Annotated in this window: 38 protein-coding genes (1 of these 38 running past the window's edge); 14 read left to right on the forward strand and 24 right to left on the reverse strand. The window is 38.4% G+C overall.

Features of this window, described 5'->3' with window-relative positions; all coding sequences use genetic code 11:
• Positions 1-596, reverse strand: the 5' portion of a protein-coding gene (locus tag IQ236_RS04020; RefSeq protein WP_193868069.1) for a vitamin K epoxide reductase family protein. Its footprint begins 307 nt before the window's first position; the window shows 596 of its 903 coding nt (coding positions 1-596); its start codon is at positions 594-596; the stop codon falls past the left edge of the window.
• Positions 597-656: 60 nt separating this feature from the next.
• On the opposite strand from IQ236_RS04020, the gene rppA reads away from it, so the two are divergent.
• The 4 genes from rppA to IQ236_RS04040 all read left to right on the forward strand — a co-directional run bounded on the left by rppA (position 657) and on the right by IQ236_RS04040 (position 4,786).
• Complete coding sequence (gene rppA, locus IQ236_RS04025; protein ID WP_193868070.1) at positions 657-1,358, forward strand: two-component system response regulator RppA; 702 nt, start codon at positions 657-659, stop codon at positions 1,356-1,358.
• Positions 1,355-2,836 carry a two-component system sensor histidine kinase RppB gene (rppB, locus tag IQ236_RS04030; protein ID WP_193868071.1) on the forward strand — a complete coding sequence of 494 codons (1,482 nt, stop codon included), beginning with the start codon at positions 1,355-1,357 and terminating at the stop codon, positions 2,834-2,836. Before rppA ends, rppB begins: the two co-directional genes overlap by 4 nt.
• A 132-nt stretch (positions 2,837-2,968) precedes the next feature.
• On the forward strand, positions 2,969-3,553 hold the full coding sequence (locus IQ236_RS04035; RefSeq protein WP_193868072.1) for a hypothetical protein: 585 nt from the start codon (positions 2,969-2,971) through the stop codon (positions 3,551-3,553).
• Positions 3,554-3,661: 108 nt separating this feature from the next.
• Positions 3,662-4,786, forward strand: coding sequence for a three-Cys-motif partner protein TcmP (locus IQ236_RS04040; RefSeq protein WP_193868073.1), 1,125 nt, complete (start codon positions 3,662-3,664; stop codon positions 4,784-4,786).
• On the opposite strand, the gene IQ236_RS04045 is transcribed toward IQ236_RS04040, so the two are convergent.
• Entirely contained in the window at positions 4,749-5,537 is a 789-nt protein-coding gene (locus tag IQ236_RS04045) for a DUF5131 family protein (protein ID WP_193868074.1), read from the reverse strand. The genes IQ236_RS04040 and IQ236_RS04045 overlap by 38 nt on opposite strands.
• A 398-nt stretch (positions 5,538-5,935) precedes the next feature.
• On the opposite strand from IQ236_RS04045, the gene IQ236_RS04050 reads away from it, so the two are divergent.
• Complete coding sequence (locus tag IQ236_RS04050; protein ID WP_193868075.1) at positions 5,936-7,546, forward strand: SpoIID/LytB domain-containing protein; 1,611 nt, start codon at positions 5,936-5,938, stop codon at positions 7,544-7,546.
• Positions 7,547-7,611: 65 nt separating this feature from the next.
• Here IQ236_RS04050 and IQ236_RS04055 read toward each other — a convergent pair whose 3' ends face one another.
• Positions 7,612-7,908 (reverse strand): ferredoxin, encoded by a 297-nt coding sequence (locus IQ236_RS04055; protein WP_072716820.1) that lies wholly within the window; start codon positions 7,906-7,908, stop codon positions 7,612-7,614.
• Positions 7,909-8,323: 415 nt separating this feature from the next.
• On the reverse strand, positions 8,324-8,614 hold the full coding sequence (locus tag IQ236_RS04060) for a ferredoxin (protein ID WP_072716819.1): 291 nt from the start codon (positions 8,612-8,614) through the stop codon (positions 8,324-8,326).
• A 338-nt stretch (positions 8,615-8,952) separates the two neighbouring features.
• Here IQ236_RS04060 and IQ236_RS04065 point away from each other — a divergent pair, with 338 nt between their 5' ends.
• Both IQ236_RS04065 and IQ236_RS04070 read left to right on the forward strand, forming a co-directional pair.
• Positions 8,953-9,963 (forward strand): Gfo/Idh/MocA family protein, encoded by a 1,011-nt coding sequence (locus IQ236_RS04065; RefSeq protein ID WP_193868076.1) that lies wholly within the window; start codon positions 8,953-8,955, stop codon positions 9,961-9,963.
• 140 nt (positions 9,964-10,103) lie between these two features.
• Positions 10,104-10,850: an SH3 domain-containing protein gene (locus IQ236_RS04070; RefSeq protein WP_193868077.1), complete on the forward strand. Its 747-nt coding sequence runs from the start codon at positions 10,104-10,106 to the stop codon at positions 10,848-10,850.
• 42 nt (positions 10,851-10,892) lie between these two features.
• Here the strand turns inward: IQ236_RS04070 and IQ236_RS04075 are convergent, their stop codons facing one another.
• The 8 genes from IQ236_RS04075 to IQ236_RS04110 all read right to left on the reverse strand — a co-directional run bounded on the left by IQ236_RS04075 (position 10,893) and on the right by IQ236_RS04110 (position 21,914).
• Entirely contained in the window at positions 10,893-11,852 is a 960-nt protein-coding gene (locus IQ236_RS04075) for a hypothetical protein (protein ID WP_193868078.1), read from the reverse strand.
• Positions 11,852-12,946 (reverse strand): AAA family ATPase, encoded by a 1,095-nt coding sequence (locus IQ236_RS04080; protein ID WP_193868079.1) that lies wholly within the window; start codon positions 12,944-12,946, stop codon positions 11,852-11,854. Before IQ236_RS04080 ends, IQ236_RS04075 begins: the two co-directional genes overlap by 1 nt.
• An 11-nt stretch (positions 12,947-12,957) precedes the next feature.
• Positions 12,958-14,139 carry a DUF262 domain-containing protein gene (locus IQ236_RS04085; RefSeq protein WP_193868080.1) on the reverse strand — a complete coding sequence of 394 codons (1,182 nt, stop codon included), beginning with the start codon at positions 14,137-14,139 and terminating at the stop codon, positions 12,958-12,960.
• Between the two features lie 106 nt (positions 14,140-14,245).
• Positions 14,246-15,652 (reverse strand): ferredoxin:protochlorophyllide reductase (ATP-dependent) subunit N, encoded by a 1,407-nt coding sequence (locus tag IQ236_RS04090; RefSeq protein WP_193868081.1) that lies wholly within the window; start codon positions 15,650-15,652, stop codon positions 14,246-14,248.
• A gap of 120 nt (positions 15,653-15,772) precedes the next feature.
• The gene (locus IQ236_RS04095; protein ID WP_193868082.1) at positions 15,773-17,275 is read right to left on the reverse strand and encodes a DUF5331 domain-containing protein; all 1,503 of its coding nucleotides are present in this window, start codon (positions 17,273-17,275) and stop codon (positions 15,773-15,775) included.
• Between the two features lie 36 nt (positions 17,276-17,311).
• Positions 17,312-18,178, reverse strand: coding sequence for a ferredoxin:protochlorophyllide reductase (ATP-dependent) iron-sulfur ATP-binding protein (gene bchL, locus IQ236_RS04100; RefSeq protein WP_072720732.1), 867 nt, complete (start codon positions 18,176-18,178; stop codon positions 17,312-17,314).
• Between the two features lie 863 nt (positions 18,179-19,041).
• A complete protein-coding gene (locus tag IQ236_RS04105) occupies positions 19,042-20,868 on the reverse strand; it encodes a ShlB/FhaC/HecB family hemolysin secretion/activation protein (protein WP_193868083.1) in 1,827 nt (608 codons plus the stop codon).
• A gap of 212 nt (positions 20,869-21,080) precedes the next feature.
• A complete protein-coding gene (locus IQ236_RS04110; protein ID WP_193868084.1) occupies positions 21,081-21,914 on the reverse strand; it encodes a DUF928 domain-containing protein in 834 nt (277 codons plus the stop codon).
• Between the two features lie 269 nt (positions 21,915-22,183).
• Here IQ236_RS04110 and IQ236_RS04115 point away from each other — a divergent pair, with 269 nt between their 5' ends.
• Both IQ236_RS04115 and IQ236_RS04120 read left to right on the forward strand, forming a co-directional pair.
• On the forward strand, positions 22,184-23,875 hold the full coding sequence (locus tag IQ236_RS04115) for a transglutaminase-like domain-containing protein (protein WP_193868110.1): 1,692 nt from the start codon (positions 22,184-22,186) through the stop codon (positions 23,873-23,875).
• A 161-nt stretch (positions 23,876-24,036) separates the two neighbouring features.
• Positions 24,037-24,186, forward strand: coding sequence for a hypothetical protein (locus IQ236_RS04120; protein ID WP_193868085.1), 150 nt, complete (start codon positions 24,037-24,039; stop codon positions 24,184-24,186).
• Between the two features lie 110 nt (positions 24,187-24,296).
• On the opposite strand, the gene IQ236_RS04125 is transcribed toward IQ236_RS04120, so the two are convergent.
• Positions 24,297-24,965: a hypothetical protein gene (locus IQ236_RS04125; protein ID WP_322744080.1), complete on the reverse strand. Its 669-nt coding sequence runs from the start codon at positions 24,963-24,965 to the stop codon at positions 24,297-24,299.
• A gap of 28 nt (positions 24,966-24,993) precedes the next feature.
• Between IQ236_RS04125 and IQ236_RS04130 the strand changes: the two genes are divergently transcribed.
• Positions 24,994-27,270: a calcium-binding protein gene (locus IQ236_RS04130; RefSeq protein ID WP_193868086.1), complete on the forward strand. Its 2,277-nt coding sequence runs from the start codon at positions 24,994-24,996 to the stop codon at positions 27,268-27,270.
• Between the two features lie 324 nt (positions 27,271-27,594).
• Positions 27,595-28,035, forward strand: coding sequence for a retroviral-like aspartic protease family protein (locus IQ236_RS04135; protein WP_193868087.1), 441 nt, complete (start codon positions 27,595-27,597; stop codon positions 28,033-28,035).
• Between the two features lie 101 nt (positions 28,036-28,136).
• Here IQ236_RS04135 and IQ236_RS04140 read toward each other — a convergent pair whose 3' ends face one another.
• From IQ236_RS04140 to IQ236_RS04180, 9 genes are all read right to left on the reverse strand, one after another.
• Positions 28,137-28,412, reverse strand: a complete 276-nt coding sequence (locus tag IQ236_RS04140; protein WP_193868088.1) for a hypothetical protein — start codon at positions 28,410-28,412, stop codon at positions 28,137-28,139.
• Between the two features lie 324 nt (positions 28,413-28,736).
• On the reverse strand, positions 28,737-29,816 hold the full coding sequence (locus tag IQ236_RS04145) for a UbiA prenyltransferase family protein (protein ID WP_193868089.1): 1,080 nt from the start codon (positions 29,814-29,816) through the stop codon (positions 28,737-28,739).
• Between the two features lie 54 nt (positions 29,817-29,870).
• Positions 29,871-30,233, reverse strand: coding sequence for a DMT family transporter (locus IQ236_RS04150; RefSeq protein ID WP_309235867.1), 363 nt, complete (start codon positions 30,231-30,233; stop codon positions 29,871-29,873).
• A gap of 93 nt (positions 30,234-30,326) precedes the next feature.
• On the reverse strand, positions 30,327-31,352 hold the full coding sequence (locus tag IQ236_RS04155) for an NAD-dependent epimerase/dehydratase family protein (RefSeq protein WP_193868090.1): 1,026 nt from the start codon (positions 31,350-31,352) through the stop codon (positions 30,327-30,329).
• Positions 31,353-31,404: 52 nt separating this feature from the next.
• The gene (locus IQ236_RS04160) at positions 31,405-33,051 is read right to left on the reverse strand and encodes a hypothetical protein (RefSeq protein ID WP_193868091.1); all 1,647 of its coding nucleotides are present in this window, start codon (positions 33,049-33,051) and stop codon (positions 31,405-31,407) included.
• Positions 33,048-33,626 (reverse strand): YdcF family protein, encoded by a 579-nt coding sequence (locus IQ236_RS04165; RefSeq protein ID WP_193868092.1) that lies wholly within the window; start codon positions 33,624-33,626, stop codon positions 33,048-33,050. Before IQ236_RS04165 ends, IQ236_RS04160 begins: the two co-directional genes overlap by 4 nt.
• Positions 33,627-33,628: 2 nt before the next feature.
• Positions 33,629-34,693 carry an NAD-dependent epimerase/dehydratase family protein gene (locus IQ236_RS04170; RefSeq protein WP_193868093.1) on the reverse strand — a complete coding sequence of 355 codons (1,065 nt, stop codon included), beginning with the start codon at positions 34,691-34,693 and terminating at the stop codon, positions 33,629-33,631.
• A gap of 140 nt (positions 34,694-34,833) precedes the next feature.
• Entirely contained in the window at positions 34,834-36,291 is a 1,458-nt protein-coding gene (locus tag IQ236_RS04175) for a GMC family oxidoreductase (RefSeq protein ID WP_193868094.1), read from the reverse strand.
• Between the two features lie 20 nt (positions 36,292-36,311).
• The gene (locus IQ236_RS04180; RefSeq protein WP_193868095.1) at positions 36,312-36,671 is read right to left on the reverse strand and encodes a hypothetical protein; all 360 of its coding nucleotides are present in this window, start codon (positions 36,669-36,671) and stop codon (positions 36,312-36,314) included.
• A 58-nt stretch (positions 36,672-36,729) separates the two neighbouring features.
• Between IQ236_RS04180 and IQ236_RS04185 the strand changes: the two genes are divergently transcribed.
• From IQ236_RS04185 to IQ236_RS04195, 3 genes are all read left to right on the forward strand, one after another.
• The gene (locus IQ236_RS04185; RefSeq protein WP_193868096.1) at positions 36,730-38,532 is read left to right on the forward strand and encodes a hypothetical protein; all 1,803 of its coding nucleotides are present in this window, start codon (positions 36,730-36,732) and stop codon (positions 38,530-38,532) included.
• A 40-nt stretch (positions 38,533-38,572) separates the two neighbouring features.
• On the forward strand, positions 38,573-39,664 hold the full coding sequence (gene thiO / locus IQ236_RS04190; RefSeq protein ID WP_193868097.1) for a glycine oxidase ThiO: 1,092 nt from the start codon (positions 38,573-38,575) through the stop codon (positions 39,662-39,664).
• A gap of 93 nt (positions 39,665-39,757) precedes the next feature.
• Positions 39,758-40,366 (forward strand): hypothetical protein, encoded by a 609-nt coding sequence (locus IQ236_RS04195; RefSeq protein WP_193868098.1) that lies wholly within the window; start codon positions 39,758-39,760, stop codon positions 40,364-40,366.
• Here the strand turns inward: IQ236_RS04195 and IQ236_RS04200 are convergent.
• Positions 40,347-40,853 (reverse strand): FHA domain-containing protein, encoded by a 507-nt coding sequence (locus tag IQ236_RS04200; protein WP_193868099.1) that lies wholly within the window; start codon positions 40,851-40,853, stop codon positions 40,347-40,349. The two genes, IQ236_RS04195 and IQ236_RS04200, sit on opposite strands and share 20 nt — an antisense overlap.
• An 89-nt stretch (positions 40,854-40,942) precedes the next feature.
• On the reverse strand, positions 40,943-41,646 hold a 704-nt coding region (locus IQ236_RS04205; RefSeq protein ID WP_193868100.1), incomplete at its 5' end, for an HNH endonuclease.

A 41,646-nucleotide genomic window follows, 5' to 3' on the forward strand; every position in this document is an offset into this window, starting at 1 on the left:
GAAATTGTTGTGATATTAAAGGGATTTTTTTCAGCACGAGGGCTATTAATGGGGGAATAGACTGCTAAGGTTGAAATTAATGTGATCATTCCTACAACAACGGTAATAAAAAATAGTTGACCTCGATCTTCCCAATCTCGACCTAATAAAGCTAAAACGAATAAACTGATTGAACAAACAGCAGAGGCAATACAATAAATACACAAAGATTTAATGACAAATGCCATTAAATACATGAGATAGCCACTGAAAACCATCATGGCGGACGCTTGAGCAAATATTAACAGCCATGTCCAATCTTCAGTTTTTGTTCTTAAACTTTTGTGGGTTTCAGCGTTAATTAACCAAGGCGCAACAGCCATCCCAGCCATGATTGTATACGCTAAAAATCCAAACAAAGCCAGGGGTAAACCAAAGACAACTGCATAGGGACTTGACAGAACTTTATCACAACCTGTGATGGGACAAGCCGCTGTTCCCCCTGTCAGTTTAACAAGGGTTAAATAAGCAGTAATCACTGCACCAAAGGCAGCGAGACTAGCAATGATAAATCTGGATTTTTGCTGAATCCAAGGGGTTGAACGTCGGCGAATCATAACACTATTCTTGTGGGTTATACTGGAAAAAATTTTATATCCTTTTAGAGATTTTAACCGATGAGAATTTTATTAGTGGAAGATGAACCCGATTTAGGGGAAGCCATTAAACGAATATTAACGCAGAAAGCCTACGTTGTAGATTGGGTTCAGGATGGCATAGAAGCTTGGGATTATTTAGAAAATCAATGGACACAATACACTTTAGCGATTTTTGATTGGTTATTACCAGGGTTATCAGGAATAGAACTTTGTCAAAAACTCCGACAAAAAGGGAGTTCTATTCCGATTTTAATTTTAACCGCAAAAGATACGGAAGCGGATAAAATTATGGGGCTAGATGCTGGGGCGGATGATTATTTAGTGAAACCCTTTGGGATGGGAGAATTATTAGCTCGTTTACGCGCTTTACAACGGCGTTCTCCCCAACTTCAACCCCAGAAATTACAATTAAATCATTTTATATTAGATTATCAATTTTATACATTTTCTGATCAAAAGAATCCTGATTATCCTTTAACAATTAGTTTAACGAATAAAGAATTTCAACTGTTAGATTATTTTATGCGCCATCCGAACCAAATTGTTACCCGCGATCAACTTTTAGGTCAACTTTGGGAAATCGGATCTGAACCGGAAAGTAATGTTGTAGCGGCTCAAATTCGCTTACTCAGACGGAAACTTTCGGAAATTGGTTGTGATCATTTGATTGAAACGGTTTATGGTTTAGGATATCGTTTTTTAATAGATAATGATTCATGAATCAAAACTCACTGTTTAAACGGACAAAATTACGCTTAACCTGTTACTATGCTGGGGTGATGGGAGTCATTCTTAGTATTTGTGGTTTAGGGGTTTATGAAGCGATCGCCCATGCCCATTGGATTACCTTAGATCGAGAAATAGAATCCGTTGCTGGTGCATTACATGATAGTTTAGAAACGGTTTTAAAACAACCGGGGCAATTAGAACCGGATGTTTTAAGAATTATACCTGATTTATGTTTAATAGACTCTAAAAAAAGTGATATTGTTAGGTTGATTTATACTCATTATCCTAACAATAAATTCAATAAAAATAATCCTTTAACTCATCCAGATTCAGAAGTAAACTGTTTACCAATTATTGATCAACAGGGTCAAGAATATCATCGATTAGCTCCTTATCATAATAATAATTATTTAATTCGTTTATTTAATAATTCAGGGGAGTTAGTCGCATTTACCGGAACCCATCATCGTGATTTATTTCCTCGTTATCAAGGAGAAATTTGGCAAACCTTTACGGATAAACAAGGAATTCGCTATCGTCAATATTCTTTAATTGTACACACTCAAAATCAGCAAAATTGGGGAATTTTACAATTAGGGCGATCGCTACAGGATTTTGACCAATATATGACTATTGTAACATTAATTTTAGTGATCGGTTTACCCTTAGCTTTAATTTTAGTTGGGTTTGCGAGTTGGAAATTAGCCGGAATTGCCATGCAGCCCATTTATTATTCTTACCAACAAATTCAACAATTTACCGCCGATGCCGCCCACGAATTAAGAACACCTTTAGCCGCCATTCGTGCGACCGTAGAATCCACAATCAAGCTCGAACCTTTGACCGAAACCGAAGCTAAAGAAACGTTAAAAACCGTAGAACGACAAAATCATCGATTATCTAAATTAGTTCAAGATCTTTTATTATTATCTCGGATGGATCAAGAAACAATATCTCGCTTGGAAAAAATATGCTGTTTAAATGATTTAATCAGCGATACTCAAGAAGAACTGGCTGCAATAGTATTAAACGCAAACCTATCTTTAAAAATAGATATTCCTGAAAAAGAACCGATTTATATTTTAGGGAATGAAGAACAACTCTATCGGGTTATTTTTAATTTAGCCATTAATGCGATTCAATATACTCCCCCTGGCGGTGAGATTATTTTAAGTTTAAATTCTAGTCATCAACAAGCTATTATTCAAGTCAAAGATACAGGAATTGGCATTCCTTTAACCGAACAATCTCGAATATTTGATCGATTTTATCGGGTACATAGCGATCGCTCTCGCAAAACCGGAGGATCAGGCTTAGGATTAGCCATTGTTCAAGCCATTGTTCAAGCGCATCGTGGTAGTATTGAGGTAGAAAGTCAACCGGGAATCGGTAGTACCTTTACCATTCGATTACCTTTGAAGCCAACTGCACCCCTTGTCTCTTATTCTAAGGGGAAAGCATCAGGATAATTTTCTGGTTAGATTATAAACATTTGCTATTTTTTCTAAAGTTTTCTAAACTTGATCTAGACTCTCCCGTTACTGGAGACTTTATACTAGAACTATTAATAGAAATGTTAAATTGATCAGAGGAAATAGATCATGAAAATTAACCGATCTCATACTCAGATTAAAGGATTTGCGATCGCCACAGGTATTGCGTTGATTTCTCTGGGTTATTCCCATCCTTTATTGGCTCAGTCTAACCCAAATTCTCCCCAACCTATCCCTAATAATGGAAATAATTTTTATCCCCCTTGTCAGCAACTTATGGGGCAAAATCATCCCATGATGGGTCAAGGTTGGTGGGGCAATTCTCCAGGGGGAAAAGGTCAATATTCCCGTTCGATGTATGATCCGAGTCGTGTAGAAACAATTCAAGGGACAGTCACAGAAATACAAGGCGGAAATCGTGGAAATCGAATGCCTCATGGGATGTATTTACAGATTAAAACCAATACAGAAACCCTCGGACTTCATGTTGGCCCTATTTGGTATTTAGATCAACAAAACTTTCAAATTCAACCCAATGAAACCTTAGAAGTGACGGGAACACGAGTTAACTGGGGAGGACAACCCACGTTAATTGTCGGAGAGATTAAAAAAGGAAATCAAACCATACAATTACGGGATGCAAATGGTTATCCTCGATGGATGGGATGGCAACAACAAACCCCTAGTAATTAATCGTTAATAGGTTAATATTAAGTAAATCCGGTTCTCTTGATTTTCAATTGTCAAAGATTACCGGATTTTATTTTGTGTTAGAATTAGAAAAACGATGTTTCTCAACCTATGCCAGATCATTCTTTTTTTGAGCAGCAAAAAGAACAATCCTTAGTTAAAGCTGAAATTGTAGCTAAATATTTTTGGGAGTGGGCTGGAGTGATGATCCCCCAAGCCAAAAAATGGGGGACAAAAATTGCATATATTGATCTGTTTTGTGGGCCAGGCGTTTATGAAGATGGATCTAAATCTACTCCCATACTAATTTTAGAGAAGGCAATTAATGATGCAAATATGCAAGAGTTACTCGTAACAATATTTAATGATTGTGATGAAAAGAATACTAAATCTCTAAAAGCAGCTATAGATGCTCTACCTAATATTAACTTATTAAAAAATCAACCGACGATACAAAACATGACAGTAGGTAGAGAGTTTGAGGAATTTTTTCAGAAAAAAAAATTCATTCCGAGCCTATTCTTTATTGACCCTTGGGGATATAAAGGATTATCACAACAATTGATTGGATCGGTCATTAAAGATTGGGGTTGTGATTGTATATTCTTCTTTAATTATAACCGTATTAATCCTGGCTTAAGTAATCGAGCAGTTGAAAAAAACATGAACGATTTGTTTGGCAAAGAAAGAGCAGATGAGTTGCGATCGCAACTTCAAACAAAAAGTCCTCATGAAAGAGAACTAATGATTGTAGAATCAATTTCTCAAAGTTTAAAAACAATAGGGGGTGAGTATGTATTGCCATTTTGCTTTAAAGATGAGAAAGAAGCAAGAACAAGCCATTATCTAATTTTTGTATCGAAACATAAAAAAGGTTATTCAACTATGAAACGTATTATGGCTAAGGCGAGTTCCAGTACAGAACAAGGTGTACCTTCCTTTGAATATAATTCAGCTACAAGCTCACAACTTCTACTATTTCCTTCACGACCTCTTGACGATTTGGAAAATATGTTACTAGATGAATTTGCAGGTCAGACATTGACAATGAACGAAGTTTATGAACAGCATAATGTAGGAAAACGTTACATTGAGAGGAATTATAAAGATGCTCTTTTAAAACTAGAAGATCAAGGCAAGATTATAACAAAATCAGAAAAAAAACGAAGGAAAGGAACATTTGGAGATGAAGTCATCGTTACATTCCCACCAAAATCGGAAAATTCTCTGTTTTAGATTGACGAGTTGATGAAGCAGAATAACTTTGCCATTTCTTCTGATGTTCATACCAAGCTTCAGGCATTTCATCCCAAATTTTACCTTCTAATAACCGTCCTCCTGCTTTTGGTGTTCTCCCTCCGACTTGTTTAAAGAAAAATGCTACATTTTCGGCTTCACATTGTTGCTGAATATCTTTAGCCCATTCTAACTGCATAGGTCGATGTTTTACTCCTGATTCTCCCCCAACAATTACCCATTGAATTCCTTTTAAATTAAGTTCTAACGGCCCCAATAAGGGTTCACAAGATAGAAAACGAACAGATGCTGGAACTTTTCTTAAATAATCAATTCTATGAACATAGTTTTGATTTTCAACAGAGACTCCCATCCAAATATTATCTGACCATTCTAGTTGAGGAGCAATTTCTACTAATCGCTCATGCCGTTTAGTCAAAATTTGATAAATGTGATGAGGAGTTTTATGAATAACATCAAACACTTTTTGGAGAAATTCTACAGGAATATCTTCATGAAAAAGATCACTCATTGAGTTAACAAAAATTCGGCTAGGTTTCCGCCATTTTAAGGGTTCTTCTAATCGTTCTGGATGTAATGTTAAAGCAAATCCATTCTGAAAATTTTGAGTAAAACGTTTGGTAATTGCTTCTGCATAGCAATGGGTACATCCAGGGCTAACTTTGTTGCATCCGGTTGTCGGATTCCATGTTCTGTCTGTCCATTCTATCCCTGTATTTATACTTGCCATTTTCTGAATTGCCTCCTGAAAAGCAAACTCTAATTGATTCAGTATATCATAAAAATGACTTAAAAGTCAATTTTTTAATCTGTTAAAAACTTTCAAAATTATATAAAAATTAAATCGTATTATTATTTTATATTTATCAAAATATTGTTCTTTAGATAATGCTCTTTAAATTATAATAAAATTACTTAATTACTACTTTTGAGATAAATAAATTATAATTTTAAATAAAAAAATTCATATATAATCAAGAGTATTGAGTCTTTTCTTTGATCTTTAAAGAAAACATTAAGTGAACCATTATTGGCAAAATCCATTAATATTGATTGAATCTGAACAGGTGTCTTTGATCTTGAATGGTCGAAGAATAACTCGACCGACAACTAGAGCAACATATAGATATGGCTAAAATTATATTCTTTTTCCCAAGAAGGGTACTCAGTATATTGTCATTTTTGATCGTTTCCCCTATTCCCACCCTCGCCCAAGACCCAGACCCCCAAGCTCAAAACACTAACCCGACGTTAAAAATCGGTGTAGTGCAACACTTTGGGCAAAAACCCACCGATCAACTCATTCTCAAAGCACAACCGGGAGATCACTTAACCCTTGGGTTCCAAACACCCCAAGGAAACAAAGAATTGCATACGGAGACGGTGATCCTGAAAATCGGCGTTGAACCCCTCCCTGAACCTGAAGTCGAGGAAAGGGTGGTTTTGAGTACCCATCGCAGCTATGAAAATGCCGAAGAAGACGCTCAAAAATGGCGATCGCTGGGTTTAAAAGTAGAATTAGCTCAACCGGATCGTTGGCAAGTTTGGGCGAAACGTAGCGTTTATAGTACCCCTCTGCTGCGACGTTGGTTAATCGATAGTTTACAAGCCCAAGGTCATAAAATCCCCAGTTTGGAAACCCAAGTTCTCACCGAAAAACGTACCCCCTATTGGACAGCGGCAGGATATCGCTACAACCGTAATCAACTGGAGATTACAACCCCCCAGAATGTGATTCAAGTGAGTCAAAAACCGAATGATCCCCAACCTTTAGTTTATGGGGGAAGTTTGCAACTACAACCCGATGCTTATGGAACCTACACCCTGGTTAATAACGTGCCATTAGAGACCTATTTGCGGGGCGTCGTGCCTCATGAAATTGGAGCTTGGCCCCCGGATGCGTCTATCGAAGCTCAAGCGGTTTTAGCGCGAACCTATGCGTTACGAAATCTGCGACGATTTGAAGCAGATAATTATCATCTCTGTGCTAATACGGACTGTCAAGTGTATAAAGGATTAACGGAAGTTTATCCCAGTACGGATCAAGCGATTAATGTTACAAACGGTTTAGTTTTAACCTATAACAATCAATTGACGGATGCGGTTTATTTTTCTACCAGTGGGGGAGTTACGGCGAATTATAATGATATTTGGAATGGGGAACCGCGACCTTATTTACAAGGAATTATTGATGCTCCGAATAAAATTTGGGATTTATCTCAACAAAATTTAGCATCAGAACAAAATTTTCGACGGTTTATGAATTTGCAAAAGGGATTTAATGAAACCGGAGAATATGATTTTCGTTGGCGAGAAGAAACAACGTTAGAATCAATGGCAGCCCATTTGCGTCTTTACTTGAAACGCCGCAATTTGCCTAATTCTAATTTTAAGAATATTCAAAAGGTTGAGATTGTAGAGCGATCGCCAACGGGACGAGTTTTGAAAATGACGGTAACGACCGATCAAGGGGTGTTAGAAATTTCTAAAGATGAAATCCAAAGTGCTTTTTTACCCCCGATTAGTACGTTATTTTATATTGATCCCGTTTACAACCCCAACAAAACCTTAAAAGGCTATGTTTTTGTTGGGGGTGGTTATGGACATGGGGTGGGTATGAGTCAAACGGGCTCCTATCACTTGGCTAAATTGGGATGGTCAAGCGAGGAAATTTTAAACTTTTACTTCCCTGGAACCCAACTACAACCGTTTAATACTGCGATGCAGTTGGGACAATAACAAAAACTCCAAGTTCAACGTTGAAAGATATCAATAACGCTGAACTTGGAATCAAAAACTGATCATTAATATAAATCGTCTTCTTTGTGAGTTTCGATGACGCAATCAGAAGTGGGGTAAGCAACGCAGGTTAAAACATATCCTGCTTTGATTTGGTCATCATCTAAGAAAGACTGATCAGATTGGTCAACTGTACCTGATTCGATCTTACCTGCACAGGTTGAACAAGCACCCGCACGGCAAGAAGAAGGTAGTTCTAGCCCCTGTTCTTCTGCGGCTTCTAAAATGTACTCATCATCCGGGACTTCAATGGTTTGATCGCCTTCTGGAGTTTTCAGTGTGACTTTATAAACAGTAGCCATGTAGTGATCCTCTCATGAATTTCGATAAAATTTGAAAAATCTCTTAGGCTTCACCAAGGCGTTCACTCGCCTTTGTTGACATCACAGATTTTTTTCACCCTTTGATATTAAGAGAAAAAGTGAAAGATGTAAAACAGGATTAACCTAAATTGTGAATGGGATTTTTTATAATTTTTTATAATTATATCTTAATTGCTTATCGTTCACCTGTTGATGATTGACCCTAGAATTATCTCAGATCAAGGCTCTGAGAAAGGCATGAAGTTAGGTCAGTGGCAGTCCAAACTCTCAATTTTTCTTCCCTAGACCTTGACTTCAGCCTTTCAATTCATTGAAGTCCTTTGCCCATTAGGAGATCAAAGCTTAATGTTGAGTCAGATGGATCAACCTTAAACTCTGAACCCTAACCCAAGGATTACATTTCACCTTCTTGGTGAGTCAGGATCGTGCAATCAGAAGTCGGTTTAGCAACACAGGTTAAAACCCATCCTTCTTCAATTTGGTCATCATCTAAGAAAGACTGATCAGATTGATCAACTGTACCAGAGACAATCTTACCAGCACAGGTGGAGCAAGCGCCAGCACGACAAGAATAGGGCAGATCTATTCCTTCGTCTTCTGCAATATCTAAAATGATTTCATCTTCGGGGACTTGAATCTCGCGGTCGCCATCTGGAGTTTTCAGAGTAACTTTGTAAGTAGCCATGTAGTGATCCTCTCGTGAATTTCGACAAAACTATAAAAATCACTTATGCAAATCAAAAGCGTTAATTAGCCTTCGTTTGCATCGCCGATTTATTTTACCTCTCGATATTAGAAGAAAAAGTGAAGAATGTAAAACCTTGTTAAGCGACCTTTTGAAAGGGATTTATTATAAATTTTTCTAATTACATCTTGATTACTTATATCTAGTCTCTGTGTCCCAGGGAGAAGGGCAGGTGTAGAGAAATCAGGGGAGAATGGGACAGATGGGGTTTTAGTTGCTGGTTAAGTGGGTGTAGGGTATTAAGTCGGATGAATATTTGAGATCAGGAGTTGGTGATCATGAGTCAATCTTTAGATTTATCTTGGGGTAAGGTTTCTCAACCCCTACGAGTGGGTATTGTTGGGACAGGATATGCAGCGAAAATGCGAGCAACAGCTTTAAAAGCCGATGAGCGATCGCAACTTGTGGCCATTTCCGGTCATACCTCCGCTTCAACTATTGCTTTAAGTCAAGAATTTGATGTGACGGTATCGGCATCTTGGACAGATTTAGTCCAACGACCGGATATTGATTTAGTCATGATTTGTACGATTAATCGAGATCATGGCCAGATCGCTCGTTACGCCTTAGAACACGGTAAACACGTCGTTGTCGAATATCCCCTGAGTTTAGATCCCCAGGAAGCAGAATCTTTAATTACCCTCGCCCAAGAGAAAAATAAACTCCTCCATGTTGAACATATTGAACTTTTGGGGGGACTGCACAATGCCATCAAAGCGTCCCTAGCAGCTATTGGTCAAGTGTTTTATGTTCGCTATGTCACGTTTAACCCCCAACATCCAGCCTCTCGGAAATGGACATATCAACCGTCTTTATTTGGGTTTCCCCTGAGTGGAGCTTTATCCCGTTTGCATCGGTTTACGGATTTATTTGGAACCGTAGCCAGTGTTAACTGTCAAAATCAATATTGGGAGATTGAACCCGATCTCTACAAAGCTTGTTTATGTCATGCCCAGTTAACCTTTAATAATGGCATCCTGGGAGAATCGGTTTATGGTAAAGGGGAGGTTTTTTGGCAGTCGGAAAATACGTTTACCCTCTATGGAGAACAGGGAACGTTAATTTTTACTCCCGAAAAGGGCCAACTGATTCAAAACGATACCATTCAAACCCTTGAAGTTGCTTCTCGTCGGGGATTATTTGTTAAAGATACCCAAATGGTTTTAGATTGTCTCTACCAAGGAACTCCCCTTTATGTAACGCCAGAAGCCAGTTTATATAGTCTAAAAGTTGCTGAGGCGGCGCGACAGTCGAGTTTATCGGGGCAAAAATACAATCTAAATCCCTAGAAGATTTTCTCTGTTAGAAGCTGAAATTGATCAGGATATCCTAAAAAAACTGCATTAAAATCCGTAAACTCAGCTATTCTATCAGAGATATTCCTTAAGGATTATGCGATCGCTATTCGCTACAAACGAGGTTAACCGATATGTCCATTAAACCTAGTCAACTGATCATAGCAGGTGCGGTCGGGGTGATTGCTGGGGTAACAATTGCTGTGATGGCGGTTCAGTCTCCCTCCTCGAAATCGTCCCCAACCCCTCAAACCGAGTCTCCTCGACCCTCTGAACCCCCCATTACCTCGGTTCCCGCATCCGTTACCAACACCCCAACCCCATCAGATACTCCTCCTATCGCCGTCATTAAACCCCCTGTGGAGGGTTGCAAAATTAGTACGGCGGTTGTCAAAGATCCCGATGCACCGTTGAACGTTCGTTCAACACCGGAAGTAACAGAGGGTAATATTGTTGGTCAATTAAATAATAATACCTTTGTTTTTGTAATTGAAGAAAAAAACGGATGGTTTAAAATTAATAATCCTGTGAGTGGATGGATTGCCAAAAGTCGCACCGAGAGCAGTTGTTCTATTGTAGAAAAAAATATTGAATTTTTACCGGGTGGAAATGCAGCCTTAGTTCAGGGAAAAATTATTGGCGGCGGAAGTCACAATTATAAAATTACAGCGATCGCAGGTCAAACCTTAACGATTGAGAATTATAAATCTGTCTTCCCAATGGTAATGAGTCCTAATGGGGAATTATTAACAGATAATCTGGGTATTACACCCGATACAAAGGTGTTTTCTAATAAACTTCCCCTAACCGGAGAATATACGTTACAACTGGATTCTAATTATAAAGGGTTTGAATATGAGTTTTTAGTTAAAGTTGAGTAATTCTGATTCAATGTATTATTAAGTGCGATAGGATGACGCTATTTAGGTAGAATATTTTACTGTAGGAAGATGAACACCAACATAACCAATAATCACTTTTTCCGTTTTACGCTCTAGGAAAAAATGAATTCGCCAATTACATTGTTTCAGCTTAATATGTTGATCAAATAAACGTTCTTCCCCATCAGGACACAAAAAAGTTCGTTCTTTCCAATATTTATCAAGTGTTCGTTTACTTTCTCCAGAAACATCAAGAGAATATCCTTCTAAACTAAATTCTTTGCACCCTTGACTAATCCAAATTTCTGTATATTCTTCCAGTTGCTCTAAAGTTTTTAAAACCCATTTTAATTTAGCCTCTCCTGAACCAAGTATACGCAATTGTTTAGTACCTGTTTTACAAAATTGTAAATGTGAAAATAACTGATCTTTACGATTCCATAAATCATTGCCATCATATATTTCTCTTTGTGGATTTGGAGGTAAATAATGTCCCGGTATATTTTTAACTTGGTCAGCATTTATTAAATTATAAACCTCTATAATTTCTGAGGGATTTTCATCCAGCTTAAATAAGACATTGATCAATTCACTGGAGAAATCAGGTGCTTGCTGTAAACTAATCAAAATTCCTTGTAAGTATGCTGCACCAGCCAATGAACTTTCACAATAGTCTTCACCATTAAATTCGCATTCCCAATATAATAGTTCTTGATTTAAAATATCTAAGATAAAAGGCCCATCTGTAAATAATTTAATCAATAATAATGCTTGCACTTGATCATGATCATTAGATAATGATTTTTCATACACCCAGTCTTTTACTGTATAGTTTTCTGTAATTTTGCAATTTGAAAATAATTCATGTATATAAATAGAATCATTTCCTAAAATGGGTTTAATTGCCTTGATAACCTCTGCTAAAGCTTTCATCAGGGTGTCAGCATCATAAATATTTGTAGCTTGCCCAATAAAAGATAATTCGTTAATTAAGAAATTCATTACATTAATTGGATTAAATCTTTTTGAGTTTGATCAAAAAAACCAGCAGGCCATTTATTAATTCGACCATTTTTATCAATTTTTGGGGATATTATTTCTGTGATTAATTGTCCATCCTCGTCTATCCGTTGAAAGTAGTTTAATTGAACATCTTCAGGTTTAATTTTACCATCATGAACCGCAAGACGAATTCCATTTAACACATGATCACTATGGGTTTCTACAACAACTTGAACTCCACAACTTGCTGCAAGTGCTAACAGTTGACCCATTTTGGATTGTCCTTTAGGATGAAGATGGGCTTCTGGGTTTTCTATTAAAATGAGTGTTCCTGGTTTAGAGGATAATACAGCAACTATAATAGGCAACACATAACTAATCCCAAAACCTACATTAGTCGCACGATATAAATTACTTAGTCCATAAGAGTATTCTAAACTTACTAAATCTAGTTGTGGATTATCATTAATTGTAATACGTGTTCCGGGGCTAATTTCTCCCATCCAGGCTTCAACTTGAAATCCTAGTTTTAATGATTCTGCTGACGGGTGACTAAGTTCACTATTAGGAATAATTTTATCGCGATATAGTGCCAGGAAATGTGCTGTATATTCACCGCTAGTTCCGATTTGATTGTGCATCCGTACCTGAAAATCCGACTTTTTTAAATAAATACGAGGGCCAATTCGTTCAGCTTGTAGATAGTGGAAATTGTCCCCAAACAGATTTGATTGATAAATTTCAGAATTCACTTCAGGTGAAGTTAAATCGAGAACATCTGCCTCTTCATCATAATTAAAATACCACGTTCCTTGTAGTTTATTATTCCAAGTAATTGTAAAACCAATTGCATCTTCTTCTGCATCCTCGAATAAAGCATCTTTTGCTGTTCCAACACACACTAAATCACCATTCAATGCTAATCCTGTTTCTGGTAACAAATCCTGTTGATAAGATTGGCGTAGTAATAGTAATGATTGCAATAACGAAGATTTTCCTGAACTATTCAAACCAGAAAGCAGAGTCAATGCTCCTAAACTAATCAATTGATCAGCAAAACATTTAAAATTTTTAAGATGAATTGAACTCATCATACTAGCTGAACTCATGATGCTAACACCTCTTGAATAATCCTTTCTACTGTACTAAATCTCAAAGATACTTTTTCACCCGCTTGAGAAATAGATTTTAAAAAGTCCTTATCATTATCAACTAAATAACTAAATTTTTGTTTTAACTCCTCTTTTCTTTTTTTAAGAATGTGTAATTCGGTATCATCAAGTTTACTCAGATTTACAGACCAGGCTTCAAACAAGGCTTCATTAACAGGATATCTTCTTCCATTTTGATTTGAAATTTTTCTAAATGCAGTATCCCCAAAAATATCGTATGCTGCTATCATTGAACGCTTAAAACTATCTACAATTTCTTTTAATTTATCTTCAGATAAAGATTGATTAATTTCCTCCATTGTTTTATGAAAAAAATCATCTCTACTTTTAGATTGATAGTAATCTTGATAATTATTAATTTTAAAAGCTAAAAATCCTAACACAAACTCCTGATCTATCATTCTCTTTTTTTTTCGAGATTTGTCAAGATTGGTAACTTTTTTAAATTCTTTCATGTTAGCTAATTTAGATAAAATTTTTGTAGCTTTTCCTTGGTTTAATGCGTTGCGAGTTTCTTGAGGGGAAAGAGGTACTCCTCCTGTATTGATACGTCTAAATATATTATATTTTACAGATGGAGGGGTACCTTCTTCAACAACATAAATTGTTAGTTGAGTCTCAAGTAAGCGACGTTGATACTTACGAGGTAGTTCATCGTAAGTTTTTTCTTGAATATCAGTTAGATAATCTAATTCATCAGTTAACTTTAGTTCTTTATTTAAAATAAACTTTTTTAGTGCTGTTAATCGCTGTCGTCCATCAATAACTACCCATCGATCATCATCAGTCGCATCCATATAAAACGAAGGTAAGGGAATACGCAGAAGAATAGACTCTATTAACTTACTCTGAGCTTTATCCGTCCAAATATCTGAACGCTGAAAAGAAGGTGCAAGATCAATCTCTCCATGATTAATCCTTGAAAGCACTAAATCAATCGTCATTTGTCGAGTATCAACTCTAATTTTAGTTGGATCAAATGGTTCATTAATTCCTTCATCATCTGCTTCAATTATATTGTCATCATCAAAATCTTCTAAATCCATATCTGTCTGATACTCAATACCATCCTTTTCAATTTTTAATTCTAATTGCTCATTTTGCGAATTTATCATAATTGATCTATTTTTTTAAGGATATGAATATTTTTATTATAAACAACAAAGAGGGCGATCGCATTCGATCACCCTTTTTATTATACTAATCCATTGTCTAAAGCAATTAAACCTTCGCGTCTTCCTTCACTAACTTATCCCAACCTAAATCCTTGAGACTGTTATTCCGACGTAACGGACGAGTGACTAACTCCAGAATATCCCGTGCATTCGTGAACCCGTGAGTTTGAGCAAAGGTAAACTCCACTGACCATTTCGTATTAATTCCCCGTGCTTCTAAGGGGTTGGCGTGAGCCATTCCGGTAATCACTAAATCCGGTTTTAAATCATAAATTCGTTGAATTTGATTGTAATTATCCGGTTTTTCTACAATTTTCGGCAGAGGAACGCCCATCTCCTGACAGGTTTTTTCTAATAGTTTTAACTCCGCTTCTTGATAGCGTTTATCCATGTAAGGAATCCCAATTTCTGGGCAGGTCATCCCGCAACGAATTAAAAATCTTGCTAAGGAAACCTCTAATAAATTATCCCCCATGAAAAACACCGATTTTCCTCGGATTAACTGGATATAATCTTCTAACCCTGCCCAAATTTGCGCTTCTCGTTCCTCTAAACCTTTGGGTTGAATATTAAAAACAGAACAAATTTTTTCAATCCAAGCACGGGTTCCATCGGGGCCAATGGGGAACGGTGCACCAATTAATTTACACTTACGACGCCGCATTAAAGTGGTAGCTGTCCGAGATAAAAATGGGTTCACTCCAGCGACATAATACCCTTCTTCTAATACAGGTAATTCTGTATAACGTTTTGCGGGTAACCACCCCGAAACTTTAATCCCTTGCTTCTTCAATTCTAAGGTTAAATTGGTAACAACGGGATCAGGTAAAGACCCAAATAAAACTAATGGAGGATGGTCAGCATATTCCGATTCTTCCTGAACTACATCTTCTTGTTTTCTGCCAAAATGCAATAACTTTTGAATGGCATTCCGTTCATGTTTTTCTGTTTCTGCCACTGGAGCTTTATCAGGACAACGGACTGCCATTGCGGCTAATACCGTATCTTCCCCTTGAGTAAAAGCATAATCTAAGCCATTAGCCCGTGCAACCACAATCGGAATTCCCAGTTCTGCTTCTAATTTCGGTGCTAATCCTTCCAAATCCATTTTAATAATTTCAGTGGTGCAAGTGCCGATCCAAACAATTACACTGGGATTGCGATCGCGTTTAATTTGTAAACACAACCGCTTTAATTCATCATAATCATTGAGTTTAGCAGAAATATCCCCTTCTTCTAATTCCGCCATGGCATAACGGGGTTCTGCAAAAATCATCACCCCCATTGCATTTTGTAGGAAATAGCCACAGGTTTTTGTGCCAATTACCAAAAAGAAACTATCTTCAATTTTTTGGTATAACCAAGCGACACAACTAATCGGACAAAAGGTGTGATAATTTCCAGTTTCACACTCAAAGGTTAACCCTTCCGGTTGTGGTTGAGCAACGGTCATAATTTTTTCCTCTTAATCGAATGTTAGTGAATCAAAATTTGACAAGACTATCCATGACTTAAAATCCTGCGGATTCAAAGTCTAATCTCGATTAAGAATTAGGGAAACTAAACCGGGAAATTATTTAAAATCCGACAGGGAAATTTCGTCATCATCTGAAGAACCGGTTAATCCGTCGATATCAATATCGTCCATATCTCCAGTTGTTAAATCACCCATATCGTCGAGATTAAAATCCCCTAAATCATCGGATGAAAAATCATCATCCCCTAATCCTAAATCGTCTAAATTATCTCCGGTATCGAGATCCAGGCCATCGGAAGCGTTATCTTCCCCCAATCCTAAATCACCGAGATCATCATCCAGACTTGAATCTGTATCTTCTAATTCCAACCCTCCTAAATCATCAGAACCAAGGTCGTCAGCTTCTAGGCTGATTTCTCCATCTAAGTCATCTGCGGCTAAAACTTCCGACTCTAAGCTGAGATCGTCCATTCCATCTGAACCCAGATCATCGGAGGATTCCAAACCAAAATCGATATCATCGCTTATCTCCGTGTCTTCACCCAGTTCCGTATTAACGTTGTCGTCCCAGACATCAGATTCGGTATCAATGTCTAATTCAGCCGATTCCGTTTGCGAATCTAAGCTCAAATCGAAATCATCAGCACCCATCTCATCGGAATCTAAACCCATGTCCAGGTCATCAGCACCCATCTCATCGGAATCTAAACCCATGTCTAGGTCATCAGCGCCCATCTCATCGGAATCTAAACCCATGTCTAGGTCATCAGCGCCCATCTCATCGGAATCTAAGCCCATGTCCAGGTCATCAGCACCCATCTCATCGGAATCTAAGCCCATGTCTAGGTCATCAGCACCCATCTCATCGGAATCTAAGCCCATGTCTAGGTCATCAGCACCTAGGGCTTCTGATTCATCCTCCAACCCTAGATCAAAGTCTTCCTCGGCTACGCTAGCCGTCTCTGTGTCGATATCTAAATCCAGATCCCCATCGACATCAGTGTCCTCCATTGCCTCTGCATCCAGATCATCCATTCCGAAATCATCATCCATGCCGGAATCATCTAGGCCCATCTCATCAATGGTGATTTCTTCTTCGGTCTCAAGCTCGAGTTCATCGGAGTCATCCAGGGTATCGGCAATCACCGCAGCCCCTCCAACAACAGCGGCAGCACTGGCAACGGCCACGGCAGCACCCGCTATATTGGGTTGTTCTACCAGAGTCACTTCCTCCTCTAAATTCAGTGTCTCTGGAGGGGCCGGAGGAACCGGAGTTGGCGTTGGAACAACTACCGTTGCAGATTCTCCTGGGGTAGGCCTAATGCCCAACGCTATATCGGGATCAAAATTCAGCCCTAAAACATCAATCAGTTTTTCAGGATCTGGATTGAGTTTAGAAAAGGGCAACATGAGTTGGGCTGCCTCTGGGTCAAGCGCGTTGATCGTTCCCAAAATGAGGGAGGAGGCGGGTCTTCGACCCCCATCGGGGGTCGGTATTGAATTCAAATCCATTTGCAGTACCAGCCACTCTCGATTGGCTTGGTAATATTGCAACCACTTATCTTTAAGCGCGGTGGTAAAGTCTTTGAAGAAAGCCATAACCTCTATATCCTCATCCTGAGATAGCTAGACATATTAAACCATCATCAGGTCTAGCTCATCTTCCTGACTTTGAACAAGGGGTTGAGTCGGATTTAGATAAAAATCTGATAACAAGGTGAATAAATCCCGATCTGGCGCGTCTTGAGGAACTACTCCTTCGGGTTGTGACAGCAGTTGATCGGCAATATTCAGATAATAATCACAAACGTAGTTGAGGGATGGATCACTTTCGGCCATCTCAAATAAGGTTTTTCCTTTCACGCGGGACACCCGAATGTCCTCGATTAAGGGTAATACCTCTAAAACAGGCATGGGAACAGATTCAATATATTTTTCAATCAGATCCCGTTTAGAGGTGCGATTTCCGATTAATCCTGCTAATCGTAAAGGGTGGGTACGGGATTTTTCCCGGACTGAGGCGGCGATGCGGTTGGCTGCAAATAGGGCATCAAAGCCATTATCGGTGACAATGACGCAATAGTCGGCATAGTTGAGGGGGGCAGCAAACCCACCACAAACCACGTCCCCTAAAACGTCAAACAGAATCACATCGTATTCGTCAAAGGCGTTGAGTTCTTTGAGGAGTTTGACGGTTTCTCCCACAACGTAACCGCCACATCCTGCACCTGCTGGAGGGCCACCTGCTTCGACGCAATCGACACCCCCATAGCCTTTATAGATCACGTCTTCTGGCCAAATATCTTCGTAATGAAAGTCTTTTTCCTGCAAGGTATCAATAATCGTGGGAATTAAAAATCCTGTGAGGGTAAAGGTGCTGTCGTGTTTGGGATCGCAGCCAATTTGCAGGACTTTTTTACCTCGTTTGGCTAAAGCGGCTGAGATATTACAGCTTGTGGTTGATTTACCAATTCCGCCTTTACCGTAGACTGCTAATTTCACGCTGGCTTCTCCTTAATCGGTTTTTATTAAAAACTGTTGACGGTTGACTGCTGGAGCAGTGGGTTTTCTGGTTCGATACAGCCATTATTGGCATAACTACCCCAGAAAATAAAGGGGCAAGTTTAATGGATTGAGCTATAAAATCAAGCTTTATCGTTTATTAAAAAATTATTTTAATTTAATCAACTCAGAATCAGGTTCAAGCGTTATTTTAAATAAATTATTTATTTTATATTATTTTTTTTATAAAAATAGTTACAATAAGCAAAAAAATAAAATACAAGTGTCTGCAACGTTAAAAAAGTTACCCCCACTGATCACCCCTGAGTCAAGAGGATTAGGAGTCTTGACCAATAGTTTCCTTGGGTAAAATTTTGATGAATATTAAATCTTTCCGGTGTAATTGAGGAATTTTTTCAAAAAATAACTAAGCAATTGTACTGATTATTTTCAGGAAAAACCTTTAAAAATCTCAGGATCAAAACCAACGGAGTTAAATGTTAATTTTTGCAAAATTCTCTCAATCACAGTCAAAAGTGAAAAGTGAAAAGTGAAAAGTGGAACGGGCGTCCCGCCCGTCAAAAGTCTTCAAAAGTCAGAAGTTGCTGGAAAACAGGCAAGATGCCTGTTCCACGGTGAGATGAGCGATCGCCAATCAGTAAAAATTAAAATCAAGACTGATAATGCTGATAGCCATGAAGATTTTAGAAGACTATATGATTGTTACCCGTCAGTCATGATAACGGAACCTTTATCGCTTACGTTCCAGCAATTTTGGGTTATCATGCTTGTTATCTGCATTTTAACTGATAACTGATAATGCGGATACTTGATAACTGATAATGCGGATACTTGATAACTGATTAAGGGGTATAAGTGACACCAAAATAAATCCCATCATCTTGAAGATTATTGCCTCGATCATCAATACCAATGAGGGGAAGCCCATAATCAACACGGAGATTTAACCCGGAAACCGGTTGCCAAATTACGCCTAATCCTGCACCTGCTAAAAAAGTTTTACCAATAATGCGGTTAGGATTTCTGTCATTGTTCCAAACTCCACCAAAATCAATAAAGGGAGCTAGTTGAAATACAGGTTCAGAGTCTTGATTTCGATCTAGGGTAATGCGATCTTCGAGGGAAATCCGAAAGCCATTATCCCCAGCCCGGACGTTTTGACGATATCCTCTCAAAGATAGTGCTCCTCCAATCACAAATTGTTGGGAAGGAAATAACGGATCAGCCGATAGTTGAATATCTCCTTGAGCAATTAATAGATTATCTTCCCCTAATCGTTGTACCCGTTGGACTTGACCCAACCAACTGAAAAAGGAAGCATTCGGTGTACTGACATCCGTAGCGCCGAGAATATCTAAACCCAGGTTAAATTGCGATCGCAAGGCCCAAGCTCCTTCCGGATCACGAATTACATAATCCTGTCCAAACTTCAAAACACTGGTGCGCGTATACCCGTTACTATCTGGCCCGGATGCAAAAGGTTCTCCGTTATTATCTAAAAGGGTTTGACTATCTTGATAGGCAAAGCCAAAGGATAACGCAAATTCGGTGATAGGGTTACGAATAATCGGCTGACGATAACTAATTTCATAACGTTGAGATTTTCCTTCAATATTCAACGCATCAAAGGGATCTTGAATAATGCGGTTTTGGTAAGGTTGGACTCGCAATTGTATCGTTCCGTTCATGGGGTTGATGGGAATACTATACAAAGCGTCGATAATATCCGACTCCCCATCCGCAATTAAGCGAGTCGTATTGTAGGACAGTCCCAGAAAGTCTCCCCGACCCGTGAGGTTAAGATGACGCACACTAATCCCCATACGTTCAGAACCAATACTGGGGGGGGAATAGTTATCAATATTCAGACTCACCCCGAAAGGCGGTGCTTCCACAACTCGAACAATTAGAATACTCTGGCCTTCTTGGGTTCCCGCTCTTAAACTAGCTTCTACGCTTTCAAATAAGGGATTAATCCGTAACAGTCGCAATTGATCTTCTAAGGAGGCGGTACTCAGGGGTTTTTCCGCACCTAAACGAATGCGACTGGTGATATAGGACGGATGGAGGCGTTTGATTCCTTCAACTTCAATATTTTCTAAGGTTCCTTCAATCACCTGAATCTCAACAATGCCATTGTTAATGGTTTGTTCAGGAACAATAGCCCTAGAGGTAATGTAACCTCGTTCTAAATAAATCGCTGTAATTTTATCGGCGAGTTCCCGCAGTTCCGTCAGAGTCACAGAACGATTTTCTAGGGGGGTAACTAAGGTTTGAAGTTCCTCTGAAGTGAGAATTGTGCTACCTGTAACGTTAATTTTTTGAACGGGAATGGGGGTTTCATCTGTGGGTGGGTTCGGCGTTGGGCTAGGAGTGGGAGTGGGTTGTAACTCTGGGTTATTGGGGGGTTCCGGTTTAGGCGGAATAGGAGGTCGTGGTAAAAATCGATCTTTGTTGGGATCGGGTTGGGGAACTTGGGGCGGAATATTAATTGATCCGCCTTGGGCCAAAGTCGGACAATTTTGGCGATCGCACAACTCCCCAGTCGCAGCAAAGGAACGAGTTTGAGAAAGACCTTGACGAGAAAATAGGGATAAAACCAGCAATAGGGTACTGGTTAAAATCACTCCACACTGACGAAAATGAATCAGATTTTCACTCCTACCCATAAAATGCCTACTTTTGGTGAACGATGGGGTTGGTGGCTAACTAGGTTAAGTTTAGTTTAGAGGAGCAAAGAGGCAAAAGTGAATAGGAGTAAAACTTAATACGGTCGAGATTAATGCAGACAACCCCCAAAAAATCGGGTTTCTGAAAAAAATATCTTGATTTTTCTCTCTAAAATTAGAGTCAAAAACTCGGTTTTTAAAGAGGGGCTGAATTAATTAATTTGAATTTTTAAAATAGGCGCATCAAGAATTGTCTGAGCTTTATTTTTTTCATTTTGAGTTTCTTTTAAAGCTGGATCAAAACCAATAGATTGTAAGAGTTGATTCCATTGATTTTTAATCGCTACATCTCTGGATTGTTCCAATCGTAAGGTAGCTAAAGTTGCCATTGTTTCATACCAAAGCCCCTGTTGAACATAGATTTTAAGCTTTTCTAAGGGATCTTGAGTTTGTTCTAATTGACGTTTTTGCTCATTCGTTAAAGTGGCTGAATTAATCCATCCACTTACAAGAATATCTTTTGAAGAATCACTGACATCGCATTTAATCGTCAGATACCAGCGATAATTTTTATTGTCTTCTAAAGTAATAAATTTAGAGTTAGGAGACCATTGAATTCCCACAATTCCAGGGCGATCAATATTGAGGGAAAAGGTGGTTTTATAGAGGGTTTTATCGGTTTCATCAGTAATTTCAAATTCAGTTACCTTTTGATCGAGTGTCCCTGGAATATAAAGAAAAAAGGCAGGTTGCTTCGACGCTGTGCGCCCCATTGTAGACTCTGGAATTAAGGCAGTCACTGGACTGGGACAATCTCCACCCCGAGTTCCACCCCCTTCCCGACGCCCCGGTACACCCCGTTGGGGTGGGGTAAAGGCATTCCAATTCGTAAAGGGTGAATGACCCGTGGGCGAGGAGGGTTCAGAGTTCTGAGCCCTGTCCCCCTGTCGGCGAGTGATTCCCTGCTGTCCATCTCCCTCAATAGGAGGTAAAGATGCTGAATGGGCGATAGGTACAATTAAACTATTGCCCAAAATGATTGGCAACAGTAACGTTAGTCCAAGTGTTGCACGGTGGAGGAAAAACATTGGCCTAGCCATAATCAATGAAGCTCACCGATTAGCAGAGTAGCATTTCTTGACAGAACTATTGTATCCAATGTTCCTGCGAAAGTTGTCAAAATCTGTGCTTAATCTTAAATGTTTGAGGTGAAATCGGATTTGAGGAAAGGCTTGGTTTTGTTTCCGATGGTTAATCTGAAGTTTGACCTCATACACGCACTGAAGATCGCTATTTTATCACCATGACAATTTCTATGAATCTTAACTCACCAACTTTGGGGTACAATACGGGTTTTAAACCCCGAACAATTCGACCGATGGGGGTTTCTGCTTTATATGGGTTAATTGGGGTAGAAAATTCCTTATTTGCCGTTGATACCTTACGGGGATTTTTACTTAAAATTGACCCCAAAACCGATAATGCAACGGTGGTTAATCCTGATTTAACGTTAGCATTTAGAGATGTTACAGGTTTAGCTTTTTGGGATAATACGTTGTGGTTTACTCGCGGTCGAGAAGTTTATTATGCTCCCCAGGTGATTGCAGGGAATTCTATTGTTAATCTTGAGCCTAAATTGTTTTTGGAATTACCTGATGCTGTCACCGGAATTGCGGTTTGGGAATCTACCCTTTATTTAGCTTGTGATCGACTAGCTTCTATTTTAGTTTATAATCGCAATACCCGAAAGGAAATTACACGCTTTCATTCCCCAGGAATTGGAGTAGAAAATATCACGATTAAAAATGAGGAATTATGGGTTTGTGATCGAGAAGAACAAACGGTATATTGTTTAGAACGGGGAACGGGAGAAACGCGATTTAGTGTATTAACGCCCTTTGAATCTCCCACAGGATTAACCTTTTATACTGATCCTGAAACGGGTGAGGAAGTTCTTTATGTTGCCTATGCTGGGGATGAGCTTTATATTCGAGATAATCCCAGTTCCTATGAACAATTTGAATTAGCAAGACGCGATCGAACGTTTATTCATCCCTTATCTTTCTATTATAATGAATCTGAGCATTATGCCACATCTAATGGCTATTTGATCGAGATGTCTTATGTAGAAGAGTTAGAACCGTTAGATGCGGTTTATATTGAAGATTTGGAATGGCGAATTGCCTTACCGTCTAATACGAAACGGCAAAAAGTTGTGGAAGTGTCTTATATTGGGATTCCCTTTAGGGAAGAAATTGAAGAGGGGGAAAAAGTCGCGGTTTTCAGATTTAATCCGTTAACTTCAACAGAACGTTTAATTTTTGGTTGGAAAGCTGTGTTGGAAGTTAGAAGTATTAAATATCAAATTAATCCTCGTCAGGTGGAAAATATTCCGCCTCTGTCACCGGATTTCCCCAAAAAATATTTAGTCGATGATGATCATTTAGCCATGAATACGGCTATTGTTCAAGAAGCCGCCCAAGCTGCAATTCGCCATGAAACAAATTTTTTACGGCAACTTTTAAGTATTCGCAATTATGTTTATGATCAGTTATCCTATAGTCTGACTTCTAAGATTGAAAATCCTGATGTGGTTTTGAAACGAGGGGTGGGTTCCTGTGGGGAATATGTGGGGGTTTTATTAGCTTTAGCCCGATTAAATGGCATTGCTTGTCGCACCATTGGACGGTATAAATGTCCGCAATTTGCTGACCGTCGAGGGGTGTCTTTAGAACCGGAATATAATCACGTTTGGTTGGAATTTTATATTCCGGGTTTCGGTTGGGTTCCCATGGAATCTAACCCTGATGATATTCAAGAAGGAGGGCCCTATCCTTTGCGGTTTTTTATGGGATTAGCTTGGTATCATATTGAAATTGGCAAAGGAATCCGCTTTCAACGATTAACAAATCAAGGCGTTGATGTTGACCGAGAAAAAGTCTCTGTGGGAACCTTAGCCATTAATCATGTTCGGTTTACCATTTTAGATGAGTTACCTGCGGTTTAAACGGTAAAAACTCGGTTTCTGCTATAATCTTGTTGCTGAAAATTAAGCTTTTGATAGAAACTGGGTTTTTGGGTTGTAGGAGGGGTGATGATCATTGAATTGATGTCATCTCTCCTACATTTTGAATTAAAATAGATAAAAACTGCTTTTTGAATTGACCTATGGAAATTTTACAACAGTTGACAATTGTTGATATTTTGGTATTGGTTGCGTTCTCTCTGCTGATTATTTTTACTGGGGGTGTAATTTATTTAACCCTCGCCGAATGGCGCGATCGCAGACGTAGAGAAGAAGAAAAACGTCTACGTTAAATAATAGGTAATGGGTAATGGGGATCACGGATTTAAGAGGATTTCACGGATTTTAATCTGTGTTAATCTGCGTCATCCGCTTAAATCCGTGAAAAGAAGTATTTTACCTATTATAATTCACGCAATATTGTTTCGATCACCACATCGGGAAGACCAAGCAATTGAGCAATTTGGCATAGTTCGATACCTTGACTGTGCAATTTGCAAACGACATCAGCGACATCAATTTCGAGACGTTCGATCTGAGTTTTGAATCTGGAGTCAGTAGGATCATTATTGTCAGAGTCGCTAGGCGGAGAAAGACAGGGGTTGAGGTTGAGGGTGTGGACGTATTCGACATATTGAATATAATCTCTGCCGAAGTTTGAATTATTGCTAATATTTCTGCGATCTATAGCAGCTTTGAGATTACCTTTTTGCATATCTTCATCCATAACTACCGAGAGAGTTTTGAGTAACTTGTAGCCGACTTCTCGGACATATTTGGTAGTGTAGCGGGTGTCACGGGCTATCGCTTCGTAGGTTTTGCCATCATACATTCCCTGAAACACTAGCTGTTGTAGCGTGTTGAGATGTTTGCCCGTTTTCTCGAAGATCAGGCAATCGACCAATTTCAGCAGTTCGTTTTCGTCAGGGACGGCTTGCAACGGGCGATCCTCCTTGGGGAGCTTATGTTGAGTCAAGGAAAAATAAAATTGTGTAAAACTTCGGGCTTTTTCAGGCTTTTTCAGGCTTTTTTGGTCAAGACAAATGCAATCAAGGTCAGGTATAGTAGTCACAAATTTATCTGAGCGAAAGTGAGACACAATGCCTGACAATTTAGCTTTGTTAGAAAAGAACAATGACTTACTGAATGGTAGCAGTGCAGAAAGTCAGGAGGATTGCGGCTGTCCCTTCAAAAAAGCCCCGACGGTCGAAGCGGTATCGAATGCTCAGAATGTCCAGAGTATCCTTAACTTTGGGAGTAACGATACGCTAGAAGGCTCTGTCACGCAAGAGATATTAAATGCTAACACAGGAAGTGAATTTCTCCCCAGTTCTGCTGCGAATATCAGGCGATCGGCTTCTCAAGTCGGTGGTGGCTCACTTTCGAGCGATGGTAGTGCATATATTTTAACCGAGGGAAGCGACACATTTACGATTCCCCTTGGCTTGCTCGATACTCTATTGGGCGGTTTGCGGGGTTTAGGCGGTGCGGATTCGATTACGGGTTCGGAATCTGGGGATATCGTCTATGGCGATGAAGGGGATGACAGAATTGAGGGCCTCGGTGGTGCTGATTTGTTCTACGGTGGTGCGGGCAACGATTTTCTGAGTGGCGGTGCGGGTCAAAATGGTCTCCTTGGCGGTGATGGTGCAGACACTTTGCAGGGTGGTGAAAGTGCTGATGGTGTCAATGGAAATATGGGTGATGACGTAATTTTAGGTGCAGGCGGAAACGACTTTTTGCGGGGTGGTCGCGGTAACGATATTGTCAATGGGGAAGATGGGGATGACTTAGTAATCGGCGATTTTGGCAATGATACTTTGACTGGTGGTGCGGGTCAAGATGTGTTTTTTCTGCGCCATGAGGAGGCTTTAGGCTCTCCTACTTTTGATTTAATTACCGACTTTCAAAGAACAATTGATTTCATCGGACTTAGTACAAATCTTCGGGAATCTGATGTTATTTTGGAGTCGAAAGTGCAGCCTTCTGGTGGTTCGGCTGTGGATATTAAAGTGGCTGCAACAGGGACTTTGTTAGGTACAGTTTTGGGAGTCGCACCAGAGGATTTAAGAGGTCGATTCAGACCTTATGATGTGGAAGGAGAGCGTCCTGAAGATGTAGCGACAATTGATTTACCAGAAGTAACAAAGCTATCTGAAAATAGATTTCAGATGGAATTTCCGGCGAGTGATGGTAGCAAATATACAGTTATTTTTCAAGATGATGCTGACGGACGTTTCGTAGAATCAGTTATATTTGTACCCAATCCTACAACGGGTGTTCGTGGTAGTACAACGCTTTTCAATCGAGATGGTACACAGGCGGATATCACTCTTGAAGGCTCTAATGAAACTGTACGAGTTGAGAATCAAAAGAGTCAAGAACCTGGAAAGCCGGATCAAGGTGTTATATCGCGGATCAAAGATGGTCAGATTTTTGATACTGTAACTTTTCCTCTGCCAATTGAGCCGACCGTACCTCCTAATCCTGAGCCACCAGTTACTCCTCCCCCAGTTGGGCCAGATTTTGCGAAAGCTTGTGATTCGGTTAAAGACTTTTGCATGAAAGTTAACGACCTGGGTAAAGTGATTGATACAGTTGCTCTTGGGTTGGCAGTTGGTGGTGTAGTATTTCTTCCCCTTGAACTTGCTGCCGGAGCAGCGGAGGCAGTGGCTATTTCACTTAAAGTCGTTAAGTACAGTTGTATATTGCTTACGGGTAGTGATATGGATTTAGGTTTGAGTGCGATTAGTGATTTGTTTGGACAGGTAGTTAAGAGGTCTGGCGACCTGGAGGAATTAGCCCAACCAGATTACAAACAAATAAACGAGATCAGGTATTCTGGTGCTATGCTCATTGATTCATTTCGGGAAAAGGAGCCAACAGCCTCTAAATTAGACTTTTTGCCTCAGTTCCGAAAGTGGCTTACTGACAAGACGGGTAAGCCATTTGACTTTTGTGATAAACCTGCGACTACTCCTGAACCAGAACCAACTTGTTTGCCAGGAGGAGGTTCAGACATTAAAGTAGAACTCATCCCTGACCGCATCCCCTACGGACAAACGGCACAATACACAATGACATACTGCGATCCACAAAATGACATAGACAATTTTCTCGTAGAACTTAATACAAGAAGTGGAACACAAACCAAAATCATTCCCGTTTCATCTTCCAGTGGAACGATAAGTTTTGGGATACGAAACAAGCCAAACGCTTTTGGGGACTGTTTTACATCAGGTCAATACGTGAGTGTTTCAGCTAGAAGTGGCAGTCGTGACTTAAATTCTATTGCAAATTTCACAAATTTTGGTCTTGATGGTGGATTAACTGGTAGATTCGACATTAACGGTGTGTGTGATGTAGAGTTGGTTTAAGGGCGATCGCTATTCAATACAATTTGTAGGGGCGGGTTCACCGATCAATTATGTCACCCACTAATAACCTTAATAAACCCGCCCTCACCCAACAAATAAACCCGAATAACTATCACTGAATAACCATTAAATTGAATTAATTGTTGATTTTTCGGTGGGGTAGGGGCGGGTTTTTATAATTTGTTGATGGGTGTCAAATATTCAGGCGAACCCGCCCCTACAGGCTAGGTACAATAGATATGGTAAAATGATGTTCAATCGGGCGTGATCGCTCTTTTCCGTGAAAGTTGTAATCAATCTAAAATGCTACCGAGAGATATAATCATGACATCAACTATCAAAGAACCAATGGGAAAAATTACCACAACGTTGACAATCACAAATCGGCTAGACCAAGGTAAGGCGGAAGATAATCTAATTCCTGCCGATCAAGTCCGTTCTATTACAATAAAAGATGTGCTGGTAGATACGGGAGCAACTACTTTATGCTTGCCGCAGGATGCGATCGCTCAACTCGGTTTAAAACTTCTGAAAACAGTACCTGTAGCAACGGCAACTGGTATCGGTACGGCACGCATTTTTGAAGATGCAAAAATTTCATTAATGGGAAGAGACGCAACTTTTGAGTGCATAGAATTGCCCGCAGGAGCAGATCCGTTATTGGGCGTTATCCCCTTAGAAGCTTTGGGTATTGAATTAGATTTGCAGAAACAAACTCTCGTGCTTTTGCCACTGAGTCCTACAGCCAGTTATTTAAGAATTTGAATTTTGTTTTAATGTCTGATCGACTTTTATTATTCAGAGATAGTATTTGGATTGATCGGCAAACCGCAGCAAAATATTCGTATCCACAAGGCATAACATTGCTATGAATGATCCTCATAGATACCAGCACGACTGACCGCAAAATCCGATAGCGTAGGGACATTTACTTTCCTGTTTTTAATGAACTCATCAGCCAATTCATCTAAAAGTATTTCAAACTCGTGATCGCCGATCTCTGCATCAGAATCACTTACTGTTGATAACAGGCTCGGTGCTGACTGCCAATTTAGGAAATCAACAAAGGTAAGAACAACTTCTAGTTGCGGTTTACCTAAATAACGCAGCTTACTTACAATGGTTTCAATTACAGCTTCCATACATTTATAGCTGAACTTTAATAGTGATTAATTTCATACAATTATAGCAGAAATATTAAATATGGCTATATAGTTGGTGCTAACCCAGCCCCTGTCAGTGGGTGTTAAATATCTGGGCGAAACCAACCTGCAAGGTATGGGCTACTTTAGATTGCCCCTCTTTTCCCCTGTACTTGCAAATAACTGCTATGAAAGATTTAATCCAACAGAAATCGGCATTAGTGAATATGCAAAACTCCTAAAACATGAAGATTTAGTATGACAATCAGACGAGGTGAAATTTGGATTACCAACTTCGATATTCCGTTGCATTCTGTTATCAAATTAATGAAATAAATTAATCTTAAAATACAAGATTGCTAAGTAGCAAATTAGCCAAATCATTAAACTTAATTTAATCGTAGTATCTTGAATTAAAATTCGGCTGGGTTCTTCACCTTCTGCTAACACTGTGACTAACCATTTATAGTGCATTACGGCATAATAAACAATCGGAACGGTAATCACTAACGAGGGATTTTTACCTGATGTTATTGTAAATAAAGCATAGCACATAATGGTCATTGTTGCTGTGCTATTGAGTAGAGAATCTAAATAAGGTAAGGTGTATTGAGAGAGAACTGGACGTTGTTGGTTTTTTCTACCTCGTTGATAAAATAAGTGTAAATAAGAACGTTCTAACGGTGCTGATTTTATATCTTCTTGAGGTAGATTTTCAGACTCTAAACTGTCTTGATGGTTTTGAAAATGCAAGAGAGATAAAAGTTCAGAACGCCGTTTAGAAAACCCTAAAAATAAAGTTAGAAAAAAGGTACATAAAACAATCCAAGCCGTCGGCATATCTCCTAACGCATAAATTCCTGCTAATAGCCTTAATACAAACCCAAAGGCAATACAATTAACATCAAATAAAGGTATATTTTTTAATTTTAGAGAATAAGCAATATTGTTAATAGCGTAAAGTAAAATGCAAATTAATGTGGGAACTCCTAAAAAATATGCACCCCATAGGGAAATGATTGCTAAAGGAATTGCGATCACGAATCCCATTTTAACTGAAACTTGACCACTCGCAAGGGGACGATACTTTTTTTTCGGATGCAGGCGATCGCGTTCTCGATCTTGAATATCATTAAAAATATAAATAGCTGATGCCATTGCTGAGAAAAAAATTACCGTTAATCCTGATAGCCAAATGCTCTGGGGCTGTAATAGTCTACCCCCAAACAAAAGTCCGGCTAAACAGAATAAATTTTTTGTCCATTGGTGGGGGCGCAGAAGTTTAATTAGGGGGGGAATAGTTTTAGATGGAGTTGGTTTAAATAAAGGATCAGTCGTCTCAGAAATTGTCTCTAATACAGAAGTAGAATCACCCGAATAATGGTCTTGATTTGCTGGTTTCATGAATGGTTTAACTCCTCACAGTTTAGTCTAATGAGTTCAACAGTATTTTTGACTTTAACGAGACATAATCACAATTCCAGCCACAATAAAGCTTAATCCTATCATTTGATTTAATCCAACACGCTCTCCTAAAAATAAGCTTCCCATCAATGCAACTAAGCTAAAACCAATAGCAGCAAAGACAGGATAAGCAATGGAAACAGGTAAGCGATCTAAGGCTTTAGCAAAGACAATTAAGTTAATTCCATAGACTAGGATTGCTGCCATAAACCAAGGAGATAATAATAGAGTGAGTATACTGGGATCAGGAGCTTCTAGTCGAGACTTTTTGAGTAATAAATTGCCAATTCCTGTGTTCATAGCCGCAATTAAAACTAAACTCCATGAAATCCAATTAGCTGAGTTGATATTGTTCACGATTTGTTATTAGAATAGGAGATTGAATTATTCTTAATCATCCTTAAAATGTTAGATGGCGCGTGCGCTGCGCTTACGCACCCTACCATTAAGTTAGGAGAGTTGTTTTAACACCCAAAGTAATTTTTCTTTGACGGGACGCCGATGGGCTGAACCTGCTTTTTCCGCTTGCAGTTGATTATAGTTCTTTTGAAACCAATCATAACTTTCTCGGAACATTTCATCATTAGAATATTTAGGTTTCCAGCCCAGTTTTAGCAGAGGATCAACATCAAAATAAAATTCTTTGTGATAGGTTAAATAATGCCAAGGGGCGAGAGGACTTAACCCCATCCAGTCTAACAGTTGTAAGGTTCCAATGGTTAATCCAGTGGGTAAACTTTTAACTTGAGACTCTGTTCCTGCATATTCAATTAAATGTTCTAACCCTTCTCGTAACGTGCCAAAGCGATCAGTTCCGACATTATAGATTCCAGGTTGACCTAAATCAAGGGCTAGAAGATAAGCATCCATTAAATCATGAGCATGAACAAACTGAAATTTAACGTTCCCACTCCCAATTACATAAACATTTTTTCCTTCTTGAATCCATTCAAATAATATCTGAAAAATTCCTAATCTTCCTTCGCCTAAAATTGTCCGAGGACGAATTACAATTAAGGGTAAACCCGCTTGATCACAAATTTCTCTAACTGCTAATTCTCCAGCTAATTTTGCTCGTCCATAAATCTCAACGGCTTTTGTCGGGGTATCATTTGTAATCGGACATTCAGCCTCGCCAAATAAAGCACTAGAACTCATGTGAATAAAACTTTTGACTCCGGCTTTTACCGCTTCTTCGGCGGCGATTTTGCTTCCTTCAACGTTGACTTCCCAGAATTTATTACCAGATTTTGTTAAGGGAACTAAAGCCACATTATGATGGACAATATCAATATCTTTCATCGCTTTTGCAACCCCAGTGCGATCGCAAATATCACAGTTAATAAATTCAATTTCTGGGGGACGGGTCGGATCTTCCCAAATATCTAAAATTTTAACGTCTTCTCCCCGTTCATATAATCGACGGGCAATTAAATTTCCTAAAAACCCCGATCCTCCCGTAATTAAGTGCTTCATAAAGTTCTGTTTGTCCTCAACACCATTTGTTTTGTCGTATCATAAACGAAATTTACCCATCCGTAAAGGTTAAACTTAGCTTGCGGTGTGGAACAGGTAAAAGTTGACCTTGAGAATAATAGAAAACTTGCTCAATGGGAATATTGTTTTTAATTTTAATTTGATAAGATTGATGAGTTTTAAAATCAAAATTTTCAATAGTAAATTTTTTTCGTTTAAACGTTTGTTCTAAAGGTAAACTAACATTCATAAAATAAATTCCTTCACCGACTAATTGAATTTGATAAGTATAGGGTTCAATTTCTGCAACTTTGAGTTGGTTTTCAGGACTCAGCAGATTGTGAAACGATGCAATATTCAAAAATTTTATCTTAATGTTATGAATAGAAAATAGTTGTGCTGCGTGATAAATACCGTTTCTATAAATGTAAGCTCCTTTAAAATTATCGGGAACATTAATAATAAGTAATCCCGGTTGATTTCCCCTCTGATCATTAATGCTTTTAATCAACTGATGAGAAATTTGACTAGCTATCTGCCAATTTTTATTAGCGATATAGATATTCTTTATCAAAAATATTGAAAAAATTACTGCTAAAAAAATAATAGTATGTTTCTTTTTAACCAGAAAACTGATAATAAATACCAGTAGAATTACGAAAAAAACAGAGGGTAAATAAAGAATTCTTTCAGCTTGTGTATCCCCCAGTGAAACTCTAATATTAATCACGGGAAACATTGAGATTAAAAAGGCATAAATTAGAAATAGTAATAACTTAGCTTGTTCTCGGTAAATCCCCCCTAACCGAAAATATTGAATCACAAAAATCGTAACTAAACTGATGAAGATGAGAAAACACCATTGCCATTGAACTTCTCCAGATTGAGGTAATGGAGGTATGATAATTCTAAGACTACTAGCAAGTCCCCTGAGTATAATTGGGACAGAAAAATTAAGATGAGTTTGAGATCCATATCCACCTAATAATTGCTTTAATCCTAAATATCTCATTCCTAAATAAATTGGAAAAATAGAAGCCATTAATATTGGTAAAATCATCACCTTATAAAGCTGCTTTAGAGGTTTTTTATTTTGAAAAAATTGATAAATTTCATACCCTAAAATTAATCCAGGATAGATAATGACTGATTCTTTGGAAAGTAAAGCAAATATAAACCAGACATAAGAACTGAGTAGCCAGAACTTATTAGAGTTATGTTTGTAATATAAATAGCTATTGAAGGCGGCTAGAAAAAAACAAGTTGCTACTACATCGGAACGTGCAGAAATCCAAGTAACTGCTTCTACATGGCTGGGTAAAACTAGAAATAAAAAACCTGCAATTATAGAAATGGATTGGCTTGTTTTTTTAGATAAATGACTATGAACTAATAGCTGAGAGGAAATCAAATAGACAAAAAAACAACAGATTCCATGAAAGATAATATTAGTGAGATGATAACCTACAGGATTTAAGCCCCAAATTTGATAATCTAAAAATAAAAGGATGGAAATTATCGGTCTAAAAAAAACATCGGGTGCAGTTGTCCATACTCCAAATATTCCTTGAGTTTGAATTTGATAAATCCAGGTAAAATCATCGGATAGAAAAAAAGAATTGATAATCGGAAAGTAAATAATAACACTCAGAACAATAGAAACAATTAAAATTCCTAGGAAGTAGCCTTTTTTAATCATGGTTTTAATAGATAGAGGTTTTTATAACAAATAATCCAGTGAAATACCTTAATTAAATCATAGACTAAAGCCATCGCTTCGTAAATCAAATTAGCAGGTAAATAATGATAATAAATAAGACGTAGTGGCATCGTTCTATTTGCAAGTTCAGGATAAGAAGTAATAACTTCTTGGACGTTATAACCACACAGCTTAAACATTAACTGACTTCGTAAAGCATGGGGTTGATTACAATATAAAATCACTTCTCCTAAAGGCCATTGTTCCTGTTTTTCTAGCCATTTTCTTAATAATCTAGCATTATCAAACGTATCCAAATAGGGACGATCTTGAACATTTTCAGGAACAATAACTTGGAGTTCAGGACGATAATGTAAAAGATATTTTGCAGCACACTGTTCTTCTGATTCAGGACAATCAAAGGAATTACCCGGAGAAATAAATACTTTTTCCTCAACAGGAACTTGCTTTAAAACTTGTTGTAAAACCGCTTCAAAATAATTTGATAAAAAGTAGTATTGAGCAAAATCTTCCCGATAAACTAATCCTTCTGTGACGACAATATGGCTAACCATGATTAATCTAATCCTCCATAATTTTCAAAAATCCAGGTTAAGCTTCTTCGCATTCCTTCTTCTAAGGAAATTGTGGGATGATACCCTAATTCTCGTTGAGCTTTTGCGACCGAACAAGCAATGGTTTTATTCATTTCTGAGAGAACATGAATTTTTTGATGATAGAATCCTAGAGCTTGTAATGTTCCATCAACAACTAAAGCAACTTCACTGGCTAATCCCGATAATTTTAATCGTTTATGAACACAATTCTGTTGAAATTCTGTTTCTAATAAGCGTTCAACGGTATCAATAATGTCATTCATGGAGTAGGGACATTCATCGGCTATCCAATAGGTTTGTCCGTTGGCTTTTTCTGTAATAGCAGCTAACAATAATCCCTGACAAAGATTATCAACATAAGCCATTGACCGGAGATTATTTCCATCCCCAACAATCGGCCCTTTTCCATCTCGAATCATTTTAAAAAATAGGGTTTGGCGTTGAGGTTGATGGGGGCCATAAAACCAAGGGGGACGAATCACAACGGTTTCAATTTCTCCCTGTTCTTGATAGTTTTTAACCGCTAATTCCATTAGCATTTTTGAACGTCCATAGTTCATATAAGGATGATAGGGAGAGATTTCATCGAATAAATGATCAGGATGGGGATTACAACCACAGGGGGAATTTGAAGAGACAATAATTGCTCGTTTTACACCCCTACAAATGGCAGAATTTAATAGATTTTTTGTTCCTTCTACATTAATTTGATAAAATTCTGATACTTTTTGCGGGTGAATAATTCCAGCCGTATGAAATAAAATAGCATTTTCGGCATTTTCACAAAAGCGATCACAATCTTGAGGGTGTCTTAAGTCTCCTTGATAAATTTCAATTTTATCCGATATTCTTTGCAATAGGGTTGCATCTTGTTCTGGTAAAATTAAACACCGAATTTTTAAGTTATTTTGAGGTTGATTCAGGGGTTCAAAATCGGGTAATCCTTTAACCAATGATTCGACTAAACGAATTCCTAACCACCCTAATGCACCTGTAACTAAAATAAGGTTAGTTTTTAATTCCATAATTTTATTATTCCGCATTAAGTAGGTAAACCAAATTAATTACACAAGACTTCATAATTGGTTATAATCCATTGGAACAGCTTGTCCGGCGATGACATTTGTAAAACTCCTGAGTTAAGGGGTTAATTTAGTTCATTATCTTAAAGTTTATCTAAAAATTTTAACGCATTTCGACGAGCGATCGTCATAATTGAACCTTGAGGATTGACCCCTGGTGCGGTACAAAGTAAACTAGCATCCGCAATATATAAATTATTGAATCCATGAACTTGACCAAAGGAATTAACAGCACATTTTTGTAAATTTTCTCCCATTGGACAGGAGGAAAAAACATGAACGGTCATTAAATTTGTTTGTTTGACAGGAAGTTTTTCTGCTATTGTACTTAAATCTTGAGGATGGGTCAAGGGAGAAGTATTAGAAATACTAGGATAGAGAATTTTTGCATCTGCTTCAAACAATAATAACGCTAATTTTTGTAACGCTTCTGATAAATCTTTTAAATCTTGAGAAGTTAGTTTATAGCGAACAAAAGGATCACGATAAAAGGGAATATTTCTGACTGTACCCGAACCTTCCCCAGTAATCATAGCATAATAAATTGCCATGTTTTGCCACTGTTTTTCAACGGTTTCTGTATATTGAGGATGGTCAGTCATTCCCACCGATAAATAAGGCAGAGAACTAATCGAACATCCGAAACTAAATCGAGGTGAAAATTCTTTGACTTGATGAACAGGAACCCCCATATCTAAGGCGTTAATATTCTCATTAAATTGAGCAATTATTTTAACTGTTGGGTGCATTCTTAATGAATTACCAATATTATTTTTAATTCCACTTCGTCTTAATAAGGCTGGAGTTTGAATCGCACCACAACAAACAAATACGGTTTCGGCTTGAATTTTAATCGAATTTTCGGGGATATTATTCCCTTGACGAGTTCCTGTTAAAATCCAAGTTTTATCCGTTTGTTGAAGACTGTTAATCCGAGTGTTTGCTAAGAGTTTACAACCCGCTTTTAACGCTCTAGGAATAAAGGTTTTTGTCATGGATTGTCGAGTTCCTTTGGGAACAGAAGTTTCATCAGATTCTTCATGACGAAACCATCGAGGAACTTCTAAAGATTGCCAACCTAAACGTATTGCACCTTCGTGTAATTTTAAAGATGCTGTTGGAGCTTTCCCCGGTAAATAACAGACGTTAACCGCTTGTTCACAAGCTTCAAAATGAGGAATTAAATCAACTTCGGTTAAAGCGTCTACTTCAAATTCTGTGCGCCATTGTTCTAAAATATCTGGGGGTGTACGATGATAAAGTCCGCTATTAATTTCACTTCCTCCCCCGACACATCGACCTTCCACATATTGAATTTTGGGTTGACCAAAGGCTGCGGTTAACCCTCCATTTCGGTATTTTTGCACCATTTCTTCAACGGAAAAAGGTTGACAGGATTCTAAGGGTAAATCGTCGCCTTCTTCTATTAATAAAACATCCCGTCCTGCTTCAGCCAATAAACAGGCGGTAATCGCTCCTCCAGGGCCAGAACCAATGATGGCAATTTCAACTTTTAAATCAGATTTCGAGGGTTGAAGCATAGGATTAATAATAAGTCAGTTTATAAATGAATTGAATCAGATTGCCAATATAATACCACTAGACTTTCATAAAATCGCATCACATCTCGACAAACTTGGAAGGGTGAATTTTTCCAAGCTTTAACTTGAAGTTGACGACTAGATGGAGACTGACAATGAAAAAAGGAACCTCGACGAAGCAAACCCCAAAAATCAAAAATTAACGTTAATAAAAATAGGGGAAATTGTAAATAATCAGGCATTCGATTCTGTTCTTCTAAAACAAACTTAACAACAGAATTATGGGGAAATTTTAGGGGAGTACAATCCGATGGAAAACGCTGATCAATTAAAGAATAACACAACGCAGAGACAGTATTTACAAAGAGTTGTTGAATCATAGTTGACAATCCGGCTTACTTCCTTTAAAATCTGGCAATGTTTTTATGATAATCCCGAATGAACCTACGTGCATCATCTATTTATGCTCAGATTCCTTTAATTATTTTATATCTAATCCCTCCCTTGGCAACGGCTTGGTTTATTCTTGATTATGGAGTGGATGTCCCTTATCATGATCAATGGATATTACCTAGTTTATTCGAGAATTTTAAAAGCGGAACTTTACAATTTATTGATTTATTTAATTTACATAATTATCATCGGTTAATCTTCCCGAAGTTGATTTTTTTAGGTCTAGGGTTAACTTCAAACTGGAATATTTATGCAGAGCTAATTTGTAGCTTTTCACTAGCAATTCTAACCTTTTTAGGCCTTTATCAACTCTCCCGACTTACAAACCCTGAGCAACAAGATAACTTGTTTCATCTAACAAACCTGCTAACCAGTTTAGTCTTTTTTTCTTGGATTCAATATCAAAATTGGCTTTGGGGATTTCAGGTTGCTATATTTTTAATTAATTTTTGTACTATTTCTGCTTGTTTAATATTATCTTACCCTAAGTTTTTATCAACTAAATGGCAATATATTGGCTCGGCTATTTTATGCGGAATTGCTAGTTTTTCTTCGGCTCAAGGTTTAGCATCTTGGTTGGCTTTAATTCCTTGTGTTTTAGGGTTAGAAGGAAGTTTGACTCAACGAAGAAAGCGTCTGTTGGTTTGGATTTTATTATTTTTAATTTCTGTATATCTTTATTTCCTCGGTTATCAACCCGATGAAGCATTAAAAAATGATGCGTTTAAAAATAATCCTGATTTAGCTCAAAATCCTAGTTTATTTTTAATTCATTTTCTATTTAATATTATTGCTTCTCCCTTAATCGGTTCCCTGCAATGGTCTTGGGTTTTGGGTTTGATCATCCTTTGGTATTTCTTTTATCTCCTCTATGAACTATTAATTAAAAATCATCATCTCTATTCTTTCACTTTTCCTTGGATATCCATTGGGTTATTTGGCTTGCTTTCCAGTGTTCTAATTGCTAAGGGACGTTATTATTTAGGCGCCGACTATGGTATTCTACAAAGTTCTCGCTTTACTACTCATACTTTACTATTATTGGTCGCTATCTTTCAACTGAGTTTGATTTGGGTGCGCTTCAAAATTTCTGCTTTAGAATTATTAAAAAATCAGGGAATTAATACTGTCCTAACTTATGGTGTGTTAGTCGGTATTTTAGGGAGTTTAACAATATTGAGAGGAGAATATGCAGTCATTCAAGCAACGGATTTAAGTTTTTTCTTAAAGAGTGGTCAAACCTGTTTAACACTGATTGATTATCTGGAAGATTCTCCTTTTCTGAACACTTCAGTAGACAGTTGTTTAGTCAGAATTTATCCTGATGTTGCCTTTTTAAGACAGGAGGTAAAAAGACTAAAAACCTTACAATTAAGAACTTTTGCTGAAACAATTCCTTTTGTATCTGACCCTAATTTAAAATATGGTTATCTTCATCCTTTACCCAATAATGAGCCTTTAGTCATTCGCCGTAAAATGCCAATGAGTTTAAGCGGGTGGGCAATTCTCCCAGATTCCCAACAACAACCTAATCTTATTTTTCTGTCCTATAACAATCAAAAATCATTTTTTGCCAATGCTTATATTACAGTGGCTAGACCTGATATTGCTGAATTATTAAAATCGAAATCCTATACAAGAGCCGGATGGCAAGTTGTTTTTTCAGGAGAATCTCTTCCTGTAGGCGAGAACAAGATTAAAGCTTGGGTTTATGACCCAAAACGTCAACAATTTATTCAATTAAACGGTGAAAATTCTGTGACGGTTAAACCAAAAAAGAAACCCTAAACTGTTAAAATAGAATTAATTAGATCAATATTTAGCCGTTATGAAACCAGAAAATGAAATTATTTTAATCGGAGGCGGTTTAATCGGATTATCCCTAGCCGTTGAGTTAAAATTACGAGGGGCAACGGTAACTGTTCTAAGTCGAAATCAACAGGAAGCGGCGGGTATCGTAGGGGCTGGAATGTTAGCCCCCCAAGCCGAACAAATTCCTCCTGGCCCCATGCTAGACTTATGTTTACGCAGTCGCGCCCTCTATAACGACTGGACACGCAAACTGGAGGAACTCACGGGGTTAGAAACTGGATATTGGCCCTGTGGGATTTTAGCCCCCGTCTACGAACGTCCCGACTGTATCATCTTACCCCAAACCCCAGACACACCGAGTTACTGGCTTGAACGAGAAGCAATTTTACAGCAGCAACCGGGGTTAGGGGATGACGTTGTGGGAGGATGGTGGTTTCCCCAGGATGGTCAAGTCGATAACCGTCGGGGGTTAGTCAAAACCTTGTACAGGGCGGCTCAGGAATTAGGGGTTAAAATTATAGAAGAAATCACAGTCAAAACCTTAGTAACTTCCCCAGAAAAGGTAACAGAAATTATCACCAATCAAGGTAATTTTAACGCCGATCATTATATTTTAACAACGGGAGCTTGGGCTGGAGACTTATTATCAATTCCCGTCTATCCCCGCAAAGGACAAATGTTATCTGTCCGAGTTCCTGATGGTTTTGAATCCTTACCTTTGAAACAGGTTTTATTCGGTTCTAATATTTATATTGTCCCCCGTCGAGATGGTTTAATTGTGATTGGAGCGACATCAGAAGATGTGGGATTTACCTGCGGTTTAACCCCCAATGGTATTGAAACCTTACTCTCAGGAGCGATGCGATTATATCCGATTTTAAAAGAGTTTCCCCTTCAAGAATTTTGGTGGGGATTTCGACCGGAAACGCCAGATTTATTACCCATATTAGGGCCGAGTTCTTGGGAAAATTTAACCTTAGCCGTTGGTCATTATCGCAATGGAATTTTATTGGCTCCGGTTACGGCTGAATTAATTTCTAATTGGGTTTTAGACCAACAAGATGATCCTTTATTCGATTATTTTAGAAGCGATCGCTTTCAACCCTAAGAGCTAAAATTATCAGATATATAGAAAGCTGAAACCCTTTCACTTCTTACTGTTCCCTGTTCCCTGTTCCCTGTTCCCTGCTATAAAATTTCTATGAAATGGGTCTATAAAAATTGGGATTTAGAAACCGACCTAGGGTTTGTCATCCAGTGGATATTCGTAACCTGGATGGGATTTTTAGTCAGTTTAATTTGGATAGAAATTGGAGAAAGACCCGATTTAGGAGCTTTAGAAGGAGCCCTTGGCGGATTAATTATCAGTGTGGCTCAATGGTTTGTTCTCAAAGACCATATTTCCCAGAGTTGGCGATGGATTTTCGTCCATGTTTTAATCTGGACAATCATTGCGTTCACTCCAATAGGACTCTTGGGTTGGGTGGTTCCCCGAACCTTAAATCTTACCCCTCGAATTATTTATGGTGTTATCGAGGGAGTTAAATTAGGACTATGTTTAAGCCTTGGACAATGGTGGGTCTTACGCACCGAAGTCTTGAAACCCTGGCGATGGATCGTAGCTAGTGTACTGTCGTGGGGGATAGCATTACCCATCGGTTGGATGTTTGGGGGAATTCTACGTCAGGGGACAAGTTTTTTTCTGGGAGATGTGTTGGGTTTAGTCCTGGTTTGGACAATCGTTGCCGGGATGACAGGAATCGCACTGACTCGGTTATTGTGGTATCCTGTTAGACCGGGTAATTGGTAGGAAGCATCAATTGTTTACGCAGATCAACCTCCGTTGTCTCTTCCGTGTGATTGGGAAACAATGGATCAGAGGAAACTCCAGGTGAAGTTAAAACTTCTACGGAATACACAGGTTCCGACTCATGTTCCTGTTGCTGAGATGAATGATGCACCTCTATTCCTCCAGTAAAAATCAATTCTGTTGGATCAGGTTGAATATTTAAGAGAATTTTGGGCCCCGATATGGCTAAGTGAATCACTTGTCCATCGACTAAAGGAACTTCTTGAACCGCTTGTCCATTAACATAGGTTCCATTAGTTCCCAGATTCACAACAACCCAATCTTCACTTTGGCGACGAATCTCGACATGATACCGAGACACAACCGCACTATAGAGAACAACATCATTTTTGAGCGATCGCCCAATCCGAATCACATTGTCCTTTTTAAAGACCCAACTGCGGACAGGAATCGATTGGAGAGGATGTAATAATGTTAGTTTAATCACAAGAAAAACATGGGAAGGTTGGAAGCCTCGTCTATAAGCGAGCGAGGAGGAAAACCGGGACAAAAGCGGTTTTAACCGCCTGAGTTCTTTTAGAATCCATAAGAATAACCATCCTTTTTATGAATTGATTGACAATATTTGTGACTAATTCCTGCTACTCTTCCATGAGGAGTAACAAGATCAAAACTGCCAGATGCGCGACAAAGAACTCGACCTAAATAAAAGCCTATTTTCTTACCTTTAGTAACAACAGCTTTAACAATATCGCCCGTCTGAAAGCCTTTGTGAATCTGTATTCGTGAGCGATGTCGTGTTGGAAATCCGTATTTGTCTGTACCACACATTTGACGAGTGCCACGTCCTGTTGCCAGAATCAATAAAGGTTTATTGGTTAACACCTTTAAAGTTTCAACTTTCCCAACACAAGCTGCATCTAGCCAATGGGTTTTAGGTAGATTTAATCGAGTGCGATTGAATTTAGTTAAACCACCGGAGCCAGTTGAAACAGGTAAACCCGTTTCTTTTAAGCGATTAAACAGTAACCATCGGGTTGAATTAACGGCTGTAGCATCTTTTAACGGTTGTTTAGCTTGTTTCAAAATCCGGGGCAGTAAGTCAGGTTTACCTGATAGGAAATCTTGAATATCTTGATTTCCTTTCTTTTGATTACAGTCATGACAAGCAACAGTAAGATTGGAAATTCGGTCAGTTCCGCCTTGGGATTTGGGGTGAATATGTTCTACTTCTAAGGGGACATTTTCAACCCCACAGTAAGCACATTTTCTACTCCATT

The organism is Planktothrix mougeotii LEGE 06226 (assembly GCF_015207485.1).
Lineage (GTDB): Bacteria > Cyanobacteriota > Cyanobacteriia > Cyanobacteriales > Microcoleaceae > Planktothrix.

What these genes read in the sequence shown, in the direction of transcription:
- rppB (WP_193868071.1), top strand. Translation starts at nt 1,355, where the DNA reads ATGAATCAAAACTCACTGTTTAAACGGACAAAATTACGCTTAACCTGT.
- IQ236_RS04060 (WP_072716819.1), bottom strand. Translation starts at nt 8,614, where the DNA reads ATGGCTACTTACAAAGTTACTCTGAAAACTCCAGATGGCGACCGCGAG.
- IQ236_RS04045 (WP_193868074.1), bottom strand. Translation starts at nt 5,537, where the DNA reads ATGGCAAGTATAAATACAGGGATAGAATGGACAGACAGAACATGGAAT.
- IQ236_RS04185 (WP_193868096.1), top strand. Translation starts at nt 36,730, where the DNA reads ATGAACCTACGTGCATCATCTATTTATGCTCAGATTCCTTTAATTATT.
- IQ236_RS04035 (WP_193868072.1), top strand. Translation starts at nt 2,969, where the DNA reads ATGAAAATTAACCGATCTCATACTCAGATTAAAGGATTTGCGATCGCC.
- IQ236_RS04135 (WP_193868087.1), top strand. Translation starts at nt 27,595, where the DNA reads ATGACATCAACTATCAAAGAACCAATGGGAAAAATTACCACAACGTTG.
- IQ236_RS04170 (WP_193868093.1), bottom strand. Translation starts at nt 34,693, where the DNA reads ATGGAATTAAAAACTAACCTTATTTTAGTTACAGGTGCATTAGGGTGG.
- IQ236_RS04055 (WP_072716820.1), bottom strand. Translation starts at nt 7,908, where the DNA reads ATGGCTACTGTTTATAAAGTCACACTGAAAACTCCAGAAGGCGATCAA.
- IQ236_RS04105 (WP_193868083.1), bottom strand. Translation starts at nt 20,868, where the DNA reads ATGGGTAGGAGTGAAAATCTGATTCATTTTCGTCAGTGTGGAGTGATT.
- IQ236_RS04120 (WP_193868085.1), top strand. Translation starts at nt 24,037, where the DNA reads ATGGAAATTTTACAACAGTTGACAATTGTTGATATTTTGGTATTGGTT.
- IQ236_RS04095 (WP_193868082.1), bottom strand. Translation starts at nt 17,275, where the DNA reads ATGGCTTTCTTCAAAGACTTTACCACCGCGCTTAAAGATAAGTGGTTG.
- IQ236_RS04065 (WP_193868076.1), top strand. Translation starts at nt 8,953, where the DNA reads ATGAGTCAATCTTTAGATTTATCTTGGGGTAAGGTTTCTCAACCCCTA.
- IQ236_RS04155 (WP_193868090.1), bottom strand. Translation starts at nt 31,352, where the DNA reads ATGAAGCACTTAATTACGGGAGGATCGGGGTTTTTAGGAAATTTAATT.
- rppA (WP_193868070.1), top strand. Translation starts at nt 657, where the DNA reads ATGAGAATTTTATTAGTGGAAGATGAACCCGATTTAGGGGAAGCCATT.
- IQ236_RS04140 (WP_193868088.1), bottom strand. Translation starts at nt 28,412, where the DNA reads ATGGAAGCTGTAATTGAAACCATTGTAAGTAAGCTGCGTTATTTAGGT.
- thiO (WP_193868097.1), top strand. Translation starts at nt 38,573, where the DNA reads ATGAAACCAGAAAATGAAATTATTTTAATCGGAGGCGGTTTAATCGGA.
- IQ236_RS04080 (WP_193868079.1), bottom strand. Translation starts at nt 12,946, where the DNA reads ATGATGAGTTCAATTCATCTTAAAAATTTTAAATGTTTTGCTGATCAA.
- IQ236_RS04090 (WP_193868081.1), bottom strand. Translation starts at nt 15,652, where the DNA reads ATGACCGTTGCTCAACCACAACCGGAAGGGTTAACCTTTGAGTGTGAA.
- IQ236_RS04145 (WP_193868089.1), bottom strand. Translation starts at nt 29,816, where the DNA reads ATGAAACCAGCAAATCAAGACCATTATTCGGGTGATTCTACTTCTGTA.
- IQ236_RS04175 (WP_193868094.1), bottom strand. Translation starts at nt 36,291, where the DNA reads ATGCTTCAACCCTCGAAATCTGATTTAAAAGTTGAAATTGCCATCATT.
- IQ236_RS04160 (WP_193868091.1), bottom strand. Translation starts at nt 33,051, where the DNA reads ATGATTAAAAAAGGCTACTTCCTAGGAATTTTAATTGTTTCTATTGTT.
- IQ236_RS04050 (WP_193868075.1), top strand. Translation starts at nt 5,936, where the DNA reads ATGGCTAAAATTATATTCTTTTTCCCAAGAAGGGTACTCAGTATATTG.
- IQ236_RS04075 (WP_193868078.1), bottom strand. Translation starts at nt 11,852, where the DNA reads ATGAATTTCTTAATTAACGAATTATCTTTTATTGGGCAAGCTACAAAT.
- IQ236_RS04085 (WP_193868080.1), bottom strand. Translation starts at nt 14,139, where the DNA reads ATGATAAATTCGCAAAATGAGCAATTAGAATTAAAAATTGAAAAGGAT.
- IQ236_RS04070 (WP_193868077.1), top strand. Translation starts at nt 10,104, where the DNA reads ATGTCCATTAAACCTAGTCAACTGATCATAGCAGGTGCGGTCGGGGTG.
- IQ236_RS04130 (WP_193868086.1), top strand. Translation starts at nt 24,994, where the DNA reads ATGCCTGACAATTTAGCTTTGTTAGAAAAGAACAATGACTTACTGAAT.
- IQ236_RS04040 (WP_193868073.1), top strand. Translation starts at nt 3,662, where the DNA reads ATGCCAGATCATTCTTTTTTTGAGCAGCAAAAAGAACAATCCTTAGTT.
- IQ236_RS04165 (WP_193868092.1), bottom strand. Translation starts at nt 33,626, where the DNA reads ATGGTTAGCCATATTGTCGTCACAGAAGGATTAGTTTATCGGGAAGAT.
- IQ236_RS04180 (WP_193868095.1), bottom strand. Translation starts at nt 36,671, where the DNA reads ATGATTCAACAACTCTTTGTAAATACTGTCTCTGCGTTGTGTTATTCT.
- IQ236_RS04115 (WP_193868110.1), top strand. Translation starts at nt 22,184, where the DNA reads ATGAATCTTAACTCACCAACTTTGGGGTACAATACGGGTTTTAAACCC.
- IQ236_RS04195 (WP_193868098.1), top strand. Translation starts at nt 39,758, where the DNA reads ATGAAATGGGTCTATAAAAATTGGGATTTAGAAACCGACCTAGGGTTT.